General features: G+C 35.3%; 51 protein-coding genes (2 of these 51 running past the window's edge). 34 read left to right on the top strand and 17 right to left on the bottom strand.

What is annotated here, in order from left to right:
- The 3 genes from E5D58_RS08260 to E5D58_RS08250 form a co-directional block, all read left to right on the top strand.
- A protein-coding gene (locus E5D58_RS08260) for a CTP synthase (protein ID WP_136481377.1) crosses the window boundary here: on the top strand, positions 1-1,092 show its 3' portion. The gene continues 549 nt to the left of window position 1, outside the view; the window shows 1,092 of its 1,641 coding nt (coding positions 550-1,641); the start codon falls outside the window, past its left edge; the stop codon is at positions 1,090-1,092.
- 73 nt (positions 1,093-1,165) lie between these two features.
- Positions 1,166-3,061: a membrane protein insertase YidC gene (gene yidC, locus E5D58_RS08255; protein WP_136481376.1), complete on the top strand. Its 1,896-nt coding sequence runs from the start codon at positions 1,166-1,168 to the stop codon at positions 3,059-3,061.
- 111 nt (positions 3,062-3,172) lie between these two features.
- The gene (locus E5D58_RS08250) at positions 3,173-3,877 is read left to right on the top strand and encodes a toxin-antitoxin system YwqK family antitoxin (protein WP_136481375.1); all 705 of its coding nucleotides are present in this window, start codon (positions 3,173-3,175) and stop codon (positions 3,875-3,877) included.
- Between the two features lie 90 nt (positions 3,878-3,967).
- Here the strand turns inward: E5D58_RS08250 and E5D58_RS08245 are convergent, their stop codons facing one another.
- Entirely contained in the window at positions 3,968-5,407 is a 1,440-nt protein-coding gene (locus E5D58_RS08245; RefSeq protein ID WP_136481374.1) for a fasciclin domain-containing protein, read from the bottom strand.
- Between the two features lie 204 nt (positions 5,408-5,611).
- Here E5D58_RS08245 and mnmA point away from each other — a divergent pair, with 204 nt between their 5' ends.
- From mnmA to E5D58_RS08220, 5 genes are all read left to right on the top strand, one after another.
- Positions 5,612-6,799 (top strand): tRNA 2-thiouridine(34) synthase MnmA, encoded by a 1,188-nt coding sequence (gene mnmA, locus E5D58_RS08240; protein WP_136481373.1) that lies wholly within the window; start codon positions 5,612-5,614, stop codon positions 6,797-6,799.
- Between the two features lie 185 nt (positions 6,800-6,984).
- Positions 6,985-7,923 carry an NAD(P)H-dependent flavin oxidoreductase gene (locus tag E5D58_RS08235; RefSeq protein WP_136481372.1) on the top strand — a complete coding sequence of 313 codons (939 nt, stop codon included), beginning with the start codon at positions 6,985-6,987 and terminating at the stop codon, positions 7,921-7,923.
- Between the two features lie 73 nt (positions 7,924-7,996).
- Positions 7,997-9,376 (top strand): MATE family efflux transporter, encoded by a 1,380-nt coding sequence (locus E5D58_RS08230; protein WP_136481371.1) that lies wholly within the window; start codon positions 7,997-7,999, stop codon positions 9,374-9,376.
- Between the two features lie 5 nt (positions 9,377-9,381).
- Positions 9,382-9,609 (top strand): hypothetical protein, encoded by a 228-nt coding sequence (locus E5D58_RS08225; RefSeq protein WP_136481370.1) that lies wholly within the window; start codon positions 9,382-9,384, stop codon positions 9,607-9,609.
- 10 nt (positions 9,610-9,619) lie between these two features.
- Positions 9,620-10,189 (top strand): phosphatase PAP2 family protein, encoded by a 570-nt coding sequence (locus E5D58_RS08220; RefSeq protein WP_136481369.1) that lies wholly within the window; start codon positions 9,620-9,622, stop codon positions 10,187-10,189.
- Here E5D58_RS08220 and meaB read toward each other — a convergent pair.
- Positions 10,182-11,258, bottom strand: a complete 1,077-nt coding sequence (gene meaB / locus E5D58_RS08215) for a methylmalonyl Co-A mutase-associated GTPase MeaB (RefSeq protein ID WP_235835870.1) — start codon at positions 11,256-11,258, stop codon at positions 10,182-10,184. The genes E5D58_RS08220 and meaB overlap by 8 nt on opposite strands.
- Positions 11,259-11,300: 42 nt before the next feature.
- Complete coding sequence (locus tag E5D58_RS08210; RefSeq protein ID WP_136481368.1) at positions 11,301-11,870, bottom strand: DUF2911 domain-containing protein; 570 nt, start codon at positions 11,868-11,870, stop codon at positions 11,301-11,303.
- A gap of 172 nt (positions 11,871-12,042) precedes the next feature.
- On the opposite strand from E5D58_RS08210, the gene E5D58_RS08205 reads away from it, so the two are divergent.
- From E5D58_RS08205 to E5D58_RS08195, 3 genes are read left to right on the top strand one after another with little or no spacing between them, the layout of a single operon-like run.
- On the top strand, positions 12,043-12,594 hold the full coding sequence (locus E5D58_RS08205) for an RNA polymerase sigma factor (RefSeq protein WP_136481367.1): 552 nt from the start codon (positions 12,043-12,045) through the stop codon (positions 12,592-12,594).
- Positions 12,578-13,156 (top strand): hypothetical protein, encoded by a 579-nt coding sequence (locus E5D58_RS08200; RefSeq protein WP_136481366.1) that lies wholly within the window; start codon positions 12,578-12,580, stop codon positions 13,154-13,156. The genes E5D58_RS08205 and E5D58_RS08200 overlap by 17 nt, the downstream gene beginning before the upstream one ends.
- Before the next feature lie 10 nt (positions 13,157-13,166).
- Positions 13,167-14,687: a DUF4097 family beta strand repeat-containing protein gene (locus E5D58_RS08195; protein ID WP_136481365.1), complete on the top strand. Its 1,521-nt coding sequence runs from the start codon at positions 13,167-13,169 to the stop codon at positions 14,685-14,687.
- On the opposite strand, the gene miaA is transcribed toward E5D58_RS08195, so the two are convergent.
- The 7 genes from miaA to E5D58_RS08160 are packed head-to-tail and all read right to left on the bottom strand — an operon-like array spanning position 14,688 to position 23,148.
- The gene (gene miaA, locus E5D58_RS15195) at positions 14,688-16,331 is read right to left on the bottom strand and encodes a tRNA (adenosine(37)-N6)-dimethylallyltransferase MiaA (RefSeq protein WP_136481364.1); all 1,644 of its coding nucleotides are present in this window, start codon (positions 16,329-16,331) and stop codon (positions 14,688-14,690) included.
- A 55-nt stretch (positions 16,332-16,386) separates the two neighbouring features.
- Complete coding sequence (locus E5D58_RS08185) at positions 16,387-17,232, bottom strand: ion transporter (protein WP_136481363.1); 846 nt, start codon at positions 17,230-17,232, stop codon at positions 16,387-16,389.
- Between the two features lie 20 nt (positions 17,233-17,252).
- Positions 17,253-19,214, bottom strand: a complete 1,962-nt coding sequence (locus E5D58_RS08180) for a DUF3857 domain-containing protein (protein WP_136481362.1) — start codon at positions 19,212-19,214, stop codon at positions 17,253-17,255.
- Positions 19,211-20,578 (bottom strand): exonuclease domain-containing protein, encoded by a 1,368-nt coding sequence (locus E5D58_RS08175; protein WP_136481361.1) that lies wholly within the window; start codon positions 20,576-20,578, stop codon positions 19,211-19,213. Before E5D58_RS08175 ends, E5D58_RS08180 begins: the two co-directional genes overlap by 4 nt.
- A gap of 15 nt (positions 20,579-20,593) precedes the next feature.
- On the bottom strand, positions 20,594-21,262 hold the full coding sequence (locus E5D58_RS08170) for a YggS family pyridoxal phosphate-dependent enzyme (protein ID WP_136481360.1): 669 nt from the start codon (positions 21,260-21,262) through the stop codon (positions 20,594-20,596).
- Positions 21,263-21,296: 34 nt separating this feature from the next.
- Positions 21,297-22,187, bottom strand: coding sequence for a 3-hydroxyacyl-CoA dehydrogenase family protein (locus E5D58_RS08165; RefSeq protein ID WP_136481359.1), 891 nt, complete (start codon positions 22,185-22,187; stop codon positions 21,297-21,299).
- Position 22,188: 1 nt separating this feature from the next.
- Complete coding sequence (locus tag E5D58_RS08160) at positions 22,189-23,148, bottom strand: Gfo/Idh/MocA family protein (protein WP_136481358.1); 960 nt, start codon at positions 23,146-23,148, stop codon at positions 22,189-22,191.
- Positions 23,149-23,304: 156 nt separating this feature from the next.
- Here E5D58_RS08160 and E5D58_RS08155 point away from each other — a divergent pair, with 156 nt between their 5' ends.
- A complete protein-coding gene (locus E5D58_RS08155; protein WP_136481357.1) occupies positions 23,305-23,946 on the top strand; it encodes a protein-L-isoaspartate(D-aspartate) O-methyltransferase in 642 nt (213 codons plus the stop codon).
- Between the two features lies 1 nt (position 23,947).
- Here the strand turns inward: E5D58_RS08155 and E5D58_RS08150 are convergent, their stop codons facing one another.
- Together E5D58_RS08150 and smpB are read right to left on the bottom strand one after the other, a co-directional pair.
- Positions 23,948-24,505 (bottom strand): hypothetical protein, encoded by a 558-nt coding sequence (locus E5D58_RS08150; RefSeq protein WP_136481356.1) that lies wholly within the window; start codon positions 24,503-24,505, stop codon positions 23,948-23,950.
- A 51-nt stretch (positions 24,506-24,556) separates the two neighbouring features.
- Positions 24,557-25,015, bottom strand: a complete 459-nt coding sequence (smpB, locus tag E5D58_RS08145; protein ID WP_136481355.1) for an SsrA-binding protein SmpB — start codon at positions 25,013-25,015, stop codon at positions 24,557-24,559.
- A gap of 226 nt (positions 25,016-25,241) precedes the next feature.
- Between smpB and lpdA the strand changes: the two genes are divergently transcribed.
- A complete protein-coding gene (gene lpdA, locus E5D58_RS08140) occupies positions 25,242-26,642 on the top strand; it encodes a dihydrolipoyl dehydrogenase (RefSeq protein ID WP_136481354.1) in 1,401 nt (466 codons plus the stop codon).
- A gap of 131 nt (positions 26,643-26,773) precedes the next feature.
- Entirely contained in the window at positions 26,774-26,914 is a 141-nt protein-coding gene (locus E5D58_RS14960; RefSeq protein ID WP_168796662.1) for a hypothetical protein, read from the top strand.
- A 12-nt stretch (positions 26,915-26,926) separates the two neighbouring features.
- Here the strand turns inward: E5D58_RS14960 and E5D58_RS08135 are convergent, their stop codons facing one another.
- The gene (locus tag E5D58_RS08135) at positions 26,927-28,639 is read right to left on the bottom strand and encodes a hypothetical protein (protein WP_136481353.1); all 1,713 of its coding nucleotides are present in this window, start codon (positions 28,637-28,639) and stop codon (positions 26,927-26,929) included.
- Between the two features lie 231 nt (positions 28,640-28,870).
- On the opposite strand from E5D58_RS08135, the gene E5D58_RS08130 reads away from it, so the two are divergent.
- The 4 genes from E5D58_RS08130 to E5D58_RS08120 all read left to right on the top strand — a co-directional run bounded on the left by E5D58_RS08130 (position 28,871) and on the right by E5D58_RS08120 (position 33,426).
- A complete protein-coding gene (locus E5D58_RS08130; protein ID WP_136481352.1) occupies positions 28,871-29,446 on the top strand; it encodes an RNA polymerase sigma factor in 576 nt (191 codons plus the stop codon).
- Complete coding sequence (locus E5D58_RS14955) at positions 29,446-29,619, top strand: hypothetical protein (protein ID WP_168796661.1); 174 nt, start codon at positions 29,446-29,448, stop codon at positions 29,617-29,619. The genes E5D58_RS08130 and E5D58_RS14955 overlap by 1 nt, the downstream gene beginning before the upstream one ends.
- Positions 29,620-29,643: 24 nt before the next feature.
- Positions 29,644-30,471, top strand: a complete 828-nt coding sequence (locus E5D58_RS08125; RefSeq protein WP_136481351.1) for a mechanosensitive ion channel family protein — start codon at positions 29,644-29,646, stop codon at positions 30,469-30,471.
- A 339-nt stretch (positions 30,472-30,810) separates the two neighbouring features.
- Positions 30,811-33,426, top strand: coding sequence for an MGH1-like glycoside hydrolase domain-containing protein (locus tag E5D58_RS08120; protein ID WP_136481350.1), 2,616 nt, complete (start codon positions 30,811-30,813; stop codon positions 33,424-33,426).
- Between the two features lie 47 nt (positions 33,427-33,473).
- Here E5D58_RS08120 and E5D58_RS08115 read toward each other — a convergent pair whose 3' ends face one another.
- Together E5D58_RS08115 and E5D58_RS08110 are read right to left on the bottom strand one after the other, a co-directional pair.
- Complete coding sequence (locus E5D58_RS08115) at positions 33,474-34,190, bottom strand: LytR/AlgR family response regulator transcription factor (protein WP_136481349.1); 717 nt, start codon at positions 34,188-34,190, stop codon at positions 33,474-33,476.
- 2 nt (positions 34,191-34,192) lie between these two features.
- The gene (locus E5D58_RS08110) at positions 34,193-35,152 is read right to left on the bottom strand and encodes a sensor histidine kinase (RefSeq protein ID WP_235835869.1); all 960 of its coding nucleotides are present in this window, start codon (positions 35,150-35,152) and stop codon (positions 34,193-34,195) included.
- A 282-nt stretch (positions 35,153-35,434) separates the two neighbouring features.
- Between E5D58_RS08110 and E5D58_RS08105 the strand changes: the two genes are divergently transcribed.
- The gene (locus E5D58_RS08105) at positions 35,435-35,824 is read left to right on the top strand and encodes a MotA/TolQ/ExbB proton channel family protein (protein WP_136481347.1); all 390 of its coding nucleotides are present in this window, start codon (positions 35,435-35,437) and stop codon (positions 35,822-35,824) included.
- Positions 35,825-35,877: 53 nt separating this feature from the next.
- On the opposite strand, the gene E5D58_RS08100 is transcribed toward E5D58_RS08105, so the two are convergent.
- Positions 35,878-37,230 carry a DEAD/DEAH box helicase gene (locus tag E5D58_RS08100; RefSeq protein ID WP_136481346.1) on the bottom strand — a complete coding sequence of 451 codons (1,353 nt, stop codon included), beginning with the start codon at positions 37,228-37,230 and terminating at the stop codon, positions 35,878-35,880.
- Between the two features lie 133 nt (positions 37,231-37,363).
- On the opposite strand from E5D58_RS08100, the gene pabB reads away from it, so the two are divergent.
- From pabB to E5D58_RS08080, 4 genes are all read left to right on the top strand, one after another.
- Positions 37,364-38,656, top strand: coding sequence for an aminodeoxychorismate synthase component I (pabB, locus tag E5D58_RS08095; RefSeq protein ID WP_136481345.1), 1,293 nt, complete (start codon positions 37,364-37,366; stop codon positions 38,654-38,656).
- 375 nt (positions 38,657-39,031) lie between these two features.
- Complete coding sequence (gene tilS, locus E5D58_RS08090) at positions 39,032-40,345, top strand: tRNA lysidine(34) synthetase TilS (RefSeq protein WP_136481344.1); 1,314 nt, start codon at positions 39,032-39,034, stop codon at positions 40,343-40,345.
- Positions 40,346-40,351: 6 nt separating this feature from the next.
- The gene (gene ade, locus E5D58_RS08085; RefSeq protein ID WP_136481343.1) at positions 40,352-41,983 is read left to right on the top strand and encodes an adenine deaminase; all 1,632 of its coding nucleotides are present in this window, start codon (positions 40,352-40,354) and stop codon (positions 41,981-41,983) included.
- A 20-nt stretch (positions 41,984-42,003) separates the two neighbouring features.
- A complete protein-coding gene (locus tag E5D58_RS08080; protein ID WP_136481342.1) occupies positions 42,004-42,963 on the top strand; it encodes a YheT family hydrolase in 960 nt (319 codons plus the stop codon).
- Here the strand turns inward: E5D58_RS08080 and E5D58_RS08075 are convergent.
- The gene (locus E5D58_RS08075) at positions 42,960-44,429 is read right to left on the bottom strand and encodes an SLC13 family permease (protein ID WP_136481341.1); all 1,470 of its coding nucleotides are present in this window, start codon (positions 44,427-44,429) and stop codon (positions 42,960-42,962) included. The two genes, E5D58_RS08080 and E5D58_RS08075, sit on opposite strands and share 4 nt — an antisense overlap.
- Positions 44,430-44,619: 190 nt before the next feature.
- Between E5D58_RS08075 and E5D58_RS08070 the strand changes: the two genes are divergently transcribed.
- The 11 genes from E5D58_RS08070 to E5D58_RS08020 form a co-directional block, all read left to right on the top strand.
- The gene (locus E5D58_RS08070; protein WP_136481340.1) at positions 44,620-45,081 is read left to right on the top strand and encodes a (2Fe-2S)-binding protein; all 462 of its coding nucleotides are present in this window, start codon (positions 44,620-44,622) and stop codon (positions 45,079-45,081) included.
- A 19-nt stretch (positions 45,082-45,100) separates the two neighbouring features.
- A complete protein-coding gene (locus E5D58_RS08065; RefSeq protein WP_136481339.1) occupies positions 45,101-47,320 on the top strand; it encodes a xanthine dehydrogenase family protein molybdopterin-binding subunit in 2,220 nt (739 codons plus the stop codon).
- 54 nt (positions 47,321-47,374) lie between these two features.
- Complete coding sequence (locus tag E5D58_RS08060) at positions 47,375-48,391, top strand: XdhC family protein (protein WP_136481338.1); 1,017 nt, start codon at positions 47,375-47,377, stop codon at positions 48,389-48,391.
- Between the two features lie 3 nt (positions 48,392-48,394).
- Positions 48,395-48,997, top strand: a complete 603-nt coding sequence (locus E5D58_RS08055) for a nucleotidyltransferase family protein (protein WP_136481337.1) — start codon at positions 48,395-48,397, stop codon at positions 48,995-48,997.
- A 59-nt stretch (positions 48,998-49,056) separates the two neighbouring features.
- On the top strand, positions 49,057-51,351 hold the full coding sequence (locus E5D58_RS08050) for an FdhF/YdeP family oxidoreductase (protein ID WP_136481336.1): 2,295 nt from the start codon (positions 49,057-49,059) through the stop codon (positions 51,349-51,351).
- A 157-nt stretch (positions 51,352-51,508) separates the two neighbouring features.
- Positions 51,509-54,025, top strand: a complete 2,517-nt coding sequence (gene nirB, locus E5D58_RS08045; RefSeq protein ID WP_136481335.1) for a nitrite reductase large subunit NirB — start codon at positions 51,509-51,511, stop codon at positions 54,023-54,025.
- A 27-nt stretch (positions 54,026-54,052) separates the two neighbouring features.
- Positions 54,053-54,430 carry a nitrite reductase small subunit NirD gene (nirD, locus tag E5D58_RS08040; protein WP_136481457.1) on the top strand — a complete coding sequence of 126 codons (378 nt, stop codon included), beginning with the start codon at positions 54,053-54,055 and terminating at the stop codon, positions 54,428-54,430.
- 122 nt (positions 54,431-54,552) lie between these two features.
- Positions 54,553-55,137, top strand: coding sequence for a DUF4202 domain-containing protein (locus tag E5D58_RS08035; protein ID WP_136481334.1), 585 nt, complete (start codon positions 54,553-54,555; stop codon positions 55,135-55,137).
- A gap of 7 nt (positions 55,138-55,144) precedes the next feature.
- Positions 55,145-56,959, top strand: coding sequence for a sensor histidine kinase (locus E5D58_RS08030; protein WP_136481333.1), 1,815 nt, complete (start codon positions 55,145-55,147; stop codon positions 56,957-56,959).
- A 6-nt stretch (positions 56,960-56,965) separates the two neighbouring features.
- Positions 56,966-57,346 carry a RidA family protein gene (locus E5D58_RS08025; RefSeq protein ID WP_136481332.1) on the top strand — a complete coding sequence of 127 codons (381 nt, stop codon included), beginning with the start codon at positions 56,966-56,968 and terminating at the stop codon, positions 57,344-57,346.
- Positions 57,347-57,398: 52 nt separating this feature from the next.
- On the top strand, positions 57,399-57,671 hold the start of the coding sequence (locus tag E5D58_RS08020) for a response regulator transcription factor (protein ID WP_136481331.1). 393 nt of this gene lie beyond the right edge of the window; the window shows 273 of its 666 coding nt (coding positions 1-273); it begins with the start codon at positions 57,399-57,401; its stop codon lies off the right edge, out of view.

Below are 57,671 nucleotides of genomic sequence, written 5' to 3'. Positions count from 1 at the left end.
TTATCGGCTGCTGGAGAGCTAAAAACAAAACCTACCCAGCACAGTGTTAAGACATTAATGGAAAGTGGTGTTCAGGCAGATATCTTGGTTTGTAGAACAGAGCATACGCTGCCAAAAGAGTTACGTAGAAAGTTAGCATTATTCTGTAATGTTAAAGAAAATGCGGTAATTCAGTCTATTGATGCTTCTACAATTTACGATGTACCAAATTTAATGTTGGATGAAGGTCTTGACAAAGTTGTACTTGAAAAATTAAATCTTAAGAGCTCGTCTCCAGATATTGATAGATGGAATCAATTTGTTCACAGGCATAAAAATCCTAAGTCGGAAATTACCATTGGTTTAATTGGAAAATATGTTGAATTACAAGATTCTTATAAATCTATATTAGAGGCATTTATTCATGCTGGGGCAGAAAATGAAGTGAAAGTAAAAATAGAGTCCATTCACTCTGAATATATTAACGAGGATAATGTAGAACTTAAGTTAGGACATCTAGATGGTGTTTTGGTTGCTCCAGGATTTGGAGAAAGAGGCATTGATGGAAAAATTGATGCTGTAAAGTATGTACGCGAAAACGACATTCCATTTTTAGGGATTTGTTTAGGGATGCAAATGGCTGTTATAGAGTTTTCTAGAAATGTTTTAGGGATAAAAGATGCAGCGTCTACCGAAATGAATCCAGAAACCGCTAATCCTGTTATAGGCTTAATGGAAGATCAAAAAACTATTACAGACAAAGGTGGTACCATGAGATTGGGAGCCTGGGCATGCGATTTAAAATTAGGTAGTAAGGTGCGCGATATTTATAAGGCAGAAAGTATTACAGAACGCCACAGACACCGTTATGAGTTTAATGGTGCATATAAAGAACAAATAGAAGCGGCAGGTATGAAAGCTACAGGACTTAACCCTGATACGGGTCTTGTAGAAATTGTTGAGATTTCAGAACATCCGTGGTTTATTGGGGTCCAATATCATCCAGAATACAAAAGTACTGTTGCTAATCCGCACCCATTATTTGTCGCGTTTGTAAAAGCATCATTAAATTATAATAGAAAGAAAAAGAGTGCCACAATGGCACAAAACTAATATTGGATAGCTTATTGTTAAGCTATTAGCCTTCCTGCTTTAGCAGGAACCTTTATTCATAGATATACAATACATGGAAGAAAAGAAACTAGACATTAATTCGATTATAGGATTTGTTCTTATTTTTGGAATATTAGCCTACATGCTATATCAAAATGCACCAACTCCTGAAGAAATAGAAGCTCAGGAAAAAGCGAAGCAAGAGCAAGTTGAGGCAGAAAAAAAAGCAGAAGAGAAAGCTCTATCAATAGAAAATGCTGCATCGCAGTATGTTTCTGGAAATCAGTTAGATTCAATTCAACAAGTAAAGCTTAACAATAAGTTAGGGGCATTCGCATATTCTGCAATTAATGCAACCAAAGATGAAACTATTGTTGAAAGTGATTTATTTGCGCTAAAATTTAGTAGTAAGGGTGGGTATTTGTCAGAAATTAGATTGAAGGAATTTGTTGATTACGATTCTATTCCTATTTATTTGGTTAAAGATAATAACGCCTCTTTTAATATAAATTTTGGTACAACAGATAGTCGTATTTTAAACACCAAAGATTTACCTTTTATACCCTCAGTTTCAAAAAACGGAGATTTAACAAGAGTTTCCATGAAATTAAAGGTTTCTGAAAGCCAGTTTCTTGAATATCTATATGAGATTAAGGAAGGCGACTACATGATTAATTTTAATATAAGGTCTCAAGGCTTAAGTGATATTATAAACAGTTCGCATGCGATTAATTTAGATTGGAAACTTAAAGGGTATCGCCATGCAAAAAGTATTTCTTACGAAAACAGATATACCGATATTCATTATGAATATGAAGGGGGAAAAGATGATTATACGGGGGCCAGAGATGCCGACGAAGAGCTTGATGATGTAACATGGATAGGGTACAAGCAGCACTTCTTTTCATCTGTCTTGTTAACAGATAAGGCCTTTAAAAAAGCCAATATATCTGCCAAGAATTTAGTTGAAGATGAAACTATAGATACGGTTTACACGAAGCTATTTGCAGCAAAAATGCCCTTAGAGCTTCAGGGAGGTGAGATTAACGAGTCTATGGATTGGTATTACGGGCCAAGTGATTTTAAGGTTTTAAATGCCTATGGGAGGAATCTTGATGAATTAGTACCTTTTGGATGGGGGTTATTCGGATGGATTAACCGCTATGTTTTTATGCCACTCTTTAGCTTTTTAGGTGGTTTTATGCCTTACGGAATTGCCATTGTGGTCATGACAATTTTGGTGAAAATTATGCTCTCTTTTGTACAGTACAAGCAATTTTTATCTCAGGCTAAAATGAAAATTTTAAAGCCAGAACTAGATGCAATACGAGAGAAGTATAAAAATAATAAAATGAAAGCACAACAGGAAACTATGGCGTTGCAAACTAAAGCTGGGGCTAGTCCTATGGCTGGTTGTTTACCTGCCTTGGTTCAACTTCCCGTGTTTTATGCCTTGTTTCAGTTTTTTCCATCGGCTTTTGATTTAAGACAGAAATCCTTTCTTTGGGCAGATGATTTATCGTCATACGATACCATTGCAAACTTGCCTTTTAATATTCCATTTTATGGAAATCATGTAAGCCTATTTCCAATTTTGGCGTCTATAGCTATCTTCTTTTACATGAGGCTAACAACTGGTCAAAATATGCAAGCGCAACCGCAGCAAGAAGGGATGCCAGATATGGCTAAGATGATGAAATACATGATGTATTTCTCTCCAATAATGATGTTGTTTTTCTTTAACAATTATGCTTCTGGTTTAAGTTTATATTACTTTATTTCGAATTTAATTAGTATCGGAATTATTTTGGTAATTAAGAATTATATCCTTGATGAAGATAAGATTCATGCTCAAATCCAAGAAAACAAGAAGAAGCCTAAAAAGCAAAGTAAGTTTCAAAAGAAAATGGCTGAAATGATGGAACAAGCAGAGCAACAGAAGCAGGCACAGCAAAAAAGACGTAAATAAATAAAGACTTTTTCTATATCAAAAAGCTGCCATTACAATATTTTGGTAGCTTTTTTTGTTAAGAATACTTTAAGTTTTAACCAAATTGAAACAAAATAAGCAGTATTTAAGATGAGACATTTTAGTAGTTTTTTGATTTTTTTAGTTTTTTGTAGTTATACCATAGCGCAAGATATTAATCAATATGATGATCAAGGAAAACGTCATGGCATTTGGGAAAAAACGTTTGAAGGCACAAATATTATTAGGTATCAAGGACAGTTTAAGCATGGAAAAGAGGTAGGCACGTTTAAGTTCTATAAAAATATAAGAGGTAAATCTGTGTTAAGCGCAACAAAAGTTTTTAATAGTGAGAACGATAAAGCTGAAGTAACCTTTTTAAGTTCAAAGGGTAAAGTTATTAGTGAGGGTGTGATGGATGGAAAGACTTACGTTGGAACCTGGAAGTATTATCAAAAGAATTCAAATGAGCTTCTTACAATAGAACACTATAACAATCAAGGAGAATTAGAAGGAGAGCGTCTCATTTATTATCCGAACAGGCAAGTATCAGAGAAGCAGAACTACCTTAATGGAAAATTAGATGGTTTAATAGTTTGGTACTCAAAAAGTGGTATTGTTCTAAAGGAAATGCTGTATGAAAAAGGAGAGCTTCATGGTGCTGCGAGATTTTTTAATGCTTCAGGGCAACTAATATGCCAAGGCCAGTATAAAAGAGATAAGAAAGATGGAGTTTGGAAGTATTATGAGCGCGGTGAATTAGTGCGAGAAAAAGATTTTACTTATTACCCTAAATACAAAAAGAAAACCCCCTAAAGCTAGGGGGCCTCTTTTTCATAGACAATGTTTAGAGGGAATGACTAAAGTGATTGCCTACAAATCAACAAACCAAACTAAAATCTTATTTTATGGTAAGGCTGGAAGTAATACTGTATCTAAAACATGTATAACTCCGTTACCAGCTTGTACATCTACTTTAATAATTCCAATACCTTCGTTTCCTGCTCCATCTTTAACATCTGCTATATTAGGAGAAGTTCCTGGCAAAGTAATTGTAATCATTTGACCGTTTAACATAGTAGGCGAGGTATCACCTGGATTTGTTAGCATACCAGATGTTACGTTTGCTTCACTAATAACATGGTGTAATAATACTTGGGTTAACACCGTTTCTCCTGGGATCGATTCTAATTTTCCAAAGGCATCATTTGTTGGAGCGAATACCGTAAAGTCTGGATTAATACCATCTGCTGGACTACCTACTTCAGTTCTTGCCAAAATTTCTTCGAATGGAGTTGCAGGTGTAGACGTTGTTAAAGCTGTAAGTAGCGTCGAGAAGTTAGGATCTGCCGCAACAAAGGTTACTACGGTTGGAATACCAATAACAGCATCTATGGCATGAATAACACCATTGGTACCAACTACATCTGCTTGAAATACAGAAGAAATGCCGTTAAAAGTTACTCCAGAAGAGGTGTTAAAATAAAGGTCTATAGGATTGTCTCCAGGACCCGTGGCCGATGTTTTTGCGTATCCAGCACCAAGCGCTACTAAATCCTCAGCTTTCAAAGATCCAGAAATAACATGGTTTAATAGTATTTGTGATAACACGGCTGTATCTACACTTCCAAGATCTGCGCCATCTAAAAATGTTGAGAATGCTGCATTATCTGGTGCTAAAACAGTAAACGGACCAGCACCTCTTAAAACATTTACTAAGTCACCATCTGCTGCACCTAAGGCCGTCACTAAACTTGAGAACGCTGTTGGATTGTTTATGGCGTGGTCAACCACGTCTGGAAGGTCAAGAACAGCATCTATAATATGGATGGTTCCATTTGAAGCTGAAATGTCAGCGGCGGTAACCTTACCAGCATTGTTAAATCTAACGTTGTCTGCAGATGGCGCTTCAAAATAAATACTTATAGCATCGCCATTACTATTTGTTGAACTTCCAGAGGCATAGCCTGCACCGCTAGCAATTAAATCACCGGCTTTAACATCTGCCATAATCACATGATTTAGAAGGATCTGTGCTAGCACATCTGTTGGAACATCATCTAAACCTGAAAACCCTTTGTCGTTCAGGAATGCTGTAAAAGCCGCATTTGTAGGAGCTAAAACGGTAAAAGGACCAGGTCCTTGTAATACATCTACTAAGTTTCCATCAGCTGCTTGAAGGGCAGCTACTAAAGCGGTTAATTCTGGGGTTTCAAGAGCGATTTCAACAATATTTTTCGGTGTTGGGGGTGGCGTTGTCGGATTATCATCATCACTACAAGCGGATAACGTGAATATCGCTAGTATCACTAAACTAATTCGTTTTAAATAATTTAAATTTTTCATGTTTACTATTTTTAATGGTTTGAATTTCAAGATATTTTGTAATTCTGTTTGACAAAAATATAAAATAGTTAAACATAAATCCAAATTTTGTTTCATTTTTTTTTAAAAAAAATAAACAAAATAGTGTTTCATCGATATTTTGTAAATACGCAAGACCGCTAAATTGTTAGAATAATATGTATCTTTGCGACCTAATTTTTGGGTATGAAAAGAGTTGTTATTGGTCTTTCTGGGGGGGTAGATTCCAGTGTAGCCGCGTACTTGTTAAAGGAACAAGGTTATGAGGTGATAGGGCTTTTTATGAAAAATTGGCACGATGATACCGTTACAATCTCAAATGAATGCCCTTGGCTAGACGATAGTAATGATGCTATGTTGGTGGCTGAAAAATTAGGAATACCATTTCAAACTGTTGATTTAAGTGAACAGTATAAGGAGCGAATTGTAGATTATATGTTTCATGAATACGAAAAAGGACGTACTCCAAATCCCGATGTGCTTTGCAATAGAGAGATTAAGTTCGATGTTTTCATGAAAATAGCTATAGAATTAGGAGCCGACTTTGTGGCTACAGGTCACTATTGTAGAAAAGGAATTGTTAAGCACAAAGGAAAAGAAGTCTATCGGCTATTAGCTGGCATCGATAATAATAAGGACCAGTCTTATTTTTTATGTCAATTATCTCAAGAACAATTGTCGAAATCTCTTTTTCCGATAGGAGAATTAACCAAACCTGAAGTTAGAGAATTAGCAACAAAATTAAACTTAGTTACGGCCGAAAAGAAAGATTCTCAAGGGTTATGTTTTATTGGGAAAGTGAAATTGCCAGACTTTCTTCAGCAGCAACTAAAACCAAAAGAGGGTGTTATTGTTGAAATACCAAAAGAACAGGAGATATATAAGGAAGAAGTAAAATACTTTGATTCGAAAGAGCAAGAATTAGCGTATCAGTCTAGAAAGATTCAATATCATACAAGCTTTGGAAAAGTTGTTGGTAAACATCAAGGAGCACATTATTTTACTAAAGGTCAACGTAAAGGTTTAGCCGTAGGTGGAACTATAGAGCCATTATTTGTTATTGATACCGATGTACAGGAAAATGTAATTTATACGGGACAAGGTAAAAAGCACCCGGGTTTGTTAAAAAAAGTGCTTTTTGTCTCGAACGATGAGTTGCATTGGATTAGAGAAGATTTAGCCATTAAGCTTGACAAAACTATGGATGTCATTGCCAGAATAAGATATAGACAACCTCTTGAGAAAGCTAAGTTGTTTAAAGTGGATGCTGGTCTTTACGTTGAATTTGAAAATTTGCAATCGGCCATTACCGAAGGTCAGTTTGTAGCATGGTATGTTGACGATGAATTAATAGGTTCGGGGGTAATTTCATAAGCTATTATCGGTTTTGATTAATAATAGGCTGTCATTCTAAGATGGTCTTCTAAATTTTTAAGGAATTATATAGGTTTTTGTACCTTATTTTGTCAATAAGAGACGATATTAACAATTAATCATTTTGAAAAGCACCTATATCTCTAAAGATAATGGGGTTTTGTATTAGAAACTATTTGTAAAGCATGAATAAGGTAACACAATTATTTGGTATCCAGCATCCTATTGTTCAGGCAGGAATGGTCTGGAATAGTGGATGGCGTTTGGCTTCAGCATCCAGTAATTCTGGTATACTTGGGCTTATTGGAGCAGGTTCTATGTATCCTGAAGTACTTCGTGAACATATACAAAAATGTAAAAAAGCAACGAATAAACCTTTTGGAGTCAATATTCCAATGCTATATCCAAATATAGAGGATATTATGACCATTATTATTGAAGAGGGGGTAAAGATTGTTTTCACATCTGCAGGCAACCCTAAAACATGGACTCGTTGGTTACAAGAAAGAGGAGTAATTGTGGTACATGTTGTTAGCAGTGTTAAATTTGCTCTTAAAGCTCAAGAAGCTGGTGTGGACGCTGTTGTTGCTGAAGGCTTTGAGGCTGGTGGTCATAATGGAAGAGATGAAACCACAACCTTTACCTTAATTCCTATGGTAAAAGAACTAATAAAAGTACCGCTGATAGCGGCTGGTGGTATTGCTACAGGCAGAGGGATGTTAGCAGCAATGGTCTTAGGAGCAGATGGGGTGCAAATAGGGAGCAGGTTTGTGGCAAGTGAAGAGAGTTCTGCCCATCTTGCTTTTAAGGAAGCCGTTGCAGAGGCTAAGGAAGGCGCTACGCAGTTAACACTTAAAGAATTGGCGCCAGTTCGTTTAATGAAGAATGAATTTTATTATCAAGTCCAAGAACTTTATAAATCTTCTCCAACAATTCTGGAGTTAAAAAAATTGCTAGGAAGAGCAAGAGCAAAGAAAGGGATGTTTGAAGGCGATTTAGAAGAAGGCGAGTTAGAAATTGGTCAAATTTCTGGTTTAATTCATGATATTTTACCTGTATCAGAAATTGTAGAAAATATAATGACGGAGTTTGAAGATGTTAAAAATAACGTCTTAAAATATTAAGGCTTTTCTATGAATTAGAACTACGTTCTTAAAAAAAATAGAATTCCCCTAAATTATCCCCTATTTTTGCGCTATGTATTTTTCGGCCTACACAAAAGAGTTTAAATACAATTGGCAATTAGCAGCACCTGTTATGTTGGGTATGTTGGGACATACCTTTGTTAGTTTTATAGATAATATCATGGTTGGTCAGCTGGGAACGGCCGAGTTGGCAGCCGTTTCTCTAGGAAATAGTTTTATGTTTGTTGCTATGTCCTTAGGGATTGGCTTTTCAACAGCCATCACTCCAGTTGTTGCAGCCGCAGATGCTTCGAACAATTTTAAAACAGGTAAGTCCGCTTTTAAGCATGGTTTATTCCTTTGTACGATTATCGGCATCCTTCTTTTTTTATTGGTTTTCTTTTCCAAACCGCTCATGTATTATATGAAACAACCTCCTGAGGTTGTGGCCTTAGCAGGACCCTACTTAGATTTGGTAGCCATCTCACTAATTCCCTTGGTAGTTTTTCAAGCTTTTAAGCAGTTTGGAGATGGTATGTCTATGACCAAGTACCCTATGTACGCAACGCTTTTGGGTAACATTGTTAATGTAATTCTAAACTATCTACTAATTTTCGGAAAGTTTGGTTTTCCTGAGCTGGGTATAGTTGGAGCAGCTTATGGCACCTTAGCATCGCGCGTTATTATGGTTTGGCACATTTGGTATTTATTAAAAGGCAAAGAAAAAACGAACCAGTTTGTTATACGAATACAATTTTTGATATTGGACAATTCAATGCTTAAAAAACTGCTAAACCTCGGGGCGCCCAGTGCTATGCAAATGTTTTTTGAAGTAGCCATTTTTACAGCCGCTATTTGGCTGAGTGGGTTGTTAGGTAAAAACCCGCAAGCTGCCAATCAAATTGCACTAAATTTAAGTTCTATGACGTTTATGGTGGCTATGGGATTAAGTGTAGCTGCCATGATTAGAGTTGGGAATCAAAAAGGGCTTAAGGCCTATTTTGAATTAAGACGAATAGCATTCTCATTATTTTTAATGGGTACACTGTTTGCTATATCGTTCGCTATTATCTTTTTCGTGTTTCATAATCAGTTACCAAAAATTTATGTTGATTATGATGATTTGGACAACCTTTTAGATAATTTAGAGGTGGTTGGTATAGCATCCAAATTATTAATTGCGGCTGCTATATTTCAAATAAGCGATAGTATTCAGGTACTAGTTTTAGGGGCCTTGAGAGGCTTGCAGGATGTGAAGATTCCAACATTAATAACGTTCGTTTCTTACTGGTTGGTTGGTTTTCCCATTAGTTGGTTTTTAGGAAAGGCAGATGTTTATGGTAGCTTTGGTATTTGGTTAGGGTTGTTAGCAGGATTAACTACAGCTGCTATTTTATTGTACATTAGGTTTAATTATTTAACGAAAAGGTTAATTTTGTCAAGCAAAGCGTAAAAATTATGAGTCTTCCAAAGTTTATTTTAGGTGATAATACCGCATTTCCAAATGCTATTTTTGTTGTTCATACAGAGTTTCCGCGATTTATCATCAATCTAGAGAATGATGAGGTAGAATGGTTTGAAGATTTTGATGCTGAAGACCAGAAAGAATTAAAAGTAGAAACTGAAAATGCCATTAAATTGGCTACAGCGTTTTATGATAATGAAATAGCGCAATACGAAGATTAATTTTACGGTAGTGATAGAACAATTATTAAAATACGATACAGAACTTTTTTTGTTCCTGAATAATCTAGGGTCTACTACTTGGGATGGATTTTGGCTAGTAGTTACAGATAAGTTAAGTTCCATTCCTTTATATGCATTATTGTTATTTTTGCTTTACAAGAAGTTCGGGGCAAAATCAATGCTTGTTTTTGTTGTGGTAGTTGCCTTGATGATTACTTTTACTGATCAAATAACAAATGTTTTTAAACGTGGGTTTATGAGACCAAGACCTTGTGGTGAAGCAGATCTTATTGATCAAATGCGGTTTATAGCTGTGAGGTGTGGTAAATATGGTTTTTTTTCTGGGCATTCTTCAAATTCTATGGCTGCAGCTATTTTTGCAGGTTTAACGCTTAAACCATTTTATAAAAACTTGATATACATATTATTAGTATGGAGCCTAATAGTAGCTTACAGCAGAATATATTTAGGAGTCCATTATCCGCTAGACGTTATTTGTGGGCTTAGCTTTGGCGTAATTTCAGGTTGGTTGTTTTATAAAATTTGTCAATACTTGTTAAAAAAGTATAGGGTTACTTAATTAGTTTTAATAAGCAATCTGCAGCAACGAATGGGGTTGTCTTGTTGTTTTCAATCAAAACCAATTGCCTATTTAATTCGTCTTGTATTTTTGGACTTTTAAAAAAATCTGATTTTAGCTGGTTTTCAATAGTTTGTAATAACCAGTGTTTACTTTGTTGCTTGCGCTTACGTTCAAAGTAACCATTATGAGAAGTAATTTCAATAAAATTTAAAATAAGGTTCCAAATATCTGAAACCCCTTCATTATTTAATGCACTGCACAGAGATACTTGAGGTTGCCAGTTGGATTCCTTTTTTGGGTAGAGGTGAAGGGCTCGTTTAAATTCAACTTGAGCAAGTTTAGCTTTTTTTAGGTTATCGCCATCCGCTTTATTTATAACAATGGCATCGGCCATTTCAATGATCCCTCGTTTAATGCCCTGAAGTTCGTCTCCTGCACCTGCCAGTTTGAGCAGTAAAAAGAAGTCTACCATGCTATGCACTACAGTTTCACTTTGGCCAACACCAACCGTTTCAATAATTACGACATCAAAGCCTGCAGCTTCGCAAAGAATTATAGATTCTCTGGTTTTTCGAGCCACACCCCCTAAGGTTTCACCAGAGGCAGATGGCCTGATATAAGCCTTGTCATCTCTAACTAAGTCTTCCATTCTGGTTTTGTCTCCTAGTATACTGCCTTTGGTTATTGAACTACTTGGATCTATGGCTAAAACCGCCACACGTTTTCCAGTATGGGTTAAATGTTTTCCTAGTGCCTCTATAAAAGTGCTTTTTCCTACGCCAGGAACACCAGTTATTCCTATTCTAATAGACTTATTGGCATGTGGTAAGCATGTTTGAATAATATTTTTTGCTAACTCAGTATGCTTAGTATTCTTACTTTCTATTAAAGTAATCGCCCTGCTTAAAGCTGTAATATCTCTATCTAAAATACGAGCCACTATGCTATCTGCATTCAAATTGACTTTTCTTTTTTGTCTAATTTTAGAAATAGATGAACTATTAGCCATTTCATTTTGAGAAACACCTTGCTTGGTACTTAGAGCAGATTTCTTTTTTTTAGACACTTCAGAATGGTTTAACTAAGCAGAAAAAAGGCAAATTCAAATTTACTTTACAGAGCTGTATTTTAAAGGCACTGCTACTTTTACATTATCCCAGGCTAGAGTTAAGAACAAGTTATCGGTAGAATTATCAAACCCTATGGTAAATTGTTCAACGTAGTTATCTAGTTTTTGCACAGGAACTTCAACATTAATCACATCATAATTAGGATCCCACATTGGTTGCATTTGCGCATTGACTCCCCATTTATATTGTTTCGAGTTAAATATTACATTCCATACGGTGTCTTTAGGAACCGTCCAAAGGGTATACTTGCCTGCTTCTAAAGGCATCCCTTCTATGGCTAGCGCTTTATTGGTTTCAAAAGTAGTAGCTTCATTAGCTCCAGTTCGCCATACTTGATTATAGGGAACTAATCCACCAAAAATCTCTCGATCCTTTTTAAATGGTCTATTATAAAATACCTCAAGTTTCAGGTCATTTAATTTATACTCTACTGTATCCTTAGGGCTCAATCTTTGAGCAAATAAATTTTCAACAAATACAGAATATAAAAATAAACCTATAGCAACTACAGATAATAAAATTAATACACGTTTTAAAAAGGAGTTCATAGATAGCAATTTAATAAGGTATAAAGATATTTAAAAAGGAATAACCGCTAAAGTGCAAACGCAGTTTTATTTAGATTTGTTATGATAATGCATAAAAAAATAAATTTTTTGCCACACCTGCATTTTTCAATCGTCTTTAAAATGAACTAACTTATACCAAAAGAAAAACAGCATGTTTCAAGTTGACATTATTGAAAAATGTAAACAAAACAACAGACAGGCACAAATGCAGTTATACAACCAATACTGTGAAGGGATGTATATTGTGGCTAAACGGTTTTTGAAAGATGCTACCGACGCCGAAGATGTGGTACAAGAAGCCTTTATCAAAGCTTTTACAAAACTTCATCAATATAAAGCTGAGGTAACTTTTGGTGCATGGTTAAAACGTATTGTTGTTAATATGAGTATTGATGTCTTAAAGTCTAAGAAGCAGCATTTAGTTGAATTAGATGAGGTGCACCTTAAAGTAGTTGATACAGTTATTGATGACAAATGGTTAGTTGAAGATTCAGTCACATTACAAGATATAAAAGAAGCCATAGAGGCTTTGCCAGATAAGTATCGGTATGTAGTGATGTTGTATTTAATTGAAGGCTATGATCATCAAGAAATTTCCGAAATATTGAAAATTTCAGAAGTAGCTTCAAGAACTCAATTATCAAGAGGAAAGTCTAAATTGCAAGACGCCTTAAAACTTAAAAAGAATGGCACGAGATATTAAAGATTTGTTTAAAGAGGAGCTTAAACTAACTGAGAAAATGCCTGAAAATCATCAAGGAAGGTTTTTAGAAAAGCTCGATCAGGTGTTACCTATTAAGAAAGCACTTTTTCCTAGTTGGATTAAGGTAGCGGCTAGTATTCTTTTGGTATTAGGACTTAGCTATGGTGGTTTTAAATATGTGCAACCAGAAGTTATTGATATGCCAAAGCACAGCGTTGTAAATAATGAAACTAACGCAACTAAAACGCTCGGAGATGTTTCTCCAGGGTTAAAGGAAGTGGAGGATTATTACTTAGCAAGTATAAACCTTGAACTTGCTAAAATGGATCCAACCCCGGAAACCAAAGATCTAATAGATAGTTTTTTAGAACAGTTAAATATCCTCGACATAGAATATCAAAGACTTTCTAAAGAATTAACAAATTCTGGGCCTACAGAGCTAACTGTAAATGCGTTAATTGATAATTTAAAGTTTCGTCTAAACTTATTATACCGTTTGAGATCTCAAATTGAAAATTTTGGAGACACTGAAGCAGATAAGACGGTAGAACAATCTATTTAAAAATCAAAAAATGAACAGAAAATTAATAAAAATAATGCTTTTATCTACGCTGCTTTTTTGCAGCAGTTGGATAATGGCTCAGGAGAAATTAACCAAGGTTTCACAATCTATTAAAGTAAATAAAGATGTTAAAATTGATCTTAATACGAGTCAATGTAACATTATATTCGACACGTGGAACAGAGATGTTGTAGAAGTGGAGGCATATGTAGAAGCCGATGATTTAAGTCCCGATGAATTGCAAGAAGCTCTTGAAGCGTGGGAACTAGATATTGATGCTTCGCTAGATAAAGTGGCTGTGAAAACTGATGGCAGTGGTTATAAAACATGGGTTTATAGTATTGGTCACCATAGAGATGAAGACGTTGTTAAGGCAGTTTTAAAAGAATTACAATATGAGCTTGCCAAGCTACCGGATGTCGAGTTAGATGTAGTAGTTGAGCCGCATGAATTTCCAGAACTTCCAGAATTGCCGGAAATTCCAGAACTTCCAAGGTTGCCAAAATTGCCAGAAGGTGTTAAAGCTATAAAATTTGATTATGAGGCCTATAAGAAAGATGGCGATAAGTATTTAGAATTCTATGCGAAAGAGTTTGAAGAAAAGTACGGTGAAGATTTTGTAAGAGAAATGGAGGCTTGGGGAGAATCATTTAGTAAAGAATGGAAAGATAAATATACAGACAAGATTGAAAAATGGGCAGAGAAGTATGAACAGGAGTTTAATACAGAAGAATTTGTTGAACGTATGGAAACTTTGGGTGAACGCCATGCCACAATTATTGAACAAGAAGTAGAAAGACATGTGGCTCATGCGGAACGCACGGCAGCACGCGCCCAGGAAAGAGCAATGCGAACAAAAGAACGAGCAGTTAGACAGCATGAACGTATTAGGCTGCTGGAAGATCGCCAAGAGGAAATACAAGACTTAATGCTCAAAAAACCCAGTAATAAGGTTAAAAAAACGATAAAGATTAAGATGCCGAAAAAGGCTAAGCTTAAAGTAGATGTACGACATGGGGAGATAGAGTTTGCAAGCGCTATTTTAAATTTAAAAGCAGATTTAGCGTATACAAAGTTTAAAGCTAATAGCATTGATGGAAGTCAAACTTCCATCAATGCCTCCTATTCTCCTGTACAAGTTTCTAATTGGAATTTAGGAAAGCTAAATTTAAACTATGTGGAGCAGGCAGAATTGAATAATGTAAAACACATTGTTTTAAATTCAATATCCTCTAATATTGATGTGACAAACTTACTTGAAAGTGCTATAATAGATGCTAATATTGGAGACCTGAGGATTGATAATATAGGCGATGATTTTACAAGTATGAATATTATTCTTCAAAATGGAGATGCCCTTATAACGCTTCCGAAGGTTGATTGTAGTTTTCAATTTAAAGGAACGAGATGTCGATTTTCACACCCTGAGAAACTATCAAAAGAAAACACGTCCAATTTTTCGTCCGGAAGTCTAGCTTCGGGAAAAAGTATTGTTATTAGCGCTAAGTATAGCAATGTAGTAACTCAATAGCTATTTGGCATCAACTTTCCAGTATGCCATTTTTCTTCTTACCGAAAACCCAAGTTTTTTATATAATTGTATGGGACCTAAATTGGTTTCATCAACATGCAGAAAAGGGATTTTATTATTCCTGAATATCTCATTGGTAGCATGTGTAATAAGTTGTTTAGCAAAACCTTTGCCTACATGTTTTGGATGGGTGACTACAGCACTAATTTCTGTGAAATTTTGCGTTTGCATACGCTCTCCAGCTGCAGCAACCAGTTTGTTGTTTCGGTATATACCATAATATCGTCCTAGCAAAAAAGTTTTTGGTTTAAAAAAATCTGGATATACCATATTGACCAAATCAATTAAATCTTTGTGATGATTACTTTTAAGTTCAACAATATTAGTTGTAATAGGGTGATTTATTTTATTATAATTAATCATTTGTAAGCCTATATATTTTACGGGCTCCTTAAAATGAGCAGGAACCTTTGGTTTATTGCCAACTATATAGAAGGTGTCTATTAATTTAGAATAGGATTCAATGGCAGCAGTGCTATCTTGAGGACCTATAAAGGCTCCAAAAGGGGCGTATTCGGGTGCGTAGAATTTTAGCTTATTAAGTTTTAAACATGGGTCTTGCTGCTTTTCGGTTAATGCAAACCAAACAGGATTATCTAAAACAAATTCATTGGATTTAAACCTAATAATAGACTCTATTTTCTCAATGATAAAAGATATTGGTGTGTTATAATCAAACCAATATGCTGCAGTATTCTTTTTAAACCATGTGAGTTGACGTTTTGCAAATCTTCGCGTGTTTTTTTTAATTTCAGAGATTGCCACATCTATTTCAGTATGACCTTCTAAAGCATTAAAAATTTCTTTATATCCAACCGTATTTAGAGCATTGAGTTCCTTGTACGGTAACAAGGTTTTAGCTTCATCAATCAAACCCTGTTTAATCATAATATCAACGCGCTGATTAATGCGATTATATATGAGCTCTCGTTCCGCAGTTAGCCCAATAGTAATGGTTTTAAAAGGACGTACCCGTTTCTCTTTGTTTAAAAAAGATGAGAAGGGCTGTCTGGTACCGAGACAAATTTCTAAAGCTCTAATAACGCGATGCGGGTTATCAATGGCGATGGTGCGAAACGATTGCGGATCTAATTTTTTTAATTGCTGTTGCAAATACTCTAGTCCCTTTGTTTCTAAATCTGTATTCAATTGGTTTCTTATACTTGAATCTACATCAGGAAAAGTATCAAGACCCTTGGTGACAGCATCAACATATAGTCCAGAGCCACCAACCATAATCACAATATCTTTGGTTTGAAACAAATTCTCTAAGCAGTGCAGAGCCTCTTTTTCAAAAGAACCAACACTGTAATGTTCTTTAATAGATTTGTTGTGAATAAAATGATGTTTAGCTTGTGATAATTCTTCCGATGTTGGCGCTGCAGTACCTATTTGCATTTCTTTAAAAAACTGTCTTGAATCTGCAGAAATAATATCGGTATTAAAGTGTTTTGCAAGCTCAATGCTTAAAGCTGTTTTTCCTATAGCTGTTGGGCCAATGACGGAAATTAGATATTTTGTTTGTGTCTCTATTGCACCTGGTGTTTTGTTGTAAGCAAAGTTAAATTGAAAAAAGGATTGCACAAACCTTTACCCTTAAAATACCTGAATTAGATTAAATGCAGGGCAGGGGCCTTGATTAACTCTTAAGCTTTTTACCACAGTTATAGCAGAATTCAGCACGATCGCTATGGTGTTCTGCTAGGCAGTTTTCACAGGAATGAGAGTTCAGCTGTACATGATCGTTTGGGTGCTTATCATTCTTATGACGGTTGGTGTACTCAGCAGAAACAATGCCTGTTGGCACAGCAATAATTCCATACCCTAAAATCATAATAAGCGCCGCTATAAGCTGCCCAATTGGGGTCACAGGAGCAATATCTCCGAAGCCTACCGTTGTTAGGGTTACAATACACCAGTATACACTAACAGGAATACTAGTAAAACCACTTGCTTCACCTTCTATTAAATACATAAGAGTTCCAAAAATGACGCATAGTATGAGCACTGCAAACAAAAACACCGAAATTTTGGCTCTACTAGCTTTAATGGCTGAAGTAAGCACTTGGGAAGCACCTAAGTACCTTGCCAATTTTAAAATTCTAAAAACGCGCAATAAGCGCAGAGCTCTCAATGCTGCCAGGGCATGGATCCCACCAAAAAGTAAAGAAATGTACTTTGGAATTGTAGACAATAAGTCTATCACACCGTAAAAACTTGTAATATACTTTAATGGTTTTTTTACTGTGATAACTCTTGCAACATATTCAATACTAAACAGAATGGTAATAATCCATTCTGAAATGTTAAGGAAGTTGTGAAATTTGTTATCAAAACTTTCAACACTCTCAAGCATAACCAGTATTATACTGGCAATAATTGCTATCAGAAGAATGATGTCAAATAGTTTACCGGCAGGCGTCTCTGCTTCATAAATAATATCATGAAGTTTGGTTTTCCAGTCCTTCCAACTTTTACTTCTCATATATTCAAAAATAGTGAAGTTTACTTTTTTCTAAGCACAACCAACGAATTGTTTTGAATATCAACTATGTTATTCATAAACTCTTTTAAATATGGGTAGTATTCCGGTGGATATATGGACTCTTTAAAGCTAATCCTTAAGTTCAAAACTAAAGCTTTTCCCATTTGTTTTGAACTAAGCATAAACTGACCTGCATTGTTAGGAAGCATCATTTTTAAATCCTTTGGTGCCTCAGCAATAGTGTAGGCTTCTGGTAAATTTAATTTTACAGCGTAGTAATACGTGTCTGTATAACCAAAATCGATGGGGTAAGAGCGCTCTTGAAGTTTAAAAGGGTTTTCATCAAAAAAGGTGATGAAAAATGGGTTTAGATATATGTTGTCTCCAGTATCCTCAGGAAAATACTCAATGGTGTAAGATTCTTTAAATTCAGGACTCGTTTTATTGTTGCAGTCAATTGTAAGATTTGTGACTTCTAGGTCTTCATTCAGACCATCCAGTTTTTCTATGTATCCATTTTTATTGGAGAAATACTTCTTTTTTAAATTTAAGGCATGATAGCCAGTTATTTTGGAATTAACAGAGCCCCTTGTCATATCATTTTCCTGAAGGTCTAAGGTTACATTATAAAAAACTCTAGATATAGTATTGGCCTTTAAATCTATCCATTTACTACCATTTTTAAAATCTATCAGCCTACCATATTGGTTTAAACACCTAAAAGGAATTGTACCAAAGCTTAGGTATTCGTCTGTGGCATCAAGTAGATAGTCTTTGTTGTTAATTGTAACTTGCGCTATGAGATAATTATAGTCGTATAATACTGGATAAATAGTTGTAGGGAACCCGTTATTTCGGGTGGATAAAAGCACCGGTTTTACGTTAATATTGGCTTCTTTTAAAAGATTGTGCAACAAAATATTTATTGATGAAACATTACCAGATTTGTTCTTTTGAAGGTCTTTAATCGATACATCATTGAAAATGTTATAAGCTCCATTCCATTTATAATTAGTTTGCACAAAATTATAGATGGCTTTTGCTTTTTTTAGTTCGTCTTTTTCGTTTATCAGGCTCGCGTCAAAATAATCCTCTAAATCGAGTGTTTTTTTTAATTGTTTTCCAATTTCCTTGTCGGTCCTTAATTCTTTATCAACATCTTTCCAGGTTTTTGTATAATGTTTTATAACGCCATCCATACCCTGAAAAGACTCTAATTCATATTCAATACGCGCCAGATAATTATCTCGAGTTGTTGTGTAATCTTCTTCAATAAAGGCTGGAATATCTTTCATAGCGTAGATACTTTCCGAACAATCTGCAGAAGCCCCATAGGACATTTCCAAACATTTTTTTTCTATTTTTGACTCATTTACTGATAGCTTTTTACCGCCTACCAATTTGATATGATATGTCCAATTTGCTGGAATACTCGTGTTATACTCACTGTATAGTTTAGGTAAGTCACCTTGAAAATGCCAACCATGGTATTTAAACATAAACGGAGATATAATTTTATACCCATATGTTATTACAGACCCCTCTTTTATGTTTGGTAGTGTAAACTTTATTAGGGTATGGTTTTCGTCATATTTTTCTTCGAAAATATTTTCTTCTTTTAATTTAGTTCTTACAATTTCCCCATCAATTTCGTTGTAGGTCGTTGCAAAAATATCTTTTACTTTCTCCCTACTTCTCTCGTTATTATAAAGTGGTATAGTAATATTTGCGTTATCAAACCCCGATTTATTAAGAATTTTAATTTTGATTTTTTTTTCTGTTCTTAAGTCGTATTCCCCCCTGTGAACGTAAGACTTCCCAGATTCAAAAATAACTAAAGCGTTAGCCGTAGAATCTTTTTTAAATGTAGTCGCAGAAATATCTCCATGGGTAACAATAATAGTTTCTGAATTATAATTTTCTTGAGCGAAGTTTTGACAGGATAGTAACAAAACTAAAGGTAGAAGGGCTTTTCTAATCATGAATCAATATTGATAATTTTCACACGTTTATTGCGTCGTAAATAGCTTTGTATAATATGTTGGGTGTCTCTGTTACTTTGCATAGGGGTAATGATGGACGACAACACTTCCAGATTAGTGATTTGATAATTTAGATTAAAAAACCCGATACCTTTAAAAATACCATTTTCAATAAGTATGGCACTTTTTTCATCAATATCTCGTCCCTTGTCTATAATAACCATGTTTTTGTTAGAGTAACTATTTTTATCAATAAGTTTAGAAACTCTCGTGTTGTAGTATTCTGGTGGTTCTTTTTGAATACAAGCTCCTTCACAGGATTTTATATCGTAGTTAAAGCAACTTGTCTTGGTTTTGTATAGACCGGTTAATTTTTGACAAAGGTTATAGTCTTCTACTGCTTTAGTTATAAAACTCTTTCCGCTTTGCCTGTTGCTAAACGTAGTAATTGGTTTTTTTCGACCATCAGCGATATCTATTTTCAGGTTAATATAATTGTGCTCATCTTTAAAGAAATAAAGGGCATGTGTGAAGATGGATCGTCTTAAGGCTCTATTATATATGGGTTTTACACGTTTAATTTCTTCACTTTCCTTTAACAAGGCCACGAGTTCACTACCAGTAGATTCGTAAGTTACCGAAGCCACTTTTGCCTGAATCTTTTTTGATTTGGCATTCGTGCCAGTAAAATGCTGATTGATACGTTTTTTGATGTTTTTACTTTTTCCTATATAAATAATATCTCCTTCTTCATTATGAATATAGTAAACCCCGGTAATTGCAGGTAAGTCTTCAATAATATCAATATGCCTTGGATCCAACTGACGTTTTGGATTAAGCCTTACAGAGTTTTGAATAATCTGCTTATTAGAATCTTTATCTAATAACATTTTGAACAATTTGACGGTTGCTAGGGCATCGCCAGATGCGCGATGTCTATCCGTTACAGGGATACCTAAAGACCGTACCAATTTGCCAAGGCTGTAGGAGGGCTGTCCGGGAATAAGATCTTTAGATAACTCAACTGTGCATAACGATTTACGATCATATTCAAAACCTAACCTTTTAAACTCTGTACAAAGAATACGATAATCGAATTGAGCATTATGGGCAACCAAAATGCAGTCACTGGTTATTTCAACAATGCGTTTAGCTACTTCATAAAACTTAGGGGCATTGCGCAGCATGTTACTGTTTATACCTGTAAGGTTAACAACAAAAGGCTGGATTTCCCGTTCGGGATTAATAAGACTAATGAATTGGTCGACGACTTCATGGCCATCATATTTGTAAATAGCAATTTCTGTTATGCCTTCTTCATTATATTTTCCACCAGTCGTTTCTATGTCTAAAATTGCGTACAAATACTCTTTTTTTAGCTAATTATAATTTCTTGCGCCAAATATACTGCTTCCTACTCTAACCATAGTACTGCCACAGGCTATAGCTAATTGATAGTCGCCGCTCATACCCATACTAATAATTTGGGGTGTGAAATTGTCTGATTTAAAAAGTGTTAGTCGGTCAAATTCAGATTTTAGTGATCTAAATTCAACTTCAATTTGAGTTTTGTCATCTGTAAAAGTAGCCATTCCCATGACCCCAACGATACAGATATTCTTGAGTTCTTTAAAGGTTTCAGATTTAATAATGGTTTCCGCTGAGTTGAGATCCATTCCGAATTTAGAGTCTTCAGAGGCTATTTTTATTTGAAGCAAACAATTAATAACTCTGTCGTGTTTTTTGGCCTGGTTATTAATTTCTTTAAGAAGTTTCAAATTATCAACACCATGAATTAGGCTTACAAAGGATGCCATATACTTAACCTTATTACGCTGAACATGGCCTATCATGTGCCACTCAATGTCTTTGGGAAGCGCCTCATGCTTTTCAACCATTTCTTGAATTTTGTTTTCACCAAAAATACGCTGACCTGATTGGTAGGCTTGTAATAAATCGTTTAAAGGTTTTGTTTTTGAAACAGCCACTAAAGTTACGTGAGCCGGTATTGTGGATTTTACTTTTTCTAAGTTTTTGGCTATCGACATTAAAAGTAGTTGAATTCTGCTTATAAAGCTGTTGTTATTTTAAAAATTGCGAAGCAACCTTTTCCGCTTTTTTATTCTCTGAATAATCATAAAACCCTTCTCCAGATTTTACACCTAATTTACCAGCTCTTACCATATTAACCAACAACGGACAAGGTGCATATTTAGGATTTTTAAATCCATTATGCATGACTTCTAGTATAGACAGACATACATCTAATCCTATAAAATCGGCTAATTGAAGGGGACCCATAGGATGGGCCATACCTAATTTCATTACCGTATCAATTTCATAAACACCTGCAACACCATTGTAAAGTGTTTCAATGGATTCATTTAGCATAGGCATTAAAATTCTATTAGCAACAAAACCTGGATAATCATTAACTTCAACAGGAACTTTTTCTAAGGTTTTAGCCAATTGCATGACAGACTGGGCCACTTCATGACTTGTATTGTAACCTCTAATAATTTCAACTAATTTCATTAAAGGTACAGGGTTCATAAAATGCATACCAATAACACGTTCTGGTTTGGTTGTGGCTGCAGCTATTTGTGTAATAGAAATAGACGACGTGTTGGTAGCTAAAATGGCATTATCAGAACAAACAGAATCTAGTTCCTTAAATATTTTTAGCTTTAAGTCTAAGTTTTCAGTAGCTGCTTCTATGACCAGTGCGGCATAATCAACACCTTCTTTTATATTAGTAAATAGTGTGATATTATTTAAGGTTTCTGTTTTTTGCTGCGTTGTGATTTTGTCCTTGCTTACCATTCTGTCTAAATTGGTAGCAATAGTTTGAATGCCTGTTTTTAGAGCCTCTTTGTTTATATCAATTAATTGGACTTTAAAACCACTTTGAGCAAAAGTATGAGCGATACCATTACCCATAGTTCCGGCTCCAATTACAGCAATATTTTTCATATTAAAAACTGTTTATAATTTGGGTGGCAACGCGTAATGCTTCGGTGCCATCGTGCAGAGTAACTATTGGGGCTCTGTTATTATTTATTGCTTCTGCAAAAGTTTCTAGTTCATCTAAAATTGAATTATTATCCGGAATGCTAGGGTTATCAAAATATATCTGCTTTTTAATACCTTCCGCATTTTGTAAAATCATATCAAAATCTCCGGGGTTTTCTGGAGCGTCTTTCATTTTAACTACTTCACATTTTTTCGTTAAAAAATCAACAGAAATGTAAGCATCTTTTTGAAAAAATCTTGCTTTGCGCATTTTCTTTAATGAAATCCTGCTTGCCGTTAAATTCGCCACACAACCATTTTCAAATTCTAATCGAGCATTCGCAATATCTGGTGTATCGCTAATTACCGAAACACCGCTGGCAGAAATATGTTTTACTTTCGATTTAACGATACTCAATATAATATCAATATCATGAATCATTAAGTCTAGTACCACTGGCACATCGGTTCCTCTTGGGTTAAATTCGGCAAGTCTATGCGTTTCAATAAACATTGGCGCATTAATATCGTCTTTAACCGCAATAAAAGCAGGGTTAAAGCGTTCCACATGCCCCACTTGTCCGCGTAAATTATTTTCGGCTAACAGTTCTCTAATATGCTCAGCCTCCTCAACGGTGTTAGTTATTGGCTTTTCAATAAAGATATGCTTGCCCTTAGCTATGGCCTGTTTAGCACAATCATAATGCGATAAAGTTGGAGTTACAATGTCTACCACGTCTACTGCATCAATTAATGCATCAATAGAATTAAAGTAGGTATAGCCAAATTCGGCAACTACCTTTTTAGCATTTTCTTCATCAGCATCAAAAAAACCAACCAGTTCATATTTTTCAGATTGATTAAGTAGTCTTAAGTGTATTTTTCCTAAGTGACCAGCACCAAGTACTCCAGCTTTTAGCATAATGTTTCGGTTTTAAACAAAAATAAGATTTTAATGGTTGAAGACAGATAATTGGCATTATTTTTTTGATGATTTTCTATTGAAAATTAAATCTTCTAAAATTGTTTCACTCTAAAAAATCTTTACCTAATTTTAGCCTGCTAAACCCAAACCAAATTGAAAGATACTTTTAAGCATAAAGGATTAAGACAACAACTTGTTAATGTTTTAATAAACAAGGGAATAACAGATAAAGCTGTATTGAGCGCTATTGGTAACATACCACGCCATTTGTTTATGGATTCCAGTTTTTTAGATCATGCTTATCAGGATAAGGCGTTTCCTATTGCTGCAGATCAGACCATTTCGCAACCTTATACGGTAGCGTTTCAGTCGGAACTATTACATATTAAAAACGGGGATAAAATTCTTGAAATTGGTACTGGAAGCGGTTATCAAACAGCGGTTTTATGTGAACTGGGAGCAAAAGTGTATAGCGTAGAACGCCAAAATGAATTATTTAAAAAAACGAGTAAGTTTTTGCCTAAATTAGGGTATCGTGCAAAGAAACTTATTTTTGGAGATGGTTACATTGGTTTAAAAGAGGAAGCTCCTTTTGATGGTATTATTGTAACTGCAGGAGCTCCATTTGTACCAAAAGCTTTATTAGGACAATTAAAAATTGGAGGACGCTTGGTTATTCCAGTTGGAGATAATATTCAAGTAATGACCATGTTTACTAGAAAAGGTCCTAAAGAGTTTGAACAAGAAGAGTTTGGCGAGTTTAGGTTTGTGCCTTTGTTGGAGGATAAAAACTAGTTTATCGTTTTAAATAGACTTCTGGAATAGGGCTTTCCTCAGACTCCTGAGCCCAAAATATATTGATTATCCACCATCTGTCACCATCATTAAAAAGCTGAATACTGTTTATGCCTCTCATAAAAGGTTCTTTATCTTTTAAAGAATGAAAACATTCGTAAGAACTGAATGCATGAGCCATGTTGCCAAAGTATTCGACCCGCCTTAAAATTTCTTTTTCATAAAAACCGTTTGACTCAAACCACTTTGTGGCCGATTTTATATAATCATCAGGCGACATAAAGTTAACTTTGTAATTGTCTTTTTTTGTTTTTCCAGAAGGTATAAGCTTACTATCTTTTTTGAACAAAAATTTGAACTGTTTCCAATTTCTTTTTGCTCCTTTTTCTCCCGAAATAACAGTGTAAAGTGACTTAATGATATTATCCATGGTGAGCACCACGGTACTATCAATTTCAAACTCTATGGGTTCTTGAGTAGTTCCTTTTTTGCTGGTGTTCTGGGCTAAAACTCTAAAAGAAATAAGCAGTAATAAGACAACAAAAAATACTTTTTTCATGTTTTAAAGTTTATGTAAATACATGTATTAAACGAATTAAGAAGGACTAAATTATTTATAAGCTTTTTTTATTCTATCCAGATTACGTTTATTATCTCTATCTTTAATACTTTCTCGTTTATCGTATAATTTTTTACCCTTAGCTAGGGCAATATCTAATTTGGCATATCCCTTCTCATTAATAAATAAACGAAGTGGTATAATGGTTAGTCCTGTGTTTTGCACCTCTTTATTTAGCTTTTTTAACTCTCTTTTATTCAAGAGTAGTTTTCTTTCTGCTTTTGGTTTATGATTGTAATAGGTACCATAAATATACTCTTCAATAGTCATATTTATCACAAAGAGTTCACCCTGTTCGTTAAATTCACAGAAACTTTCTGCTATAGAGGCTCTACTGTTTCGAATAGATTTTATTTCTGTACCAGTTAAAACAATCCCAGCGGTATATTTATCTAAGATATCGTATTGAAACCTAGCTTTTTTATTCTGTATGTTAATGGTCTTTTGCATGCGTCACAAAACTACATAATTTTATGAAGTTTCATTTTAAAATTAAAGGATTCAAAAAATAAGTTTATCTAGGTTTAAAATAATTAGATTTTCGTAAATAATAACCACCTTCATTAAGTGAATTACAATTATTTAGTATATCACTTAATTTTCATTGCTGCCCAATAAAACATTTGTATTTTTGATATTCTATTTTTTAAAATTAAAATTCAAAATAAATATTAATATGAATTCATATGATGTAGCCGTTATTGGCTCGGGTCCTGGAGGTTATGTGGCAGCTATACGTTGTGCACAATTAGGCATGAAAACTGCCATAATAGAAAAATATGCAACACTAGGTGGTACATGTTTAAATGTGGGCTGTATACCAAGTAAAGCGCTCTTGGACTCCTCACATCATTATGAAGATGCAGTCAAGCATTTTGAAGAACACGGTATTGAGATCCCTGGAGATGTTAAAGTGAATTTAGAAAAAATGATAGCAAGAAAACAAGCTGTTGTAGATCAGACTACTGGAGGTATTGATTTCTTGATGAAGAAGAATAACATTGATGTTTACCAAGGTTTAGGGAGTTTTAAGGATGCCACACATATTACCATTGCTGGGGATGAGCCTGTTGAAATTGAAGCTAAAAATTCCATTATCGCTACAGGTAGTAAGCCGTCAAGTTTACCATTTATTAATATTGATAAGGAGCGTATTATAACATCTACGGAGGCTTTAAAGCTAAAAGAAATCCCTAAGCATATGATTGTGATAGGAGGCGGTGTTATCGGTTTAGAGCTTGGGCAGGTATATCGTCGTTTAGGTGCCGAGGTGACTGTGGTTGAGTATATGGATAGAATTATCCCTACTATGGATGCTGGTTTATCAAAAGAACTTAATAAAGTGTTTAAAAAGGCCAAGTTTAAAATGAATGTATCTCACAAAGTGAAGTCGGTAGAGCGTGTGGGAGATGAGGTTATTGTTAAGGCCGACAATAAGAAAGGTGAAGAGGTTGAAATAAAAGGAGATTATTGTTTAGTATCTGTCGGACGTCGTCCCTATACAGATGGCTTAAATGCAGAAGCAGCTGGTGTAAAATTAAACGATAGAGGGCAGGTTGAAGTAGATGATCATTTACAAACGTCGGCATCGAATATTTATGCCATTGGAGATGTTGTAAAAGGAGCTATGTTGGCTCATAAAGCAGAAGAAGAAGGTGTTTTTGTTGCTGAGACTATTGCAGGACAAAAACCGCATATAGATTATAATTTAATTCCGGGTGTGGTTTACACATGGCCTGAAGTTGCTGCCGTTGGGAAAACCGAAGAGCAATTAAAAGAAGCGGGAATAGCTTATAAAACAGGATCGTTTCCTATGCGAGCTTTAGGACGTAGCAGAGCGAGTATGGATTTAGATGGTTTTGTGAAAATTTTAGCAGATAAATCAACCGACGAGATTTTAGGAGTCCACATGATTGGAGCACGGGCTGCCGACATGATTGCTGAAGCCGTTGTTGCTATGGAGTACAGAGCGTCTGCTGAAGATATTTCAAGAATGTCTCATGCACACCCTACATTTACAGAGGCTATTAAGGAAGCGGCTTTAGTAGCAACCGAAGATAGGGCTTTACATATTTAGAAAGCATATTTTAAAAATAAGTAGAAAAAAGCAGCTGGAAAGCTGCTTTTTTTTTGCTTTTTATGTAACCTTTTTCTGTTTCGGTCGTCTTTAATAATATAATCACAACATCAATCAAAATCAATCAACAAATGAAAACTAAAAAAAAATTAGCTTCCAATAAACTTCTTAATCCTTTTTTAGGATTTGGTTGGTTTACTGGAACGCCTTCAAAAAGAATAGAAGGAGAAATTAAATTTCAAACATTTAGAAGCTTGAAAGTTGCCAAGTAATAGTTAAAGATTTTATTTAATCTCAAAATCTGCATGTGCCCAACTTTCTGAAAGAAGCCCGTTTACTTGTGCAATATTTTCAACATCATTAAGTGCAGTATAAGCCTTTTTCAAGCCATGATAAGCCCAGCCATTTTTTGGGAAGTGCGCTAAATCTTCCTTATATGTCGTAATAGCTTCCTCATAGTGTTTGGCTTTAATTTGTTTGTCTCCTAAATGATGTCTAATTGAGAAAAACCAATCGGGCGGTTCGTTGTAATTTAATTGATCTTCCATAAAAACGGCTTTTTTTAATAAATTTATGCTACGCTCATAATCACCTTGAGTGGCTAATATTTCAGCTCTTAAAACTTTTTCTGCAATTTGAACTAGCGTAAAAACAGAGTTAATATCCCAAATAGTGATATCATTTAAACTTTCATCTTTGGCTAGTACTTCAAGTTTATATAGTGCTTCTTGTGCTTTTTCTATATCATGCTTTCCAAGGTAGGCCATACCTTCGGCATAATGTTTAATAGCACTAGGGTATTTTAAATCATAAGTTTTTAGGTCTCTTTTTAATATGTCGTCCCACATTTTAAATTTTACGGCTACATAGTAAGGTATGGTGTAATAGTGCTGTAAAGTACCCCATCCAGGTTCTTTCATAATCTCTGGATGTACATGGTTAGAAACTTTATTGGCACCAATCATAGCCCAATGACTATTACCTTCTAGAGTCGCCGTGGCTGCCATAAAATGATAGTTGTGTGGATAATATCCTAATGGGTAAGCACCTTGAGCATGGCAGGTAGTAACATAGATGCTATCTGCTTTTACAGCGGCTATATTGGATAGAGTACCCTTATGATAATCTCCTGTTCTAATATAAGTGTGCGAGGGCATATGTAAAAGATGCCCTGAGCCTGGTACTAGGCCTTGATCAAAAACTTTAGCCGAACCATTGGAACGTTCAGGCGTATTTGAGGCTTCAACAGCATGAATGTAAAAGTGATGCGCGCCAGGGTGTTTAGGGTATTGATCTATTAGGGTTTCTAGAAGCTTAACAATTTCAGGAGTCCAAGGTTTAGCATCTCCAAATTTATCATATAAGTCCCACGGATGTAAGTTCATAATCGATTCTGCATATAGGGAGCTTATTTCAGAGTCTTTGGGGTATTTTTGGTATAGTTTTTTTAATGCTTTTGAATAATCTACATCAAGTTGATGTCTATCCTGCGGTGGCTCTGGCGCATATCTCATGGCCATAGCTTCTATAAATTCTTTTTCTTTTGTAGTGGTGTTTTTAGAAAGGGTAAGTGCAGTTTGAATGGCTTTATAAGCGCGTTCGTAGTTATCGGGTTCCATACCAGCATTGTAGTTTGGTCCTAAAACATAGGCGAAACCCCAGAAAGCCATGGCGCATTTAGGGTCTAGTTTTGTGGCGTAATAAAACGATCTGGCAGCCTCGGCATGATTAAAAGCATACGCCAATGCCATCCCTTGATTAAAATATTTTTGAACTAAAGGGTTATTAGTAGTAATCGGATAGTTAATAACATCATAACCATCTAAAAGTGGGGCGATATTGTTTTCTTTATACCATGCAGCATCTGTTACAGGTGGTACACAAGCATATTTTGAACTAGATGTTTTCGATATCACAAATTCTGTTGGCTGTTCTTTCGTTTTTTTACATGAAAAGAAAAGGCTTAGAGCAATTAAACACAAAATTATCGGTCTCATTATGTAAATATTTGATTGTGAATGGTTTGTTGTCTTAAATTTACTAAATTTATAGGAGTTTTTCAACCCATTAAGATGATTAAAAAAAGTGATTTTAGAATTGCGCAGAATTTTATAAATTCTGCTTATGCAACTAACCGTTTATTTCAAGTATTTTTTTGATTTTATGGTGACTTTTTTTTAAAACCGTGTCTTAATTTTTAGAACCAATAAATTAGCTAATAGCTAAACTTGAAAACCCTAGACGATATTAGTAAACTGCCAGACAAGGATTTGGTAAATGCAATTGTTACAACCAATAACACATTGTTGTTCGAGATTTTGTATGATAGATACTCAACCTTGGTGTACAATAAGTGTTATGGGTTTTCAAAAGATGAAGATGAAGCTAAAGATTTAACTCAAGACGTCTTTTTAAAACTATTTGTTAAGTTATCTAGTTTTAAAGGTAAATCTAAATTTTCAACATGGTTATATGCTTTTACTTATAATCATTGTGTAAATTATGTAACAAGAAGTACTGCCAAGAAATTTGAAAAGCAATCGGTCGACTATAAGGACATAGAGAACCTGTCGGAAAAAGAAGAGGATGATGCTAGCTTTTTAAGTATGAGGGTAGATAAGTTGAAGGTGGCTTTAGAGCTAATTTCTCCAGAGGAGAAAATGATATTACTACTTAAATACCAAGATTTTTTATCAATAAAAGAAATTGAAAGTGTTTTGGGTATTGGAGAAAGTGCCGTAAAGATGAGAATTAAACGTGCTAAAGATAAATTGAAGCTAGTTTATAATGACAATTTAAAGTGATGGATAATCCTTTTAAACAATTAAATCAGCCACTAAAAGAGGTGCCTCAAGAATTAAAGGCGAAAGTTATGAGCGACATAGCTACGGCTAAGCTTTTAATGGATTTAGCTACGTTGTTTTCTGTTGATATGGCTAAAATTGTAGAGCGAACCATTAAGAAACGAAGCAAATAACAAAAACTGAATATACTAGGCAAAATGGAAAAAATAACGGCATGGAACGAGGGTATTATGCACTCATTGTCAACAATGACTAATGAAATAGCTAAGGTGATACCTAACATATTAGGAGCTATAGCTATCATTATTATAGGTTGGCTTATAACCAAACTTATTGTTGGAATTATTAGAAGAGCTCTTAAACTAGCAAAAGCCGATAAGCTAGATGATAAAATTAATGATATTGAGCTATTTGAAAGTAAGAAACTTAATTTTGATATCATAACCATAATCACCAAGTTTGTTAAATGGGTCATGTATATTATGATTCTCATAATTGTTACCGATATCTTAAACCTAACGATAGTATCAGAAGAAATTAAAAACTTTTTAGGATATCTACCAAGGTTGTTCTCAGCAATAATCATTTTTACCGTAGGCTTGTTATTGGCTAATTTTATTAAAAAGACGATTAAATCGTTTTTCGAATCTATGGATTTATCAGGTTCAAAACTGATAAGTCAAATAGTTTTCATGCTCCTTTTAGTTTTTATATCAATTACAGCTTTAAATCAAGCTGGAATAGATACGGCTATAATTACCAGTAATGTTACCATCATTTTAGCTGGTTTTCTTCTAGCCTTTGCATTGGCCTTTGGTCTTGGTGCTCAAAAAGTGGTAAGTGATTTGTTAAAGGCTTTTTATGCTCGAAAAACTTACGAGATTGGTCAAAAAATTGAATTTGGGGATATAAATGGTGAAGTAGAGTCAATAAATCATATAACTATAACGTTAAAAACAAAACAAGGTAAATTAGTTGTGCCAATTAAAGATATTGTAGAGAGTCAAGTAAGTATACGGGATTAACTTTAAGTTAGGGTTAAATTTGGTTGGTTACTTTCTTCTGTATTCCGAAAAGCTCTCTACATAATATAAGCCCTTTTCATTATTAACGAGAAGGGCTTTTTTATTGCACAAAGTTAAAAAGCCTTTTAATTTTGAAAAGCTAATGGTGGTTTTAACTAAATGTTAAAAAAATGTATGGTAACCATTAAATTTTCTTGCTTCAAGGGAGTTTTTCTTTTATATTTAGCCAAACTTCTTCTAAACAATTACGCTTTCCTATTAAGACATTACGAATGAGTTTACCGTATTGCTAAAAGCAGTACAGTAGAAGTTTATTGAAATTTTTAAATTGAGCATTACATGACAAACAAAGGAAAAGAAGCAGAGCGATTGGCCATGTCTAATCCGTATAAAAACTGGAAAAAATGGGGTCCTTATTTAGCAGAAAGACAATGGGGAACAGTAAGAGAAGATTATAGCCCTTATGGAGAAGCTTGGGAATTTATAGATCATGATAAAGCAAGAAGTAATGCCTATAGATGGGGTGAAGAAGGCATAGGTGGTTTTACAGATTCACGAGAAATTTTGTGCTTGGCACCTGCATTTTGGAACGGTAAAGATGATATTTTAAAGGAACGCCTTTTTGGGTTAACGAATAATCAAGGTAACCATGGAGAAGATGTCAAGGAACTATATTTTCATCAGGTATCATCGCCAACACATTCATATTGTAAATATTTATATAAATATCCTCAAGGGAAGTTTCCTTATGGTGATTTGGTAAGGAATAACCAGCGAAGTAGAGATGAAAACGAATATGAAATATTAGATACAGGTTGTTTTAAGGATGGGAACTATTTTGATTGTTTTATAGAATATGCAAAGGCTGGAGTTGATGATATCTTAATGAAGGTTACGGTGGTAAATAGAGGAAATCAAGAAGCAGATATCCATGTATTACCACATTTATGGTTTAGAAACTTTTGGAAACACAATATTAAATTTGAGAGACCATCAATGAAGTCTACCAATGATAATTGTGTACAATCAAGAAGCATTAGGAATGGTAGGTATTATCTTCATCATGAAAGCGGTGAACAATTGTTTTGTGAGAATGAAACCAACAACAAGCGTATTTACAACGTCACCAATGAAGTAGAGTACGTAAAAGATGGTATTAACGATTATGTTATTCATGGTAAGCCATCTGTAAACCCTAAGAAAACAGGCTCTAAATTTGCAGTTTGGCATAAATTATCTTTAAAAGCTGGAGAATCAAAGAGCGTTAAAATGCGCTTAAAAAAGCGAAAAATAGCTGATCCATGGGCTGATTTTGATGCTATTTTTGATCAAAGAATTAAAGAGTGTGAAGAGTTCTATGGAAATATTTTAGATAAAAATCTGCCTAGCACGCATAAATCAATCGCTAAAAAGGCTTTTTCTGGGTTATTATGGACAAAACAGTTTTATTATAATGATGTATTTAAATGGTTGTTTGGGGGGCCAGGTGAGTCTCAACCAAATAGGCATAATGCAAGAAACTTTAGCTGGCAGCATTTAACAAATAGAGATGTAATTTCAATGCCTGATAAATGGGAGTATCCCTGGTATGCTGCATGGGATTTAGCATTTCATATGGCATCGTTTGCAGAAATAGACCCGCATTTTGCAAAAGAGCAGTTGCTATTAGTACTTCGCGAAAATTACATGCACCCAAATGGACAAATACCAGCCTACGAATGGAATTTTAGTGATGTAAACCCCCCTGTACATTCCTGGGCTGTGTGGTCGGTTTATGAGAAAGAAAAACAAAAAGCAGGAAAAGGCGATTTAAAATTTTTAGAAAAAGCATTTCAAAAGCTATTGCTGAATTTTACTTGGTGGGTAAATCAAAAAGATAAAAATGGAACCGATTTGTTTGAAGGCGGTTTTCTTGGTTTAGACAATATTGGGGTTTTTGATCGTAATCATATGCCTAAGGGTATTACCAGAATGCAACAAGCCGACGCTACGAGTTGGATGGCCATGTTTGCTTTAGATATGCTTAGAATGTCACTTGAACTAGCCAAAACAAATAAGATTTACGAAGAGTCTGCTGCCAAGTTTTTTAGGCACTTTTTAAATATTGCTTGGGCTATGCATCATATTGGAAAGAAAGATATATCGCTTTGGGATGATGATGATAAATTCTATTATGATGTTGTTGAAATGTCTACAGGGGCTACAGATAGATTGCGGGTAAGATCGTTAGTCGGCATTATCCCTTTATTTGCTGTTGAAATTATTAATCAAGATTTGTACGAAAAACTGAAAGAATTTAAGGTTAGAGCTGCAAATATTGTACGAACACGCCCAGATTTAGCCTCTTTAATATCTAATATTGAAGAAACTAATGAACACGGAGATCATTTATTCTCAATTATGCGTGGTTTTAGACTTGAACACTTATTAAAACGTATGTTGGATGAAGATGAGTTTTTATCAGATTATGGAATTAGATCCTTATCGAAATATCATGAAAAACATCCTTTTGTATTCCAACATCATGGGCATCATCAAATTCAATATGAATCTGGAGAAAGTCGTTCTAATATGTTTGGTGGAAATTCTAATTGGCGCGGTCCTATTTGGATGCCTTTAAACTATATGATTATTCAGTCTTTAAGAAAATATTACGAGTTCTATGGGCCAACATATGTTTACGAATTCCCTACAGGCTCTGGTAATAAACTTAATTTAAAAGAAATAGCAAATGAGTTAAGTAAACGATTGGTAAGACTTTTTGAAAGTAATGAGGACGGAAAGTTTAGGTACCATTCGGAAGATGCCAATAAGTTGTTTACTAAAGATGAGCATTTTAAAAATGAACACTTTTTCTATGAGTTTTTTGATGGAGATAATGGAAGGGGCTTAGGAGCCTCCCATCAAACTGGATGGACAGCACTCATTGCTAACCTAATAATGGAAATGGATTAAGTTTGTATTCAAAACAGTTAAGATCGGTTTCCAAAAAAACAAGGCTTTTAATATAGTTCTAAAATTTGTAACACCTCTTTTTTATAACTTCTACTTATAGTTAAAGAGGTGTTGTTAATTGTGATTTCCTCGTTTGTAAATGACGTAATATGTTGTAATGATATAATATAGGACCTGTGAATCCTTAAAAATTTGGTCTTGGGTAGTCTGGCTTCGATAGCACTTATAGTTTCTCTAGTAACAAGAGTCTGGTTGGCAAGATGAATTTTAATATAATCACTATAACTTTCAATATAAATAATAGCGTCAAAGTCGATTTTTATCATGCGCCTATCCGCTCTAACAAACATGAAATCATGGCTGTTTTTTTTGTTGATATCTATGATGTTATCATCAACATAGGTGTCAAAATAGTTGTTTATTGCTTTTACTAGTCGTTCAAAAGAAATTGGTTTAAGTAAATAATCAACAGCCCGAAGTTCAAAACCTTGAATGGCAAAATCTCGGTATGCTGTTGTAAAAATTATTTTAACCTCTGTATCAATAGATTTGGCAAAAGAAATCCCAGACATCTCTGGCATATTGATATCTAGGAACACCAAATCAATTCTATGTTCACGTAAGCAATTAAAAGCTTCTATAGCATTGCCACAACTCGCAATAAGTTTAGTGTTTGGTATTTTTGATAGGTGGGTGCTAATAACTTCTCGAGCAATGGATTCATCATCGACTATCATAAAGTGTATGTCTCTTTGCTGTTGCATATTTATAGCGACTTTATTTTTAGATCTATCTTAAATAGGTTATTACTATTATTAATGTCTAGGCTATATTGGTTTTTGTAAAGTAGGTCTAAACGTTTTTTTATATTTTCTAAGCCAATACCTTTTGATTTGGTATCATGATTTTTACTGCTGTTTTCAATATAAAAATAGATGTTCTTGGCATCACAAGAAAGCCTTATACCAATATCTAAAACCCCATTATTTAAGGTGCCATGCTTAAAACTATTCTCAATAAAAGGTAAAAGCAGCATAGGTGCTATTTGTTTATCATGTATTATATTGTCTTTATGAAACGCAATATTCAATGTATCATTAAATCGCATTTTTTCCAATTCAATATAATCATTAATGTGATTAATGTCATCAGTTAATAAGACAAAAGGCTTGTCTGCTTGATACAATAAGTAATCTAGAAGATTAGAAAGTTTCAAAATCATTTCTGGGGTCTCGTCTGCCTTTTTTAAGGCAAGTCCATACATAGTGTTTAAGGTGTTGAATAAAAAATGTGGATGAATTTGCATCTTTAAGTAATGCAATTCCTGTTCTTTAAGTTTTAGTTGGGTGTTTAAAACTTTAGTTTCAAGCTTTTTAGTGTTTTCCAATTGCTTTAAATTCAGCTTTAAGAGTTTAAATGCGCTAACAATCACTACCACTAAATACACAGCAATAGCCACTAAGAGCAAACTTTTACTAATGGGCGCCATGTTGGATTGTTCGAAATTAGATAAATAAATCAATCCGAAAAACACAGATAGTACAATTAAATATGTCGAAATAATAAAGGTATATATACTATATAATCCAAACTTAAAATAGCGTTTGGTTATTAGGTAATCTGGAATTAACTTATAAATAGAAAGGTAAGTCGTTGCGATAGTTATGGGCATTAAAAACAAGGAGAAGGCCAATACGTAACTAAAATCACTAGTATTTACCCCCAAAAAATAAGTGTAAAAAAAAAGTACAGCGCACCAAAATAAGACATGGAGTATTACCTGTCCTATTTTTTTAAAAATACCTGCCCGTGTAATCATCACTTTTGTAATGTATACAATATTAGCATAAATTTAGGCCTAATTGATATTTTGTAGACGAATGACAGGTTTAACTATGGTTTTAACATCATGTTGTTTTAATTGCTAAATTAGTCATCTGTCGCATTTTAATTTGAGCGGTGCATTTGATTTTTATGTTTGTGTCATATTTAATCAAAACCAGTAATTATGTTAATCTTATCCGTTTTATTAGTTAACCCATTTGTAGATAGATTTATAGAAGGTGGGCCATTGTTTATGTCACTTATTTTAATTTGCTTATTACTAGCCTTTTATTTTCTTATTATGGGGTTTATATACCTAAGGAAAGATGTGGCGAAATCAAGGAAAATGTCCAGTTTAGCTTCTGATGCGAGTATTCTAGGTTTGGTTTTTGGCTTTTTGGGTTCTACTATTGGTATGATAGCTGCTTTTGATGCCATAGGTGCCATTGGAGAAATTAGCCAGGGTATGATGGCTGCGGGACTTAAAGTAGCCTTTTTAACAACGGTTTTTGGATGTATTACTTTTATTTTACCCAGAATTGGAATTATTATTTTAAAAGGCTTGCAAAAATGAGTCTCTTAAAACTTAAGTTCTTTATACAAACCTCTTTTTCGAAGGAGGTTTTTTTACGTTTTCTTATTCCGTCTATTATAATTCTTATCCCCGCGAGTTTTTGGCTTTTTATATTTAGCAGCCATTTTGTATTTATAAGAACCGCCCAAATTCTCTTTTTGATTCTTAGCTTTTTTCTCATGAAAAGCAGGTCCAGGAGCATCTTCGTCTTTGCGTTTTGTTGGATTGTTACGTTCTTTAATTTGAGGGCGCTCTTCTTCAATAAGATCTGTGGATATGTCTACAGTTTCTGGTACGTCTAAAACGGCAATTTTCATCTTCATAAGGCGCTCTATGTTTGTAATGGCTTCCTGCTCTTTTTCAGTAGAAAATATAAGAGCTTCACCTTGGCGTTCGGCACGACCTGTTCTTCCAATGCGATGCATATAGTTTTCAGGATACTCTGGCGTATCAAAATTAATAACATGGCTTACATTGTCAATATCTAGTCCACGTGCCATAACATCGGTAGCAACTAAAATACGATTATGGCCTTCCCTAAACTGCTCTATACTGCGCAATCGATAGTTTTGCGTTTTGTTGGAGTGTATAACACATAACTCTTCTTTATAATACTGGTCTAGTTGCTCAAATAACCGATCTGCCATTCGCTTAAATGCAACAAAAACTAAAACTTTGTTATAGCGTTCCTCATCTTTTAGTAATTGCACGAGTAAATTTACCTTTGTGTAAAAGTTAGGAACATTGTAACGATGTTGAGAAATATTGTCCAATGGCGTTCCCGAAACGGCAATAGAAACACGTTCGGGACTTTTAAAAAAATCATTTATTAATGTATCAACATCTTTGGTCATAGTGGCAGAAAACATAATGTTTTGTCTGCGTTCTGGTAAAATATCAAAAATGTTTATTAGCTGATGCCTAAAACCTAAGTCAAGCATCACATCAACTTCATCAATTACTAGTTTTTGAATGGATTTAAGTTGTAAGGCTCTGCTAACAGCTAAATCATATAACCTTCCTGGAGTGGCCACTAAAATATCCAGGCCTTGGGCTACCGCCTGTTTTTGAGTGTTTATATTTGTGCCTCCATAAACCCCTAGAACTCTATTATTAATGTATTTTGAGAGTTTTTCAATTTCTTCAACAACCTGCACAACGAGTTCTCTAGTGGGTACTAAAACCAAGACACGCGGATTGTCTTGTTTTGAAAATTTTAGATTTTTAAGGATGGGAAGCATATAACCAAAAGTCTTTCCCGTACCCGTTTGTGCGATACCCACCATATCTTTTCCAGAAGCTACCACGTTAAAAGCTTGTTCTTGAATAGGGGTTGGGGTAGTAAAACCTAAATCATCAAGCGCGTTATAAAGCGGTGTGTTTAAATTTAAATCCTGAAAACTCATAGCATCTTTAAATATGGGCAAAGATACTTATTCTTTATAGACCAAAATCATTTTAAGGAGCCTTCTTGATTATTATAATTGTTGTTTCATATCAACTTTAAATTTCGGTAATTTGCATTCAATTATTTTACTATTGAGAAGCTCAAAAATTTATAAATTAAAGGATGTTCCAAGGTTTAAAAATCAGTTGCTTACTTGGGCACAACAATTTGATGATGTGGTTTGGTTAGACTCCAATGGGTATAAGCAAAACTATGTTAATTACGATGCTATTTTAGCAGTTGATGCTTTTACAAGTATAAAAACCGATTTTAAGCAGGGTTTTGACAAATTAAAAGAATATCAAACCTATTGCAAAGATTGGATTTTTGGATACTTAACCTACGATTTAAAAAATGATGTTGAAGCCCTAAATTCTCAAAATTTTGATGGGCTAGGTTTTCCCGATTTATACTTTTTTCAACCTAAACGCTTGTTTTTGCTTAAAGGAGATGAGCTTGAAATACTATATTTAAATGCGGTTTCAGATGAAATGAATGATGATTTAATAGCCATTGAATTTGGGCGAGAATCACCACGAGGCACCGTGCAAAATAATATTAAAATCAAGTTGCGTATTCATAAAGATGATTATTTTGAAAAGGTGGAGTATATGCTTGAGCGCATTCATAGAGGCGATATTTATGAGGCTAATTTTTGCCAAGAGTTTTATGCTGAAGATACCCAGATAAACGCTTTAGAAACGTACCAAAAATTAAATAGTATTTCAAAACCACCGTTTGCCGCCTATGCTAAAATGGATGATAAGTTTATTTTAAGTGCTTCGCCAGAGCGTTATATTAAAATGGAAAACAATGTAGTTGTGTCTCAGCCTATAAAGGGCACGGCAAAGCGAGCCATGAACCCTGATGAGGATAAAGCGCTTATGCAAAGTTTAAAACATGACAAAAAAGAGCGTAGCGAAAACATTATGATTGTAGATCTGGTTCGAAACGATCTCTCTAAAACGGCTTTAAAAGGAAGTGTGCGTGTAGAGGAGCTATGCGAGGTTTATACTTTTGATCAGGTGCACCAAATGATTTCTACAATTACATCAAAGGTTGATACTGAAACAAATCCGGTAGATGTTTTAAAAAGTACCTTTCCTATGGGCAGTATGACGGGGGCTCCCAAAATCTCAGCTATGAAAATCATTGAAAGCCTAGAGGAAACTAAGCGAGGCGTTTATTCTGGATCCATAGGGTATTTTAGCCCATCGGGTAATTTTGATTTTAATGTGGTTATTAGAAGTATTCTTTATAATCAAACTAAAAAATATGTTTCTTATTCTGTTGGCGGTGCCATTACGGCTAAAAGCGACCCGCTTAAGGAATATGAAGAGTGTTTAGTTAAGGCTAAGGCTATGCGTTCGGTTTTAGAAAACTAGTTCAAGATATTTCTAGAAGTTTTTAAAAAAAAGTAAAGGACTCTTTCCGCGCGTTTTGGTTCAACGTTTTTAACAAGCCCAATCTTATCAAAACTCAATAAATTTATAATATCTAGTACCTTTAAGGGTAAACCAGAGTAGGTTCTGTCAAAAAACTTGTTGTGTTTTGAAACACAATATGTTGTAAAATGCTCCTCAAGATTTATAAAAATTTGTTGTTTTTTTAGCGTTCAATCATTCTATCTTATACACCACCTTAAGTACTAAACTTATAGCCTAAAATTAGAAACCCTATACTATCGCCGTATAATAATAGTCATGGTATATTAGCTTTAATATACGTATTTATGTAGCCTAAGTTGTATATTTGGGGACATGCTCAATCAATTTAAAAATCATATTACAACGTCTCTTAATTTTTTAAAGGAGGCGAAATTACTCGTGGCTATTTCAGGAGGTGTTGATAGTGTGGTTTTAACACATTTATGTCATGGCATTGGTCTAAATATTGCATTGGCGCACTGTAATTTTAATTTAAGAGGAAATGAAAGTGATGCTGATGAGGATTTTGTTAGGCGTTTGGCAGAACAGTTTAATTTGGAGGTTTTTGTTCAGCGTTTTAATACAGATGAGTATGCAAAAACCAATAAACGATCTACACAAATGGCCGCCCGAGAATTGCGCTATAATTGGTTTGAGGAATTATCAAATAAGCTTGGGTATGAGTATATTTTAACAGCACATCATGCCGACGATAACCTAGAAACTTTCTTAATAAACTTTACAAGAGGTACGGGTATTGAGGGCTTAACGGGTATTCCTGAAGTAAATGGCAGGTTTGTTCGTCCGCTGCTTTCATTTTCAAGTGAAAAGATATTAACCCATGCCAAACAAGAAGGTATAAAATGGAGAGAAGATAGCAGTAATAAATCTGTAAAATATTTAAGAAATAAATTAAGGCATGAAGTGGTGCCTATACTTAAAGACATTAATCCTGAGTTATTACAAAGTTTTCAATCAACTATGAGTCATTTAAACGATTCTGCATCTATCATTAATGATCAAATGGATACTTTTTTGAAGCAGGCAATGGTATATGAAAAGGACAGTGAAATTAGGTTTAAGATATCGGTATTTAAAAAATTAAAGCACCCAAAAGCTTATTTATTTGAAGCTCTCAAAGCATATGGTTTTACAGCATGGAATGATATATTACGTTTACTTGATGCCCAACCTGGAAAACAAGTTTTATCGAACACACATAGGCTGATAAAAGATAGAGAATATCTGCTGTTAAGTCCTAAATTACCTGAATTAAAAGGCCCTATCACAATATTGGAGCAAAGTCCTGAGGTTAACACTCCGTTTGGGTTATTGCGTTTTGAGGTTGTAAATGAAGTAAACAATGATTTGAAACATACCATTTATGTTGATAAACATTCCCTAAAATATCCGTTAAAGCTCAGGAAAAGAAAAACAGGTGATGTTTTTTACCCTTATGGTATGTTAGGTAAAAAGAAATTGAGTAAATATTTTAAAGATGAGAAACTGTCTTTATTGGATAAAGAGCAGACATGGTTGTTATGTAATGCTGATGACGAAATTATTTGGGTGGTCGGTAAACGCGCCGATAATCGTTTTAGAGTAACCAATGCCACTCAAGAAGTGTTAAAAATTACATTGAATTAAATTAGTTTGAAAATACAAGGAAACATATTAGATATTCATAGCAAGCGTATTTTTAAAGGTGAAATTACTGTTCAAAATGGCATGATTACCTCTGTATTAGAGAAGAATCATGATATTGAGCATTTTATCTTACCCGGGTTTGTAGATGCACATATCCATATTGAAAGCTCTATGTTAGTGCCATCAGAATTTGCGAGAATAGCTGTAAAACATGGAACAGTGGCAACGGTGTCTGACCCGCATGAAATAGCCAATGTTTTAGGGGTAGAAGGCGTTGAGTTTATGATTGAAAATGGAAAGCAAGTGCCTTTTAAATTTAATTTTGGGGCACCGTCTTGCGTTCCTGCTACTAATTTCGAATCGGCTGGTGCAGTTATCAATTCTAAGGGAATAAAAACGCTACTTGAAAATCCAGATATAAAATATTTGGCAGAAATGATGAATTACCCAGGAGTGATTTTTGATGATTCAGAAGTCATGAAAAAAATAGCTTGGGCAAAGCAATTTAACAAGCCTATTGATGGACATGCTCCAGGTTTAAGAGGAGAAGACCTTACCAAATATATTAGTGCAGGTATCACAACCGACCACGAATGCTTTACCTACGAAGAGGCTCTAGAAAAGCTTCAGAAAGGGATGAAGATTCTAATGAGAGAGGGGAGTGCTGCCAAAAACTTTGAGGCCCTTATAGACCTTTTACCAGAGTATTATGAAAATATGATGTTTTGTAGTGATGATAAGCATCCTGATGACCTTTTAGAGAGCCATATTAATAGTATGTGTACTAGAGCGGTTGCTAAGGGAATCGATGTATTTAAGGTTTTACAAGTCGCTTGTATAAACCCAATTAGTCACTATGGACTAGATATTGGTTTACTGCAAAAAGGAGATTCTGCAGATTTTATCGTTGTTGAAGACCTTAAAACTTTTAAAACCATACAAACATACATTGATGGAGTTTGCGTATTTAATAATAATAAATCATTGATTAAATCGGTTTCATTTAAGACTCTCAATAATTTCAATTGCTCAAAAAAGGATACGATTGATTTTGAAATTTTGGCATCTTCAGAAAAAATTAGAGTCATTGAAGCTCATGAAAGCCAGTTGGTGACCAACGAAATTATTGAAAAGGCATTCATAAAAAACGGGAAGTTAGTATCTAATCCAGAAACAGATGTTTTAAAAATGGCCGTTGTTAATAGGTATAAAAATGAAGATATAGCTGTGGCATTTGTTAAAAATTTTGGATTGAAGGAGGGGGCCATTGCGTCTTCTGTAGGTCATGATTCGCATAATATTATTGCTGTTGGAGTTACAGATGAAGCGATTTACAGAGCGGTTAATTTGATTATTGAAAACCAAGGTGGAATTTCTGCCGTATCTAGTCATAACGAAAAGGTTTTGCCGCTTCCTGTTGCTGGAATTATGAGCGATAAAGGGGGAGTTGAGATAGGAAAGGTATATCAGGAAATAGATAATATGGCAAAAGGTTTAGGAAGTCCGTTAAAAGCACCCTATATGACCTTGTCCTTTATGGCTTTGCTGGTTATTCCATCATTAAAATTAAGTGATAAAGGTTTATTTAATGGCGATGATTTTAAATTCACTCCTTTACAATTTCACAAAACCCATTAACAAGATTGCACATCTAGAATATGCCTATAATAGAATCAAAATATAAACCCCGATTTTATTTTAAAAACGGATTTGTTTCAACTGTGTATGCCGGTTTAGTAAGACGTGTATACTTAAATCAAGAGCGTGAAAGGTTAACATTACCAGATGGTGATTTCATGGATTTAGATTGGAGTTTTGCAAAAACTAAAACCAACAAACTTATTATACTCTTGCATGGTCTGGAGGGAAATGGGCAGCGCCCGTATATGACTGGACCTGCTAAGCTTTTTAATCGAAATGGTGTTGATGCCGTTTGCGTTAATTTTAGAGGTTGTAGTGGAGAGGATAATTTGAAATTTAGAAGTTACCACTCTGGAGCAACCGAAGATTTAGAGGCGGTGATAAATCATGCTATTCACGTAAAAGGATATTCCGAAATATGTTTAAAAGGGATTAGTCTTGGGGCTAATATGATTTTGAAGTATTTAGGAGAAGACCGAATAGTTCCAGATCAAGTTAAAGCGGCTATAGCCGTATCGGTTCCTTGTTATTTATTGGGGGCGGCTAAGGCATTATTAACATTTAAAAATCGTTTATATCATGATCGGTTTTTAAAATACCTGCTGACCCGAATTAAAGAAAAGCAAAAGAAATTTCCAGACAGATTAAGTCAGTATGAGCTGGATTCAATCAAAACCCTAGTAGATTTTGATGATATATATACGGCAAAGGCACATGGGTTTGAAGATGCTTTAGATTATTACGCTAAGTGTAGCAGTTTGCAATTTTTATCAAATATTAAGGTGCCAACTCTTATCATTAATGCGTTGAATGATTCTTTTTTGTCTCCTGAATGCTACCCTGTAAAAGAAGCCAAGAACAACTCAAATTTGTATTTAGAAATGCCACAATATGGCGGGCATTCAGGTCTTATCGATAAAAAGAATATTTACTATAATGAAACTCGGGCGCTTGAGTTTTATAATGATAAGGCTTAGTTTTTCAAAACTTCTGGAAAGGTGTCCACCGCTATGTTCCATAAATATGGAAGTACGAGATATACAAAAAGCGTCAAAATTAGAATTGAAATGATATTCATAATTATTCCTTTTCTAACCATATCAGGTATCCTTAAATAACCTGAGCCAAAAACAATAGCATTAGGAGGGGTTGCTACAGGAAGCATAAATGCGCATGAAGCGGCCACGGCAGTGCCCACCATTAAAACGAAAGGATGCATATCTATGGTTAAGGCCATTGGGGCCAATACTGGTAAAAGCATGGCGGTTGTAGCTAAGTTAGATGTGATTTCCGTTAAAAAGTTAACCGAAGCAATCAATAGTAAAATCAAAACAATTGTGCTTACGCCAACCAAAGTGGTCATCTGGTTTCCAATCCAAAGTGCAAGGCCGCTGGTTTCAAAGCCTTTTGCCAAGGCCATTCCGCCACCGAATAATAGGATGATGCCCCATGGTAAATCCTTGGTGTCTTTCCAAGACATAATGTTCGTTTTTTTCGTTTTTGATGGAATTAAAAATAGTACCAGCGCAAATACAATGGCTATGACAGTATCATCAATATTGGGCAATATTTTTTTCAGCAAAAAGGAACGTGTTATCCAACAAAAAGCGGTGGTGGCAAAAACTATGGCAACGGTTTTTTCCTCATATGTCATCTTTCCAAGGGATTGCAACAGTCGCTTGATTTCCTGTTTGCCTCCCGGAAATTCTTTTTGATTAAAAGTGAAGGCGAACGAAGTTAAATATTTCCAGCAGATTGCTAAAAGAATCACCGAAATAGGAAACCCGAAAATAAACCATTGCGAAAAGGTAATTTCATAACCGTAAGCTTCAGAAACTACACCAGCCAGTACTAGGTTTGGTGGAGTACCAATAAGAGTAGAGATTCCACCAATGGAAGCACTATAGGCTATTCCGAGCATCAGGGCCTTTCCAAATATTAAATTTTCATCTTCGTCGGTTTTAGGATTATCTTTTAGCTGTTTGATAATGGCAATACCAATGGGGAGCATCATCACGGATGTTGCCGTATTGGAAATCCACATGGACAAAAATGCTGTGGCCATCATAAAACCTAAAATAATGTTTTGCACGTTGGAGCCAATGACATTAATAATATTCAAAGCGATGCGTTTGTGCAAATTCCATTTTTCAAGAGCGATGGCAATGATGAAACCGCCCAAATATAAAAACACAAATTTATGCCCAAAAGAGGCCGTGGTTGCCCCAATGTCCAAACTCCCCGAAAGGGGGAAAAGTACAATAGGCAATAAAGCGGTAGCTGCAATGGGAATGGCTTCGGTGATCCACCAAACGGCAATCCAAACCGCGGAGCCTAAAACGGCATTGGCCTCCTCCGATAAGCCTTCGGGGGCAAAAAACAACCGAATCAATATAAATAGTAGGGGTCCTAAAACCAAACCGATACGCTTCGATGTTTTCATGGATTCCTTTTGAGGATTTAGTGCTTAAAAATAGTTTATTTTTTATTCGATGGAGACAAAAGCATAGAATGAAATGGGTAAAATTAGAAAATAGTAGGATAAGATCCTACAACATAAACCTATGTTAAAGTGATAGATTGGAACTTTATTCATAGCAATTTTTAATACCTTGATAGCAAAAACTGAGATTATGCCAGCATTCAACTTAAAAATTAATAACAAAACGTATTCTGTAGAGGCAGATGCAGACACTCCTTTGTTGTGGGTGTTAAGAGATATAATTGGCCTTGTAGGCACAAAGTTTGGTTGTGGCATAGGTCAATGTGGCGCATGCACTATTCATGTAGATGGCAATGCCATGAGAAGTTGCCTCTTGCAAGTTTCACTAGCTGAAGGCATGAATATTACTACTATTGAGGGACTTTCAAAACATGGCGATCATCCTGTGCAACAGGCTTGGAAAGAGGTTGACGTACCTCAATGTGGATACTGTCAAGCAGGGCAAATCATGACGGCTTCTGCTTTTTTGAAGTACAATCCGAGCCCTTCCGATGAAGAAATTAGAAATGCCATGCACGGTAATATCTGCAGATGTGCGGCATATAACAGTATTGAGGAAGCTGTTAAAGTGGCATCTAAGAAATTAAGCTAATTAATTGATAAAAAAAACAATGGCACTTTCAAATAAAAATTCATTCAGTAGAAGAGATTTCTTAAAAACCTCTGCCTTGGCAGGTGGCGGTATGATTATTGGGTTTAACATATTCAATGCGTGTAAATCGGATGTTCGACTCCCGGTAGATTTAAGTCAGCTTAATTATAAAGATTTCAATGCATATATTAAAATATCCACAGAAGGGAAGGTAACTATTTATTCCGTAAATCCAGAAATTGGCCAAGGCGTAAAGACGTCAATGCCCATGATAATAGCAGAAGAATTGGATGTGGCTTGGGAAGACGTGTATGTTGTGCAAGCACCATTGGATACAGAGAATTATAGCAATCAAACTGCGGGAGGGAGTCAGTCTATTAGAAGAAGTTGGCAACCGCTGCGAGAAACTGGAGCCACCGCGAAGCAAATGCTCGTAAATGCGGCCGCGGCAACTTGGGGGGTAGATGCAAATACATGTTCGGCAAAAAAAGGTGTAATTTCTAATGCCAATGGTGATACTTTAGGGTATGGCGATGTGGTAGACGCTGCAGCTGTTTTAGATGTTCCGAAAGATGTTACTTTAAAAGACCCTAAAGAGTTTACCATTATAGGTAAAGGGAAAAGTAATGTAGACATTGATAAAATCATCACGGGAAAACCTTTATTTGGATTGGATTATAAGGAGGAAGGAATGGTGTATGCTTCAGTATTACGACCGCCTGCATTCGGACAATTATTAGAGTCTTATGATGCCTCAAAAGCCAAGGCGCTGCCTGGTGTTATGGATGTAATTACCATTGGAGAAAAAGCCAGAGCTATGTTGAGCAATGGCAAACCAAATTGGAGCGTAAAATTAAGTACTACGGATAAAGTAGTGGTGATTGGAAAAACAACTTGGGATGTTATTAAGGGTAAAAAAGCATTATCGGCTACTTGGAAAACGGAAACAAGTCTAGAAAGTTCAGATGATCATGATAAAAAGTTATTGAATTTAGTAAACGGTAAAAAATTTAGAACGCGACGTAAGGATGGCGATGTAAAAAAAGCATTTGCCGATGCGGATAAGGTTATAGAACGGGTTTATACATCCACGTTTTTACCACATAACACTATGGAGCCTATGAATTTTTTCGCCAACGTAACTTCTGACAAGGTACATTTGGTAGGGCCAACGCAAACGCCAGAAGCGGCGGAAGAAGGAGTGGCGGCTATGTTGGGACGATCTAAGGATGATATTCATGTCGATTTAACTAGAATGGGAGGCGGTTTTGGCAGGCGTTTATATAACGATTATGTTATGGAAGCAGTCGAAATTTCAGATGCTATCAAGAAACCTGTTAAAATGATATCGACAAGAGAGGATGATATGACAACAGGTGTGTATAGACCTGCAGCCAAATACAAAATTGCAGCATCTATTAAAGACGGGAAATTAACGGGCTATCATTTAAAAGAGGCCTGTATAAACGGCAATATGTATGGTTTGATTCCAAACTTTTTTCCAGCAGGTGCTATTGAAAATTATCAAGTAGATAGTGCGCGACTAAGGAGTAATATTACTGTAGGAGCGTGGAGAGCACCCTACACCAACTTTTTGGCAACGGCAGAACAAAGCTTTTTTGATGAACTTGCTGAGGAGTTAGGGATAGACCGTGTAAAATTACACATGGATTTATTGGAGAATGTTAAAAAGAACCCCGATCCAAACATAGAGTATAGTCCAGATAGGTTGCAAGGAGTTTTGAAAACGGTAATTAAAAAATCTAACTGGGGAAATACACCTGAAGATGTTTACCAAGGTTTATCAGTGTATTATTGTCATAATACTCATGTAGCTGAAGTGGCAGATGTAGTTATGGAAAATGGTGTGCCAATTGTTAAAAAGGTAACATGTGCTATAGACTGCGGTATTGTTGTAAATCCCTTAGGAGCCATGAATCAGGCACGAGGAGGTGTTTTGGATGGTATAGGGCATGCTATGTATGCTGATTTTGGTTTTAAAGATGGTAGGCCATTGGCTAATAATTTTAATGGGTACCAATTGATACGCATGGCGCAAACCCCAAAAGTAGAAGTGCATTTTATTGAAAGTGATATTGCACCAACAGGTCTAGGTGAACCAACATTACCACCAGTAGGTGCGGCTGTTGCAAATGCCATTTATAAGGCCACTGGCAGGCGTTTAACGAAGCTACCCTATATGAATAATATGGATGTTGATGAGAAAATTTTAGGGTAACCCCATTGGTGTAATGATAAAATGCCTTAAGAGTAATGGCTTTTTCGATAAAGTATGACACACGAATTTAAACAAATTATTGAGGAGGCCATTAAAGCAAAGAAAGACGGATTAAAGTCTGTTTTGGCTTCGGTGGTAGATTTAGATGGTTCCTCTTATCGTAGGCCAGGTGTTCGGATGCTAATTCTGGAAGACGCCACTATGATTGGGGCAGTAAGTGGCGGTTGTGTTGAAAAGGAAGTATTGTTGCAAGCGCAATCTGTTTTTAAAACGGGGCAATCCAAAATGATGACTTATGACGGCAGATACCGTTTGGGATGTGAAGGGGTTCTATATATTTTATTGGAGGAAATTAAAACAGATATTAGATTTGAGCAGGTTTTTTTCAGATGTTTAAACGATAGAAAAACATTTGAAGTCATATCACGCTATAAAAAGGAAGCAGGTGTTTTTGAAGGTATTGGTTCAGATGTAAAAATCGATAAGGATTATTTTTCCCTTTCATGTAAAAGCGAAAAACACTCTGATAGATTGGTATTTAGCCAAGAGATGCCACCGTGTTTCAAATTGATGATTATTGGAGCGGAACATGATGCTGTTCAATTATGCCAATACGCGTCTTTAGCAGGGTGGGAGGTTACCATTGTTGTTGGTGTTTCGGAAGCAAAGTTGATTAAAAACTTCCCTGGAGCTAAGGCTTTAATCACAACCACACCTGAGGATTTAGATGTCAATAATATCGATAACCAAACCGCTGTGGTTTTGATGACACATAATTTTGCTTACGATTTACGCCATTTGGTAGCATTAAAAAATACCAACCCAAATTATATTGGGCTTTTGGGCCCCACAAAACGGCGCGAGGATTTATTATCCCAATTTATCGAGTATTGTCCCGAAATTTCTGATACATTTTTAGAAACAATTCACGGTCCTGCCGGATTGAATATCGGTTCTGAAACTCCTCAAGAAATTGCAATTTCAATAGTTTCTGAGATTTTGGCTGTGACAAGAAAACGCAACCCCGTATCCCTAAGTAAAAAGCCGGGTAGTATTCATTCCAAATATTAAGACTTGGCACATTCTTCACATATTGCCATAGCCATTTTGGCGGCAGGGGTTTCAACAAGAATGGGAAGTCCGAAACAGCTTTTAAAATGGGGCGAAAAATCATTGATGCATCATGCGATTGAAACTTCAAAAGCGACAAAAACGAAGGAAATTTTTATTGTTCTAGGAGCAAATCACGAAACAATATCTTCAGAATTAAAGGAAACCAATGTATCTATAATAATTAATTATGAATGGCGTCAAGGTCTTGGTAAATCTATTGCGTGTGCTGCTAGGTTTGTAATGGATTCTAATAAGAGAGTAGACGGGCTTTTAGTTGTTTTAGTAGATCAGCCGTTTGTAACTACTTCATTTTTAAAAAATATGTTGACAAACTTCGGTACAGATAATAAAGAGATCGTTGCAACTCATTATAATGATTATAAAATAGGTGCGCCAGCCTTATTTGATAAAACTTATTTTAAAGCGTTATCCCTATTATCAGGCGATGAAGGTGCAAACTCTTTAATTAAAAAGCATAGTAATTTCGTTAAGATACTAAAGCCTGATTTTAAAAACTACGATATTGATACACCTGAAGATTACAAAAATTTGAGTAGTCATTAATATTGAAGAGGCTTAAGTTATAGTTTTGGCTTTTAAAACTAGTTTCGTAATTTAGAAGTATGAGCAGATCTCCAATAGATAAAGCATTAACTCCTGAGCGTTTTGAAAATCTAAAGACTGTTGCTCCGCAAGAGAATAGTGTGGGATTTAAAAGTATAGCAGCCGCAGTTGGTCAGGCCTCGAAATATATGAATCCTACTAATGCGCTTAGATTGGCAAAAAAAATGAACCAGAAAGGTGGCTTTGATTGTCCGGGTTGTGCATGGCCAGATCCTGATGATGAGCGTTCCTCTCTCGGTGAATTTTGTGAAAATGGTATTAAAGCGATTGCAGAAGAAGCTCAAAATAGAACTATTGGAGTTGATTTTTTTGAAAAACATTCGGTTAATGAATTAGCGAGTTGGACAGATTTTAAAATTGGAAAATCTGGACGTTTAGCACAGCCTATGTTTTTAGCCGAAGGCGCTGCGCATTATCAACCTATTAAATGGGAAGCTGCCTTTAAAAAAGTAAGTGCGCATTTAAAAGCACTTAGTAATCCTGATGAAGCAGTATTTTATACGTCTGGCAGAACAACCAATGAAGCTGCGTTTTTGTACCAATTATTTGTTCGTGAATTTGGAACTTCAAATTTGCCAGACTGCTCAAACATGTGCCATGAAGCCAGTGGAAAAGCACTCTCTGAAACATTAGGTATAGGAAAAGGTTCTGTTACGTTAGACGATTTGTATAAAGCTGAAGTGGTTATGGTTGTAGGTCAGAATCCAGGAACCAATCACCCTAGAATGTTGTCGGCATTAGAAAAATGTAAAAAGAATGGCGGTAAAATAATTGCTGTAAACCCCTTGCCCGAAGCTGGGTTAATAAAATTTACCAACCCACAAAATCCAATGAAGTTACTTACGGGAGGTACACAGATATCAGATGTGTTTGTGCCTATTACAATAAATGGTGATGTGGCATTTTTTAAAGCATTATTACTCAAACTTCTGGAGAAAGAAGAAGCGCATGGGAATGTGTTCGATAAAGATTTTATAAAGGATTTTACGAGCGGGTTTAACGAGTTTATATCGGATTTAAAGACACATAGTTTTGATGAATGCTTAAAAGCTTCCGGAGTTAGAAAAGAGGTTTTTAATGAGGCTTTTGAATTAATACTTACAAAAAAGAAGATTATTATTTGCTGGGCTATGGGCTTGACACAGCATGAGAATGCAGTGGATAATATCCGAGAATTAGTAAACTTGTTATTGCTTAAAGGTAGTATTGGAAAGGAAGGGGCAGGTACCTGTCCGGTACGGGGGCATTCTAATGTGCAAGGGGATAGAACCGTTGGTATTTGGGAAGCGGCTCCTCAAGCCTTTTTAGATAACATTGAAGCTAAATACGGTTTTAAACCGACAGCAAAACATGGTTACACCGTTATAGATGCAATCAAAGCTATGTACAAGAAAAAAGCAAAAGTGTTTTTTGGATTGGGAGGTAATTTTATATCAGCAGTTCCAGATACGAGATATTCTGCTCAGGCATTAGCTAATTGTAGTTTAACGGTGCATGTTAGTACTAAGTTGAACCGCTCGCATTTAGTAACAGGTAAGGAAGCATTAATTTTGCCTTGTTTAGGAAGGACAGAAAAGGATTATCAACGGTCTGGTTTGCAGGTACAAAGTGTAGAAAACTCGATGGGTGTTGTGCACACCACTAAAGGGGTTTTAAACCCTTGCTCAAAAGATTTGCTTAGTGAAGTAGCTGTGGTTTGCCATGTTGCAAATGCTACATTACAAGGGCGTTCTAAAATAGATTGGTTGAGGTATCAAGACGATTATAACTTAGTTCGCGAGGATATAGCTGAGGTTGTTGATGGTTTTGATGATTACAATACTAAATTGAATAGACCGTCTGGGTTTTATTTACCAAATGGTGCTCGAATTAGAGAGTTTAAAACCAAAACAGGAAAGGCGAATTTCTCTATTAATAAATTACCAGAATGGCGTTTGAAAGAAGACGAATTGGTTATGATGACCATCCGTAGTCACGACCAATTTAACACGACTATATATGGTTTAGATGACCGATATAGAGGTGTTTATGGTGAACGTCGAATCATTTTTATGAATAGAGAAGATATGAAACTACGTAGTTTGAAAGAACATGATGTGGTTAACCTGAGGTCTGAATATAATGCAACTATCAGAGAAGTCCATAATTTTAAAGTTGTAGGGTATGATATTCCTAAAAACTGCTGTGCCACTTATTTTCCAGAAACTAATGCTCTAGTACCTTTAGATAGTTTTGCGCATACCGCTAAAACACCTGCATCTAAGAGCGTAAAGATTACTGTTGAGAAAGTTTAAGATTTCAACAAAAACAATCCCTTAATTTTAGGTAAAAGCAATTATTATTAGATCAATTTGTGAAATTGATAATAATAGTCTTTCTAGATAAAATTCTAGATTCATTACATTAAAAAATACGTATAAATACTTAGTTTTGTATTTAAATACGTAATTTATGAAGAACATTATTGTTGTAGGAAACGGGATGGTTGGCTACAAGTTTTGTGAAAAATTTGTAGAAAAATCTGAAAGTAAAGATTTTAAAATTACTGTTTTTGGTGAAGAACCAAGACCTGCTTATGATAGAGTACACTTGAGTGAGTTTTTTGAAAGTCAAAACGCAAAGGCTTTAGAAATGGCTCCAGCATCATGGTACCAAGAAAATGGTATCGATTTGGTGGTAGATGAAAGAGTGTCTGATATCAATAGAAAAGCAAAAACCATTACTACAGCAAAAGACCGTGAGTTTTCTTATGACTATTTAGTTTTGGCAACAGGGTCTTCTCCTTTTGTTCCGCCAATAAAGGGAGTTGAAAAAGAAGGTGTGTTTGTATACAGAACCATCGAAGATTTAGAAGGCATGCTAGCTTATGCAGCTAAACTGAAAGCTGAAAAGCCCGATGCTAGAGCTGCTGTTCTTGGTGGCGGATTATTAGGTTTAGAAGCAGGTAAGGCTGTTCTAGATATGGGTTTAGAACCTCATATAGTTGAATTTGCGCCAAAACTAATGCCAAGACAATTAGATTCTAGAAGTTCTCAGGTATTAAAGTTAAAACTAGAATCTATTGGATTAAACATCCATTTAAGTAAAGCAACTAACCAGATTTTAGGTGAAGGCGCTATTTCTGGGATGGAGTTTGGCGAGGACGATATTTTAGATGTTGATATGCTCATAGTGTCAGCAGGTATTCGTCCACGCGATGAGCTAGGACGCGCTTGTGGCTTAGATGTTGGTGTGCGCGGTGGTATTGTTGTTGATAATACCATGAAAACATCAGATGATAGTATTTATGCGATTGGAGAAATAGCACTTTATAATCAAATGATCTATGGTTTAGTCGCTCCTGGTTATGATATGGCTGCCGTTGCTGTTGAGCAAATTATTGGTAATACCGAGGTTTTAATGCCTTCAGATATAGATATGTCAACTAAATTAAAATTAATTGGGGTAGATGTAGCAAGTTTTGGAGAGCCTTTTATGCCAGCATCAAAAGGGCATTCAATCATTTTTGAAAATAAGACACAGCATTTATATAAACGAATTAATGTAAGTCTTGATGGCAAATCATTACTGGGAGGTATTCTTGTTGGAGACGCATCAGATTATAGTATGCTACATCAAGTATTCTTAAATGGTATGGCTATTCCAGAAGATCCATCACAGTTAATATTACCTGCAAGTGAGGGTGGAGCTCTATTAGGAGACGTTATGGATTTACCGGATGAAGCTCAAATATGTTCTTGTGAAAGTGTAACTAAAGGACAAATTTGTGGTGTCATTGAGAGCGAGGAGGCTACAGATTTAGCTGGTGTTGTTAGTTGTACCAAAGCTGGTACAGGTTGTGGTGGTTGTAAACCTATGGTGGCAGACTTAACCAATGCAACACTTAAGTCTTTGGGGATTGAGGTTAAAGATTCAGTTTGTGAACATTTCGATTTAAACAGACAAGATCTGTATAAAATCATTCAGGTTAAAGGCTACAAGAAATTTAACGAAGTATTGGATAATCATGGAAATGGCGGACATGGTTGTGAATTATGTAAGCCGCTTATCGCTTCGTTAATGGCAAGTATTCATGCGGATACGGCCAATAAAGAGTATGCAATCCAAGACTCTAACGACAGGTTTTTAGCGAATATTCAACGTAACGGAACCTACTCAGTTGTGCCAAGAGTTCCAGGTGGAGAAATCACCCCAGATAAGCTCATTGCGCTTGGAGAAATAGCCAAGAAATACGATCTGTATACTAAAATTACTGGTGGTGTTCGTATCGATTTATTTGGTGCTACCTTAAATCAATTACCGCTAATTTGGAAAGAATTAATAAGTCATGGCTTTGAAAGTGGACATGCCTATGGTAAGTCACTTAGAACCGTGAAAACCTGTGTGGGATCAACATGGTGTCGCTACGGAATGGATGAAAGTGTAAGCTTTGGTATCGAATTAGAAAATCGTTATCGAGGTATTCGTGCGCCGCATAAAATAAAAGGAGGTGTGTCTGGATGTATTCGTGAGTGCGCAGAAGCTAGAGGAAAAGATTTTGGATTAATAGCTGTTGAAGGTGGATGGAATTTATATGTTGGAGGAAACGGTGGTGCAAACCCTCGTCATGCAGAATTATTTGCAGAGCAAATTGATAACGAAACAGTCATTAAGTATCTCGATAGATACCTTATGTTCTACATTCGTACTGCAAAGCCTTTACAACGAACGGCTGCATGGCAAGAACGATTAGAAGGTGGTTTAGATTACCTGAAAGAAGTTATTATTGAAGATAAATTAGGTATAGCTGATGATCTTGAAAAAGAAATGCAAACGCTAGTTAATAGGTTTGAGTGCGAGTGGACTCAAGCGGTTAACAGTCCGGAAATGATGAAACGTTTCAATCATTTTGTAAATAGTGAAGAAGAAGATGAAAACTTAGTGTTTGTGCCAATGAGAGATCAAAAAATGCCAGAACCTTGGGTATAATTAACCATACTAAAATTTAAAGTTATGATAGAAACAGTTCTAGATAAATATAAGTCTACCAAAGTAGAAAGTGTTAAAGTTTGGTTTAAAGCAGCATCAGTTAATGATTTTCCTAAAGATGGTGGTGCATGCGTGAAATATAAAGATAAGCAGATAGCCGTTTTTAATTTTGAGCGATTGGGTAAATGGTACGCCTGTCAAAACCTTTGTCCACATAAAATGGAAATGGTGCTTAGTAGAGGTATGATTGGCGATGATAAAGGTGTTCCAAAAGTAGCTTGTCCGCTGCATAAAAAAACATTCTCATTAGAAACGGGAGAAAACTTAAATTCAGATTTAGATGCTATAGCCGTTTATCCGGTAAAAGTGGAAGAGGGGTATGTTTATGTTGGTTTTGAGGAATAGATGAGTTTCATTTAAAATGACACTAAATTCTAAACGATAATCTAAAATTCTAAAAATCTCGTCAAAATTGAAAAAGTATTTCTGTATATTGGCTACTTAGCGTAAAATTTTACACGAATATTATGAAACCGACCAGATTTGAAACAGCCATAGCTTTAATTGATAAAGCTAACTCTGAAGATATAAATACCTACAAAGTCGCGGATATTGATTACCCAAAAGAGTTGTTATACTCGCAGCGCATGACCCGCAAATTATTGCAATTTGAGCCTAATGCTTCCAAGGCTCTGCAAATAGCAGCTAGAGCCCAGCATATTTGTCGTTGGAAAATTGCGCGCGATGAATACCCAATGGATCGTGTGGGCTATTTAAAATGGCGCGAAACTTTGAAGAGAATGCATGGTGATCTAACTGCCGATATTTTGAAGAAGGTAGGATTCGATGATCAATTCATAGACAGGGTGAAAGCCATAATTCTTAAAAAGCTTATTAAGAAAAACGAAGAGTCTCAAACTTTAGAAGATACTATTTGTCTTGTTTTTTTAGATTACTATTTTGAAGAATTTGCAGAGAAGCATTCTGATGAAAAGGTGATTGACATCTTAAAGAAGACCTGGGTAAAGATGTCTAACAAAGGTCATGAGGCCGCACTTAAAATCCCATTTTCCGAAAAAAGCTTAGCTCTAGTAAAACAAGCTATTTCATAAATATAATATGTCGCAACATAGTAATTCATTAGACCAAAGAACGTTTGATAAATTACGTCGACTGTATATTATCGCTTTAAGTACCATTGCAATTTCTGTAATTATTAGTCAGATATTAATTCGTACACATTTAAGGCGTCAGGAAAGCGATTCTACGGTAATTAATGTGGCCGGTAGGCAACGAATGCTGAGCCAGAAATTAACAAAGGATATCGTGTCGTTGTCTTCAGAGACTAATGAGGCTAGGAAGGTGCTTCTTAAAGATAGAATAAAAACCACCTTGAATATATGGACAATCTCTCATAAGGCGCTTCAAAACGGAAATGATAGCTTAGGGTTACCTAAAAAAAACAGTAAAGAGGTCACTGAAAAGTTTAATCTGTTAAATCCTTTTTTTGATACAATAAGTGCCGCCTCTAAGTCCATTATAAGTAAGATTGAAGCCTCCCCTAAAGTAGATTTGCAGGCGTATGCCGCCGAAATTGATAAGGTAAAAGCCAATGAAAGTACTTTTTTAACCATGATGGATGCTATAGTCAATCAGTATGATTTAGAAGCAGACGAAAAAGTAGATTGGCTACGTAAATTAGAGTTATGGCTTACTTTATTAACCTTGTTAATATTACTTGGAGAATTTTTGTTTATTTTCTGGCCAGCAGCCAAGTCTGTTAAGGCTATTCTAGCGGAACTATTGTTGGCAGAAAAACGAGCCAAAAAGATGGCTTTTGATGCTGATGAATTGAGTGCCGAAAAAGAAAAGTCCATGAAAGAATTACGGGCTTTAAGTCGTGCAATGGACGACACTTTGTTATTTGCTCGTATTTTACCCAATGGGAATGTGGTTCATATGGGGAATAAGTTTACAAGATTGTTTAATTTTTCAAAATTTAGCAATAGCATCCTGTTTTGGGAGGCTTTATCTATAGATGAAGGGGAACGTGAAATTATTGAGGATTTAATAAATAAGCATAAGAAAACAGGCTGGCAGGGAGAAGTAAAAGCAACTACAAAAACAGGTGATGCCATATGGCTAGAAATGGCTATTATTCCGTATAGCCCTACAGAAGAGAAATCAGAGTTACTGGTCATAGCCTCAGAGATAACGGTTCGTAAACTGGCACAGCTAGAAGTTGATAGGTTAACGACCAAGAGTTTTGAAGAAAAAATGAGTCAACAAAAAATTATCTCTAGCAAGATTATTGAGAACCAAGAAAAGGAACAAAATCGTATTGCTAAAGATGTGCATGATGGTATAGGTCAGATGCTAACGGGGTTAAAATATAATTTGGAAAGTATAGATACTAAAGACATAGTAAAAGCTCGAGCTAAAATTGAGCACCTCAAAGAACTTACTGGAAATATTATTAAAGGCGTTAGAACAGCAACTTTTAACTTAACACCCCCAGAATTAACAGATCATGGTATTGTTCCCGCCATAACCAAGCTGGCTCAAGAATTAGGACGACTTACAGGAAAAGAGATTGTGTTTTTTAATAAAACTGACTTTAATCAACGATTAGATTCGTTAGCAGAAATTAATATTTACAGGATTACGCAAGAGGCTATAAATAATGCCATTAAATATGCGGAATCTACACATATTTTGGTGTCCTTATCGCATAGTAAAGATATTTTAAGTATTGTTATTGATGATAATGGTAAGGGCTTTGATCCTACTAAAGTTAAGCATGTAAAAACCGGCGATGGCGGTATGGGGCTTACCTTTATGCAAGAGCGCATAAAATATATTGAGGGGCGTATGTTTTTAACTTCTGAAGAAGGCAAGGGAACAAGAGTTACGTTGAATATCCCTCTAAAATAGCCAATTATGGAAAGAAAACTTATTAGTTCGGGTTCTACTTTTGAAGAAAAGATAGGATATTCAAGAGCTGTTATTCAAGGGGACTGGATATTTGTATCTGGTACCACAGGATATAATTATGAAACTATGACTATAAGCGATGATATTCTGGCGCAAACAGAACAATGCTTAGAAAATATAAAAGCTACCCTAGAGCAAGCAGGTTCAAGTTTGTCTGACATAGTTAGAGTAACTTATATATTACCGAATGCCAATGAGTTTGAATTATGTTGGCCAGTACTTCAAAAATACTTAGGAACCATTAAACCTGCAGCAACTATGTTTGCTGCCGGTTTAGCCAACGATAGGATGAAAATTGAAATTGAAGTAACCGCTTTAAAAGTTTAAAAATACGTAGTATTACTTAATTTCTTATTTTTGTTGCTATATTAACTAGCTTATGAATAAAATTAATGTTGTATTGGCGGATGATCACGTATTGGTGCGTGATGGCATTAGAGCGCTTTTAGAAGATCAAGAAGGTATACAGGTTATTGATGAGGCCTCAAACGGTAGAGAAGCTCTAGAAGTTATAAAGAAAAGCAAACCCCAAGTATTGATTGTAGACATAAGAATGCCTGAAATGACAGGGATTGAAGTCGTTGGAGAAATAAACAGAACTGGTTCTGAAGTGAAAACCTTGGTGTTGTCTATGCATGATTCTGAAGAGTAC

Source organism: Cognatitamlana onchidii, from assembly GCF_004804355.1.
Lineage (GTDB): Bacteria > Bacteroidota > Bacteroidia > Flavobacteriales > Flavobacteriaceae > Cognatitamlana > Cognatitamlana onchidii.
The sequence above is the reverse complement of the archived record's forward strand: the minus strand, read 5'-3'. Positions and strand labels throughout refer to the sequence as shown.

Coding starts and splice junctions, on each gene's coding strand:
- yidC (WP_136481376.1), top strand. CDS start 1,166: ATGGAAGAAAAGAAACTAGACATTAATTCGATTATAGGATTTGTTCTT.
- E5D58_RS08250 (WP_136481375.1), top strand. CDS start 3,173: ATGAGACATTTTAGTAGTTTTTTGATTTTTTTAGTTTTTTGTAGTTAT.
- E5D58_RS08245 (WP_136481374.1), bottom strand. CDS start 5,407: ATGAAAAATTTAAATTATTTAAAACGAATTAGTTTAGTGATACTAGCG.
- mnmA (WP_136481373.1), top strand. CDS start 5,612: ATGAAAAGAGTTGTTATTGGTCTTTCTGGGGGGGTAGATTCCAGTGTA.
- E5D58_RS08235 (WP_136481372.1), top strand. CDS start 6,985: ATGAATAAGGTAACACAATTATTTGGTATCCAGCATCCTATTGTTCAG.
- E5D58_RS08230 (WP_136481371.1), top strand. CDS start 7,997: ATGTATTTTTCGGCCTACACAAAAGAGTTTAAATACAATTGGCAATTA.
- E5D58_RS08225 (WP_136481370.1), top strand. CDS start 9,382: ATGAGTCTTCCAAAGTTTATTTTAGGTGATAATACCGCATTTCCAAAT.
- E5D58_RS08210 (WP_136481368.1), bottom strand. CDS start 11,870: ATGAACTCCTTTTTAAAACGTGTATTAATTTTATTATCTGTAGTTGCT.
- E5D58_RS08205 (WP_136481367.1), top strand. CDS start 12,043: ATGTTTCAAGTTGACATTATTGAAAAATGTAAACAAAACAACAGACAG.
- E5D58_RS08200 (WP_136481366.1), top strand. CDS start 12,578: ATGGCACGAGATATTAAAGATTTGTTTAAAGAGGAGCTTAAACTAACT.
- E5D58_RS08195 (WP_136481365.1), top strand. CDS start 13,167: ATGAACAGAAAATTAATAAAAATAATGCTTTTATCTACGCTGCTTTTT.
- E5D58_RS08185 (WP_136481363.1), bottom strand. CDS start 17,232: ATGAGAAGTAAAAGTTGGAAGGACTGGAAAACCAAACTTCATGATATT.
- E5D58_RS08180 (WP_136481362.1), bottom strand. CDS start 19,214: ATGATTAGAAAAGCCCTTCTACCTTTAGTTTTGTTACTATCCTGTCAA.
- E5D58_RS08170 (WP_136481360.1), bottom strand. CDS start 21,262: ATGTCGATAGCCAAAAACTTAGAAAAAGTAAAATCCACAATACCGGCT.
- E5D58_RS08165 (WP_136481359.1), bottom strand. CDS start 22,187: ATGAAAAATATTGCTGTAATTGGAGCCGGAACTATGGGTAATGGTATC.
- E5D58_RS08160 (WP_136481358.1), bottom strand. CDS start 23,148: ATGCTAAAAGCTGGAGTACTTGGTGCTGGTCACTTAGGAAAAATACAC.
- E5D58_RS08150 (WP_136481356.1), bottom strand. CDS start 24,505: ATGAAAAAAGTATTTTTTGTTGTCTTATTACTGCTTATTTCTTTTAGA.
- smpB (WP_136481355.1), bottom strand. CDS start 25,015: ATGCAAAAGACCATTAACATACAGAATAAAAAAGCTAGGTTTCAATAC.
- lpdA (WP_136481354.1), top strand. CDS start 25,242: ATGAATTCATATGATGTAGCCGTTATTGGCTCGGGTCCTGGAGGTTAT.
- E5D58_RS14960 (WP_168796662.1), top strand. CDS start 26,774: ATGAAAACTAAAAAAAAATTAGCTTCCAATAAACTTCTTAATCCTTTT.
- E5D58_RS08135 (WP_136481353.1), bottom strand. CDS start 28,639: ATGAGACCGATAATTTTGTGTTTAATTGCTCTAAGCCTTTTCTTTTCA.
- E5D58_RS14955 (WP_168796661.1), top strand. CDS start 29,446: ATGGATAATCCTTTTAAACAATTAAATCAGCCACTAAAAGAGGTGCCT.
- E5D58_RS08125 (WP_136481351.1), top strand. CDS start 29,644: ATGGAAAAAATAACGGCATGGAACGAGGGTATTATGCACTCATTGTCA.
- E5D58_RS08120 (WP_136481350.1), top strand. CDS start 30,811: ATGACAAACAAAGGAAAAGAAGCAGAGCGATTGGCCATGTCTAATCCG.
- E5D58_RS08115 (WP_136481349.1), bottom strand. CDS start 34,190: ATGCAACAGCAAAGAGACATACACTTTATGATAGTCGATGATGAATCC.
- E5D58_RS08105 (WP_136481347.1), top strand. CDS start 35,435: ATGTTAATCTTATCCGTTTTATTAGTTAACCCATTTGTAGATAGATTT.
- E5D58_RS08100 (WP_136481346.1), bottom strand. CDS start 37,230: ATGAGTTTTCAGGATTTAAATTTAAACACACCGCTTTATAACGCGCTT.
- tilS (WP_136481344.1), top strand. CDS start 39,032: ATGCTCAATCAATTTAAAAATCATATTACAACGTCTCTTAATTTTTTA.
- E5D58_RS08080 (WP_136481342.1), top strand. CDS start 42,004: ATGCCTATAATAGAATCAAAATATAAACCCCGATTTTATTTTAAAAAC.
- E5D58_RS08075 (WP_136481341.1), bottom strand. CDS start 44,429: ATGAAAACATCGAAGCGTATCGGTTTGGTTTTAGGACCCCTACTATTT.
- E5D58_RS08070 (WP_136481340.1), top strand. CDS start 44,620: ATGCCAGCATTCAACTTAAAAATTAATAACAAAACGTATTCTGTAGAG.
- E5D58_RS08065 (WP_136481339.1), top strand. CDS start 45,101: ATGGCACTTTCAAATAAAAATTCATTCAGTAGAAGAGATTTCTTAAAA.
- E5D58_RS08060 (WP_136481338.1), top strand. CDS start 47,375: ATGACACACGAATTTAAACAAATTATTGAGGAGGCCATTAAAGCAAAG.
- E5D58_RS08050 (WP_136481336.1), top strand. CDS start 49,057: ATGAGCAGATCTCCAATAGATAAAGCATTAACTCCTGAGCGTTTTGAA.
- nirB (WP_136481335.1), top strand. CDS start 51,509: ATGAAGAACATTATTGTTGTAGGAAACGGGATGGTTGGCTACAAGTTT.
- E5D58_RS08035 (WP_136481334.1), top strand. CDS start 54,553: ATGAAACCGACCAGATTTGAAACAGCCATAGCTTTAATTGATAAAGCT.
- E5D58_RS08030 (WP_136481333.1), top strand. CDS start 55,145: ATGTCGCAACATAGTAATTCATTAGACCAAAGAACGTTTGATAAATTA.
- E5D58_RS08025 (WP_136481332.1), top strand. CDS start 56,966: ATGGAAAGAAAACTTATTAGTTCGGGTTCTACTTTTGAAGAAAAGATA.